This is a genomic window from uncultured Eudoraea sp. (assembly GCF_947258925.1).
In the GTDB taxonomy this organism is placed as follows: domain Bacteria; phylum Bacteroidota; class Bacteroidia; order Flavobacteriales; family Flavobacteriaceae; genus Eudoraea.
In genome coordinates, this window is sequence record NZ_CAMYKG010000021.1 from 1 (window position 1) to 44,253 (window position 44,253).

The 44,253-nt window shown below is 38.8% G+C and carries 42 protein-coding genes; 14 read left to right on the top strand and 28 right to left on the bottom strand.

Annotation, left to right across the window (positions count from 1 at the left end; genetic code table 11):
* Position 1: 1 nt before the first annotated feature.
* The 6 genes from Q0X77_RS09080 to Q0X77_RS09105 all read right to left on the bottom strand — a co-directional run bounded on the left by Q0X77_RS09080 (position 2) and on the right by Q0X77_RS09105 (position 6,148).
* Complete coding sequence (locus Q0X77_RS09080) at positions 2-433, bottom strand: WbqC family protein (RefSeq protein WP_297796220.1); 432 nt, start codon at positions 431-433, stop codon at positions 2-4.
* A gap of 419 nt (positions 434-852) precedes the next feature.
* On the bottom strand, positions 853-1,329 hold the full coding sequence (locus Q0X77_RS09085; protein WP_297796223.1) for a transcription termination/antitermination protein NusG: 477 nt from the start codon (positions 1,327-1,329) through the stop codon (positions 853-855).
* 129 nt (positions 1,330-1,458) lie between these two features.
* Positions 1,459-2,817 (bottom strand): MraY family glycosyltransferase, encoded by a 1,359-nt coding sequence (locus Q0X77_RS09090; RefSeq protein ID WP_297796225.1) that lies wholly within the window; start codon positions 2,815-2,817, stop codon positions 1,459-1,461.
* A gap of 530 nt (positions 2,818-3,347) precedes the next feature.
* Positions 3,348-4,505, bottom strand: coding sequence for an alpha-hydroxy acid oxidase (locus Q0X77_RS09095; RefSeq protein ID WP_297796227.1), 1,158 nt, complete (start codon positions 4,503-4,505; stop codon positions 3,348-3,350).
* A 23-nt stretch (positions 4,506-4,528) separates the two neighbouring features.
* Positions 4,529-5,356, bottom strand: a complete 828-nt coding sequence (locus Q0X77_RS09100; protein ID WP_297796229.1) for an amidohydrolase family protein — start codon at positions 5,354-5,356, stop codon at positions 4,529-4,531.
* 18 nt (positions 5,357-5,374) lie between these two features.
* Positions 5,375-6,148, bottom strand: a complete 774-nt coding sequence (locus Q0X77_RS09105) for an SDR family oxidoreductase (RefSeq protein ID WP_297796233.1) — start codon at positions 6,146-6,148, stop codon at positions 5,375-5,377.
* Between the two features lie 172 nt (positions 6,149-6,320).
* Here Q0X77_RS09105 and Q0X77_RS09110 point away from each other — a divergent pair, with 172 nt between their 5' ends.
* On the top strand, positions 6,321-7,709 hold the full coding sequence (locus Q0X77_RS09110) for an exonuclease domain-containing protein (RefSeq protein ID WP_297796236.1): 1,389 nt from the start codon (positions 6,321-6,323) through the stop codon (positions 7,707-7,709).
* Positions 7,710-8,250: 541 nt separating this feature from the next.
* On the opposite strand, the gene Q0X77_RS09115 is transcribed toward Q0X77_RS09110, so the two are convergent.
* From Q0X77_RS09115 to Q0X77_RS09155, 9 genes are all read right to left on the bottom strand, one after another.
* Positions 8,251-8,379 (bottom strand): hypothetical protein, encoded by a 129-nt coding sequence (locus Q0X77_RS09115; RefSeq protein ID WP_297796241.1) that lies wholly within the window; start codon positions 8,377-8,379, stop codon positions 8,251-8,253.
* A gap of 48 nt (positions 8,380-8,427) precedes the next feature.
* Positions 8,428-8,646 carry a DUF2892 domain-containing protein gene (locus Q0X77_RS09120; protein ID WP_297796243.1) on the bottom strand — a complete coding sequence of 73 codons (219 nt, stop codon included), beginning with the start codon at positions 8,644-8,646 and terminating at the stop codon, positions 8,428-8,430.
* A 151-nt stretch (positions 8,647-8,797) separates the two neighbouring features.
* Positions 8,798-10,207 (bottom strand): MBL fold metallo-hydrolase, encoded by a 1,410-nt coding sequence (locus Q0X77_RS09125; protein WP_297796245.1) that lies wholly within the window; start codon positions 10,205-10,207, stop codon positions 8,798-8,800.
* A gap of 56 nt (positions 10,208-10,263) precedes the next feature.
* Entirely contained in the window at positions 10,264-11,991 is a 1,728-nt protein-coding gene (gene sulP, locus Q0X77_RS09130) for a SulP family inorganic anion transporter (protein ID WP_297796248.1), read from the bottom strand.
* Positions 11,992-11,995: 4 nt separating this feature from the next.
* A complete protein-coding gene (locus Q0X77_RS09135; protein ID WP_297796252.1) occupies positions 11,996-12,628 on the bottom strand; it encodes a Crp/Fnr family transcriptional regulator in 633 nt (210 codons plus the stop codon).
* 56 nt (positions 12,629-12,684) lie between these two features.
* Positions 12,685-13,458: an aldose 1-epimerase gene (locus tag Q0X77_RS09140; protein ID WP_297796255.1), complete on the bottom strand. Its 774-nt coding sequence runs from the start codon at positions 13,456-13,458 to the stop codon at positions 12,685-12,687.
* A 3-nt stretch (positions 13,459-13,461) separates the two neighbouring features.
* A complete protein-coding gene (locus Q0X77_RS09145) occupies positions 13,462-14,760 on the bottom strand; it encodes a M20/M25/M40 family metallo-hydrolase (protein ID WP_297796258.1) in 1,299 nt (432 codons plus the stop codon).
* Positions 14,761-14,777: 17 nt separating this feature from the next.
* Positions 14,778-15,761, bottom strand: a complete 984-nt coding sequence (locus tag Q0X77_RS09150; protein WP_297796261.1) for a PLP-dependent cysteine synthase family protein — start codon at positions 15,759-15,761, stop codon at positions 14,778-14,780.
* 131 nt (positions 15,762-15,892) lie between these two features.
* A complete protein-coding gene (locus Q0X77_RS09155) occupies positions 15,893-17,134 on the bottom strand; it encodes an FtsX-like permease family protein (RefSeq protein WP_297796264.1) in 1,242 nt (413 codons plus the stop codon).
* Positions 17,135-17,137: 3 nt separating this feature from the next.
* On the opposite strand from Q0X77_RS09155, the gene Q0X77_RS09160 reads away from it, so the two are divergent.
* The gene (locus Q0X77_RS09160) at positions 17,138-18,388 is read left to right on the top strand and encodes a DUF1343 domain-containing protein (RefSeq protein WP_297796267.1); all 1,251 of its coding nucleotides are present in this window, start codon (positions 17,138-17,140) and stop codon (positions 18,386-18,388) included.
* Positions 18,389-18,391: 3 nt separating this feature from the next.
* Here the strand turns inward: Q0X77_RS09160 and Q0X77_RS09165 are convergent, their stop codons facing one another.
* Both Q0X77_RS09165 and Q0X77_RS09170 read right to left on the bottom strand, forming a co-directional pair.
* Positions 18,392-19,231 (bottom strand): sterol desaturase family protein, encoded by an 840-nt coding sequence (locus Q0X77_RS09165; protein ID WP_297796271.1) that lies wholly within the window; start codon positions 19,229-19,231, stop codon positions 18,392-18,394.
* A 78-nt stretch (positions 19,232-19,309) separates the two neighbouring features.
* Positions 19,310-19,804: a YkgJ family cysteine cluster protein gene (locus Q0X77_RS09170; protein WP_297796346.1), complete on the bottom strand. Its 495-nt coding sequence runs from the start codon at positions 19,802-19,804 to the stop codon at positions 19,310-19,312.
* A gap of 88 nt (positions 19,805-19,892) precedes the next feature.
* Between Q0X77_RS09170 and Q0X77_RS09175 the strand changes: the two genes are divergently transcribed.
* Both Q0X77_RS09175 and Q0X77_RS09180 read left to right on the top strand, forming a co-directional pair.
* Complete coding sequence (locus Q0X77_RS09175; protein ID WP_297796274.1) at positions 19,893-20,603, top strand: class I SAM-dependent methyltransferase; 711 nt, start codon at positions 19,893-19,895, stop codon at positions 20,601-20,603.
* A 66-nt stretch (positions 20,604-20,669) separates the two neighbouring features.
* Positions 20,670-21,464 (top strand): hypothetical protein, encoded by a 795-nt coding sequence (locus Q0X77_RS09180; protein WP_297796277.1) that lies wholly within the window; start codon positions 20,670-20,672, stop codon positions 21,462-21,464.
* 81 nt (positions 21,465-21,545) lie between these two features.
* On the opposite strand, the gene Q0X77_RS09185 is transcribed toward Q0X77_RS09180, so the two are convergent.
* Together Q0X77_RS09185 and Q0X77_RS09190 are read right to left on the bottom strand one after the other, a co-directional pair.
* Positions 21,546-22,178, bottom strand: a complete 633-nt coding sequence (locus tag Q0X77_RS09185) for a 7-carboxy-7-deazaguanine synthase QueE (RefSeq protein WP_297796280.1) — start codon at positions 22,176-22,178, stop codon at positions 21,546-21,548.
* Positions 22,179-22,299: 121 nt separating this feature from the next.
* The gene (locus Q0X77_RS09190) at positions 22,300-22,752 is read right to left on the bottom strand and encodes a Rid family detoxifying hydrolase (RefSeq protein ID WP_297796283.1); all 453 of its coding nucleotides are present in this window, start codon (positions 22,750-22,752) and stop codon (positions 22,300-22,302) included.
* A 57-nt stretch (positions 22,753-22,809) separates the two neighbouring features.
* Between Q0X77_RS09190 and Q0X77_RS09195 the strand changes: the two genes are divergently transcribed.
* From Q0X77_RS09195 to Q0X77_RS09210, 4 genes are all read left to right on the top strand, one after another.
* The gene (locus tag Q0X77_RS09195; protein WP_297796286.1) at positions 22,810-24,327 is read left to right on the top strand and encodes a helicase HerA-like domain-containing protein; all 1,518 of its coding nucleotides are present in this window, start codon (positions 22,810-22,812) and stop codon (positions 24,325-24,327) included.
* A 3-nt stretch (positions 24,328-24,330) separates the two neighbouring features.
* The gene (locus Q0X77_RS09200; RefSeq protein WP_297796289.1) at positions 24,331-24,885 is read left to right on the top strand and encodes a hypothetical protein; all 555 of its coding nucleotides are present in this window, start codon (positions 24,331-24,333) and stop codon (positions 24,883-24,885) included.
* 82 nt (positions 24,886-24,967) lie between these two features.
* A complete protein-coding gene (locus Q0X77_RS09205; RefSeq protein ID WP_297796292.1) occupies positions 24,968-25,831 on the top strand; it encodes an alpha/beta hydrolase in 864 nt (287 codons plus the stop codon).
* A gap of 9 nt (positions 25,832-25,840) precedes the next feature.
* Entirely contained in the window at positions 25,841-26,263 is a 423-nt protein-coding gene (locus tag Q0X77_RS09210) for a VOC family protein (RefSeq protein WP_297796296.1), read from the top strand.
* A gap of 10 nt (positions 26,264-26,273) precedes the next feature.
* Here Q0X77_RS09210 and Q0X77_RS09215 read toward each other — a convergent pair whose 3' ends face one another.
* From Q0X77_RS09215 to Q0X77_RS09245, 7 genes are all read right to left on the bottom strand, one after another.
* Positions 26,274-26,459 carry a hypothetical protein gene (locus Q0X77_RS09215; protein WP_297796299.1) on the bottom strand — a complete coding sequence of 62 codons (186 nt, stop codon included), beginning with the start codon at positions 26,457-26,459 and terminating at the stop codon, positions 26,274-26,276.
* Positions 26,460-26,470: 11 nt separating this feature from the next.
* Positions 26,471-27,442 (bottom strand): aldo/keto reductase, encoded by a 972-nt coding sequence (locus Q0X77_RS09220; protein ID WP_297796303.1) that lies wholly within the window; start codon positions 27,440-27,442, stop codon positions 26,471-26,473.
* A 127-nt stretch (positions 27,443-27,569) separates the two neighbouring features.
* The gene (locus Q0X77_RS09225; RefSeq protein WP_297796306.1) at positions 27,570-29,135 is read right to left on the bottom strand and encodes a glycosyltransferase family 39 protein; all 1,566 of its coding nucleotides are present in this window, start codon (positions 29,133-29,135) and stop codon (positions 27,570-27,572) included.
* Between the two features lie 57 nt (positions 29,136-29,192).
* On the bottom strand, positions 29,193-30,857 hold the full coding sequence (locus Q0X77_RS09230; RefSeq protein WP_297796309.1) for an alpha/beta hydrolase-fold protein: 1,665 nt from the start codon (positions 30,855-30,857) through the stop codon (positions 29,193-29,195).
* Positions 30,858-31,021: 164 nt separating this feature from the next.
* Positions 31,022-31,906 (bottom strand): bifunctional methylenetetrahydrofolate dehydrogenase/methenyltetrahydrofolate cyclohydrolase FolD, encoded by an 885-nt coding sequence (gene folD / locus Q0X77_RS09235; protein WP_297796313.1) that lies wholly within the window; start codon positions 31,904-31,906, stop codon positions 31,022-31,024.
* Positions 31,907-31,936: 30 nt separating this feature from the next.
* On the bottom strand, positions 31,937-33,265 hold the full coding sequence (ffh, locus tag Q0X77_RS09240; protein WP_297796316.1) for a signal recognition particle protein: 1,329 nt from the start codon (positions 33,263-33,265) through the stop codon (positions 31,937-31,939).
* 217 nt (positions 33,266-33,482) lie between these two features.
* Positions 33,483-35,255, bottom strand: a complete 1,773-nt coding sequence (locus Q0X77_RS09245; RefSeq protein ID WP_297796319.1) for a hypothetical protein — start codon at positions 35,253-35,255, stop codon at positions 33,483-33,485.
* Positions 35,256-35,380: 125 nt separating this feature from the next.
* On the opposite strand from Q0X77_RS09245, the gene Q0X77_RS09250 reads away from it, so the two are divergent.
* The 3 genes from Q0X77_RS09250 (at position 35,381) to Q0X77_RS09260 (ending at position 39,463) form a co-directional block, all read left to right on the top strand.
* Positions 35,381-35,878, top strand: a complete 498-nt coding sequence (locus tag Q0X77_RS09250) for a sigma-70 family RNA polymerase sigma factor (protein WP_297796322.1) — start codon at positions 35,381-35,383, stop codon at positions 35,876-35,878.
* A 104-nt stretch (positions 35,879-35,982) separates the two neighbouring features.
* Positions 35,983-36,897: a FecR family protein gene (locus Q0X77_RS09255; RefSeq protein ID WP_297796325.1), complete on the top strand. Its 915-nt coding sequence runs from the start codon at positions 35,983-35,985 to the stop codon at positions 36,895-36,897.
* Entirely contained in the window at positions 36,875-39,463 is a 2,589-nt protein-coding gene (locus Q0X77_RS09260; protein ID WP_297796328.1) for a carboxypeptidase-like regulatory domain-containing protein, read from the top strand. Before Q0X77_RS09255 ends, Q0X77_RS09260 begins: the two co-directional genes overlap by 23 nt.
* Here the strand turns inward: Q0X77_RS09260 and Q0X77_RS09265 are convergent.
* Positions 39,460-40,356 (bottom strand): Brp/Blh family beta-carotene 15,15'-dioxygenase, encoded by an 897-nt coding sequence (locus Q0X77_RS09265; protein WP_297796331.1) that lies wholly within the window; start codon positions 40,354-40,356, stop codon positions 39,460-39,462. The genes Q0X77_RS09260 and Q0X77_RS09265 overlap by 4 nt on opposite strands.
* Before the next feature lie 98 nt (positions 40,357-40,454).
* Between Q0X77_RS09265 and Q0X77_RS09270 the strand changes: the two genes are divergently transcribed.
* The gene (locus Q0X77_RS09270; RefSeq protein ID WP_297796334.1) at positions 40,455-41,186 is read left to right on the top strand and encodes a bacteriorhodopsin-like; all 732 of its coding nucleotides are present in this window, start codon (positions 40,455-40,457) and stop codon (positions 41,184-41,186) included.
* A 64-nt stretch (positions 41,187-41,250) separates the two neighbouring features.
* Here Q0X77_RS09270 and argS read toward each other — a convergent pair whose 3' ends face one another.
* A complete protein-coding gene (gene argS / locus Q0X77_RS09275; RefSeq protein WP_297796337.1) occupies positions 41,251-43,038 on the bottom strand; it encodes an arginine--tRNA ligase in 1,788 nt (595 codons plus the stop codon).
* Between the two features lie 116 nt (positions 43,039-43,154).
* Here argS and Q0X77_RS09280 point away from each other — a divergent pair, with 116 nt between their 5' ends.
* Both Q0X77_RS09280 and Q0X77_RS09285 read left to right on the top strand, forming a co-directional pair.
* On the top strand, positions 43,155-43,580 hold the full coding sequence (locus Q0X77_RS09280; RefSeq protein ID WP_297796340.1) for a hypothetical protein: 426 nt from the start codon (positions 43,155-43,157) through the stop codon (positions 43,578-43,580).
* Between the two features lie 3 nt (positions 43,581-43,583).
* Positions 43,584-44,253, top strand: a 670-nt coding sequence (locus tag Q0X77_RS09285; RefSeq protein WP_297796343.1) for an NAD(P)H-binding protein, incomplete at its 3' end; no start/stop codon positions are given.

The window sequence follows — 44,253 nt, forward strand, 5'->3', positions numbered from 1 at the left end:
TTCAGAATTCTGATGAAAATCGTATTTCCGTTTCTATTCCCATGAAACTATTGATTGCTTTGATAAAATGAAAATTAATTTCTGACAAATACTCAAACTCGCAATTTCGATATAATGGTTCGATCCATTCAGCCATTTCATTAAAACAATTTGCATTCTTATAATATTCCCTTATTTTATTCCAATGATCTATATTCCAATTTTTGTCGGCGATTTTAGTGTCATTAATTTTCTGAAAGTATTTTCCGCTTGTTTTTACAGGGATTGTAAGCCATTTGATTCCATAATTTGATTTAATTTTATTTCTATTTCTCCAATCCAATTTCGTGTATTGCATTTCGTCATAAACCACAAAAACATCACAGTTTTGTATGCTATCAAAATATCCCTTCCATGGAATATAATTGGATTGTGTAATTAAAATTTTTTTCATCTATTGTTTAAATATTCCAAAACCAACCGGCAAATTAATGATTTGGACTGATCCATGACTTTATGGTACGTTTTTTAATTAACAATTTAATTTTTCCCGAACATTTTTACCATCGTAAATTACAAATTGAGCCATTTTTAATGATGCGGTATTATATGCAAATGGATGAAACAATTTTAGTAGCAATATACATTACAATTGCTATGTTTAATATTTTACTTCTTTAATGTTTGGCAGTAGATGACTGCTCTAACCCACGGCTCCGCCGCTATGAGTCCCATTTTAAATTAAACCGAAAACGTTATTTTCGGTAAAAATGGTTCATAGTCTACCTCTTCGGCAAGCCTAAGAGGCATGATGTTGCCCCTTCAGCAAGCTTACGTGGCACTAGGTTACCCCTTCGGCAAGCCTACGTGGTACTAAGGTACAAGGTCTGCGATCCGGGTGGTGATCCTGTAACCAAGTACCGGCAATACCAGCAAGACCTTCTTCTGCCCTATTTCTTCTATTTTAGCTTTACGGTTCCTAAACGCACCCCCGGTAAAGGTTACTTCCTGCCCTATTTTCAAATGTTCTACCCCAATGCTCCCCTGCTGCTCACCGTCCAGATATTCTTTCATCAGACCAATTTCCTCATCCCTGACCCTGGCAGCTTTGCCCTGCCAGAATACATAGCGAATTACCCCCGGGATACTAAATACCAGGTTGCGCTCTGCTTCTTCCAGCCGTACAAATACATAGGAATTAAAATAAGGTTTTCTGATTTTTTTCTTGCGATCACTCCATTGACGTACCGCGGTATAAGTAGGGCAATACACCTCTATACCCTGTTCTAATAGCGCTTTAAATATCTTTAATTCCCATCTGGGCCTGGTGCAGATTACGTACCACTTCATCGTCCTGTTCATAGTATTTCCATGCCCGTTATCGTTTTTGTTTCCTTTTCATATTTAATAAAAAACTACGCACTATTTTATATCCCTGAAAACTACGATTTATTGCCGGAGCATAAAAGGCTACAACGGCTATTTTAATTTAGAAGATTTACTTTTATCCTTTAACTTTTTGGAGACCACCAGGTGCTTTTTAGATTTTTCCAATTCCCGGACTCGTTTTTTACCGATATTCCATTCTTTATCCTTAGTTACAGTTGAACTGTAAATGGTGTTTTTTTCGTTTACCAAATGATTGATCGGGGATGACTTTATCCTTTGTGAAACAAACCCGTCCGGAACATCCATCTTAACATATTTCTCCTGATTTCTTGAATTTCTTATATCGATTAACTTAACAGCTTTTTCACGAAGCCTGTTCAAATTAAATAGCAACATATAAAGTAATGATCCCAGTAGGGTAACCGTAATTAACTGGATGTTTATTTCCAGATCTTGCACCAGAATGGCCAACTCAATGATCAGGATATTAATAATAGCCAATATAATGGTAGCCTGCCTATGGCTTAATCCCCTTTCCAACAGGCGGTGGTGAATATGATTGCGGTCAGCGTCAAACGGACTTCGTCTTTCTTTGGCCCGGATAATAAAAACCCTGAGCGTATCCAGCAATGGGAAAGATAAAATGGCCAGCAATAGTACCGGCCCATTACTGATGGTAAAAGAGGAAGATCCGCTTAAATTTAGCTCCAGGAATCGTATCCCCTGGTAGGCCAGTAAATAGCCTATGACCATAGAACCCGAATCTCCCATAAATAATTTATGCGTATCCGACAGGTTGTAGCGAACAAAAGCTACGATGGCCCCTATTAAACAAAAAGAAACCAATACCATCAGATACTCCTTATTTAAAAGAAAGAACAAACCGAAGGAAGCGCTGGCAATGATAGCTATTGCGCCTGCCAGACCATCTATTCCATCAATAAGGTTAAAGGCATTGATCACCAAAATAAAAACGAAAATTGTAAATAAGACCGATACCAGATAGGGCAACTCCCCTACCCCTAATAGTCCTTCTAAACTTGTAATTCTGACATCCGTTAATAAAATTACAATGCCTGAGGCGATAAGCTGTCCCAAAAATTTCTTCCTGGGTGCCAGGGCAATAAGATCGTCCTTAAGACCTAAAAACATAAGGATGATGGTAGCCAGTGTTATTGCCAATAGTTTTACCAGGTCCGGGCGCTCCAAACCAACTACTATGCCAAACAAAATAAGGGATACTACAAATGCAGCAAACATTCCCACTCCGCCAAGGGTCGGTGTTTTGTCCGAATGCACGCTGCGGTCACCTGGCTCGTCCATAAGGTTTTTTGCACGTACCGTATAAATGATCACCGGGATAATCCTGTAGGCCAAAAGAAAGGCCACTAACCCTCCCAAGAAGGCAAGTATATAAGGGTTAAACATAAAATCGTAGAAATACGTCATAGTGGGGTATAAAGTAGTTCCTGTTAAAATTTAAGGCGTTTAACTATTTAATTCATAATCATTGCTTTTGGGGAACAATTATTATTTTATTCTGCCATTTTATAAAAATTGCAAATAATTGCGGATACATTTAAATGTTAAAAACTAGTTAATTTATAACCCTCGTTTAAGGTTAATCGACAAATAACTCATAAAATCGATTAACGATCATTATAAAATTGGCCGAAAGATGTTCTACTTCTTTTTGTTTAACCAATTAAAAATCATTAATATATTTCCCCAATCATTCAAGGTGATTTTTTCTCATATTCACGTTGAGAAAATTATCAAATATTTTACACTAAAATATCTTTTTTGCTAACTTTTATACACAATTTATCAAAAGAAAAAATATTCCAATTTTAATTTTTAAAACGGTAATTTAAGAGTAGTGAAAATGTGAATTTAACAATGCCCTATGGAATGTTGCTGCGGAATTCTAAGGCAATATACAGTTCGCGTTGAATAGTTAATTGTCAACAACTGCCTGATCAAACCAAATGCCGTGGAAAATCATTTGTCTTATTACAACCCAGTTGTTCCATTACCTGTTGTAACTGAGTTTGCAGCAGTGAAATAGTATGGTCCCCTCCTTCTGCACCCAATGCAGCTACCCCATACATAAATGAGCGGCCCATAAAGGTAAAAGCAGCACCGCTGGCCAGGGCCCTGGCCACATCCGGACCGGAACGAATGCCACTATCCATCATCACCGTTATCCGGTCACCATATTTTTTAGCTATACGTGTCATGGGTTTAATGGTAGATTCCCCGGCATCTAATTGCCTGCCTCCATGGTTAGACACAATAATACCATCCAGACCAAGTTTTATGGCCTTTTCCGCATCGGCTTCGGTAGCAACACCCTTTAAGACGATCTTCCCTTTCCATTTATCCCGGATAGGAGCTATTTTTTCCTCATTCATCCTTTTGGAAAACATCTGGTCCATAAATAACCCCAGTTGCGCAAGGTTTAGATTTTTGGGCATATAGGGTCTTAAAGTTTCAAAATTGGGTTGCCCGTGTTTTAAAGTCTGAAGTGCCCAGTTTGGTTTACCCAGTATTTGAAAAATATTATTCATGGTCATCTTAGGGGGCATTGAAAGTCCACTCCGAATCTCTTTTGGTCGGAATCCAAACGTAGGTACATCGCAAAGCAAAACGAGCACCGGACAGGCGGCCGCTTCTGCCCTGGCAATGATATTATCGCGTACAGAATCCTCTGCAGGATGATATAGCTGAAACCAGGCCCGGCCTTCCGTAAGCTCACTCGCACGCTCTATGTTCATCGTAGTAACGGTACTCAGCACAAAGGGAATATTAAAGTCGAGCGAGGCTTTTGCAAGAATTTCAGAAGCATTGGGCCACATAAGGCCCTGAAGGCCCACCGGTGCAATTCCAAAAGGGGCACTATACGTATGACCAAAAAGCTCAGTTTCCATGTTGAAGCCTTTGTACTCACTTAAATAATCAGGTTTTAACTCCACTTCACGTATCTCAGAGGTATTTTTATGCAGGTTTACTTCTTCATTGCAGCCCCCATCCAGGTAATCAAAGGCAAATCCCGGGATACGCCGTTTGGCCCTTTCGCGCAGGTCCTCAATAGAGGGGTATTTTGAATTAAACTTTATCGCTTTTTTATTTCTCATTTATAGTATATAAACTTCTAAAATTATAGAGCGTAGAACTCTTTAGCGTTTAACCCCATGATTCCCGCTCTTTCATTGTCGGATAATTTACTGATATAATCCTTTACTATAGTGAATACCTCCTTATAATTCGCACCAAGCAAGCAGACCGGCCAGTCCGACCCATACATAAGCCTTTGCCATCCAAAAGCATCCAAAACCACTTCCATAAAGGGGGTAAAATCCTGCTGTTGCCATTTAAAATTGCTTGTCTCTGTAACCATTCCTGAAATTTTACAACTAACATTCGGGTTTAAGGCCAATTCCTTAATGTGGTGCATCCATTGGTTATCCAGGCCTTCAGAAATCCTCGGTTTTGCTATATGGTCTAATACAAATTTCTGTTCAGGAAAGGCCCTGGTTAATAAGACTGCAGCTGCCAGCTGATTAGGGTACACCAAAATATCATAGGTAAGCCCAAATTGTGCCAAATGCCTTATTCCGTTTTGAAAATCTTTTCTGAGCATAAATTCGGGATCCGGCTCTTCCTGCACAATATGCCGGATGCCTTTAAGCTTCTTATCCCGTGAAAAATGTGCCAATCTCTTGTGTATATCCTCAGCTCTAAGGTCAACCCAACCAACTACGCCTTTTATAAATTTGTTTTCCCCGGCCAGCTGAAGCAGGAACCCGGTTTCCCTTTCCGATTGATCTGCCTGTACAGCAACACAGCCTTCTACGTGGTTTTTTTCAAGGATTGGAGCCAGATCTGAAGGAAGAAAGTCTTTTTGAAGGACTGCCATGGAGTCGTCAATCCAGCTATATGTTACAGGGTCATACTTCCAAAAATGCTGATGGCTGTCAATTACCATTGTGCTTAATTATAATTCCTAACCATTTAGTTTTATAAAACCGCCATCAATAGGAAAATCCGTCCCCGTAATAAATGACGCTTCATCAGAGCATAGATAAACAGCGAGGTTAGCGATTTCTTCCGGCTTGCCCATTCTCCCTATTGGCTGTGTTTCGGACAACCTTTTAAACATTTCCTTTTCCATCCCCGGGTAATTCTGCTTGAGGTAACCATCAACAAAAGGGGTATGCACCCTTGCAGGGGATATACTATTGCATCGTATTCCATAAGACAGGTAATCCTTGGCAATAGAGTAGGTCATTGTAAGTACGGCTCCTTTGGTCATGGAATAGGCAAACCTGTCTGATATGCCTACCGAGGCTGCAACAGAAGCCATATTTATAATGACCCCTCCCCTATCTTTCATGTTTTTAATACAGGCATAAATGCAATTATAGACCCCTTTAATATTTACCTGATATACCTTATCGATATCTTCTTCCGTGGTCAATTCAACATTCCCAATATGGGCAATACCGGCATTATTAATCAGGATATCTATTGCGCCATCAGCTTTTATAGCTTCAACTATTTTGATCACCTGTTTTTGGTCAGATACATCACAGGCATATGCCCCGGCTTTTCCTCCTGTAGCTTTTATTTCAGCGGCTGTATCTTTTGCAGGTATCTCATTTTGTTCTAAAATATGTACGTCGGCCCCCTGCTCAGCCAGGGCAATGGCTATTGCCTTACCAATACCACTCCCGCCCCCGGTTACGAGAGCCCTTTTATTTGTTAGATCAAATTTCAAATTGTTGCATTTAAATTTCCTTATTGCTTAACTGCGATAGTTTAAATCTAATCATATTTTTCCATTTCTTCAACAGCTGTTAATATCCGTGCAGCTATATGTCAGTTATGCTTTTTGAGCAGCTTGATTTTTCTTATTAACTTACCCCTCCAAATTCCATTACACAGCAAATTTGTATTCCATAGTAGACATAGAAACTACCGGAAACGGTATTAAGGGGAATAAAATAACCGAGATAGCCATCTTTAAATTTGATGGGGCCCAAGTAGTGGATGAATTCACTTCCCTGGTAAATCCTGAATGTGAAATTCCCTATTTTATTACAGGGTTAACCGGAATTGACAGCAATATGGTGCGCGATGCACCCACACTATTGGAGATTGCCCCTCAGATTCTTGAAATTACTAAGGACACCATTTTTGTGGCCCATAGTGTTAATTTCGATTATAATGTAATTAAAGAAGAATTCAGGACAATTGGTATCTCCTTTGTCAGGAAAAAACTTTGCACTGTACGTTTGTCCCGAAGACTCATCCCGGGTTATACTTCCTACAGTCTGGGGAAATTGTGTTCTTCTCTTAATATTCCAATAACAGACAGGCATAGGGCAAGGGGTGATGCTCATGCAACCGTTATTTTATTCAGAAAACTACTTGAAACAGAAAATTCGGAAACTGTATTCAGTTCTTTTTTGAATGCACGATCTCAGGAAGCAACCCTGCCTCCTTCCCTGCAAAGGGAAGTATATGAAAGCTTACCCACCAAACCGGGGGTCTACTACTTTAAAAATAGCAAAGGGGAAATCATATATGTTGGAAAAGCAAAGAATATAAAAAAAAGGGTCCTTGGCCACTTTTATGACAAGGCTACCAAAGAAGTGCAAATGTGCAGAGAAACGTCGAACATAGATTTTGAGCTTTCGGGTAATGAACTGCTTGCCCTTTTAATGGAATCTGCTGCCATAAAACATCATTATCCAAAATACAACAGAGCGCAAAAAAGAAATGTGGTGCCTTATGGGGTTTTCACCTATGAAGACAGACAAGGGATAATGCACCTGGCGTTTAACAAATTAAGTGCAGTACCACGTTCGCTCATTACATTTTATAACACCACAGATTGCCGCCTCTACATAGAACAGATTTGTATCGCATATAAATTATGTCCTAAATATTGCCATTTGCAGGAGAATGTTAGCAGTTGCTCACATTTCAGGGTCGCAGACTGCGGAGGTATTTGCCGTGGTAAAGAATCTGCTGAAGCCTACAATAAAAGGGTTCGTAAAGCCATTGAAAATATGGCTTCTGAAAAACAAACCTATCTCATAAAAGACAAAGGAAGAACTACTGATGAAGATGCCCTTGTCCTTGTACAGGAAGGTGTTTATGCCGGTTATGGATTTGTTCCCAGGAGTGCTCCTGTAAATTCTGTTGAAGATATATTGGCATATATCACACCACAAAAAGACAATCTGGAAACTACCCGCCTTATTCAAACGCACAAGGTTAAATACCCGAAATCAATTATTGATTTTTCAACCGGTATGATTAAAACTGTTTAGTTTTAGTGCAGAATTTCAGGTCTGCGGAAAGATTCTCTATAAGTAAGACCGCTATTTAAATTTATTCAATTCATTGTACATACGGACAATAAAAACTAACCATATGACAAAGATAATGGCGACAACGATGGAATATATGAAGATAAAATCGGTCATTTTCTATACTTTAGGTAATTCATAAAGCCCAAAATTGTTGGTGCCCAAAAGGCAACGAAAATGGCGTCTAGTTTGTTTCCTGATATAAACATATATTCCGAAACTACGATAATGGATAGAACAACCAACAGTAATAAAACATTCATGGGTCCAATCCTTTCAACAAAATTTTTTAACATCACTGGTGGTTAAAAGCAACAATAAGATATTGAAAACATCAAGTGTTGCTTATTAAAGTGTTAAATCTATTAACTTTTTAGGAATATGAAAAAAATAGCGGGGAAATAGTCCTTAAATGGAGATAAAAATTCTCCTTTCCTATCAAAATAGGATCTGATGAAACAATACAAAAATCTGCCTGGAATTACTAATAAAGCCAATAATTCTATCTCCTTTTCCCGCTATTCATAAGACTTACCAAAACCGCAATCAAGGCAATCACAACAAAGGCAAAAACGGCAATCATAATTATACCATTACTCCAATCAACCAGAGGTATGTTTATTAATTTCATCGCACAGAAGACTTATTTGTTTATTAATTCAAGTATTTTTCCAGGGAATTAAGGCTTATCCGTTTTCCTGATCCTACACGAACTTATTCCAAAAAGACCATAAAGCGGACAGAAACCTGTTAAACTGGTTAAAACGAAAACAGCGGCAACTGCCAATAAAATATAAGAAAGCACCCCATCAACCACATTATAATACACCAATAGGGCAATAATTACAGCAACCGTGAAGCGCAATATCTTATCAATTCTACCCATGTTTGCTTTCATAATTTCAATTTTAAGAATCACAAAAAATAAGCGAAGGGAAAGTTCTGAAATAAACGCTGTCACAGTAAATAGCTCAGAAAAACCTCTTCTTTATAAATTCCAAGGTTAAAAATAAGATGAGTACCACTCACAAACCATGATATAAATCATATTACAGTGTAGAGGGGCAGACATAAGTAGTTACCTCCAATCCCGCTTTTTTCAGCTCGGCAATACCACCTTTAATGTCCACCAGATTGTGAATACCCCTGCCTTTAAGGATGGAGGCAGCAATAACAGACCTGTAACCCCCGGCACAATGAAGATAAAAAGTCTCATTCTTTGGAAACTCAGCAAAATGATCGTTTAATATATCCAATGGGGTGTTATTTGCATCAACCAGGTGTTCTGCTTTATATTCACTTTCCTTCCGCACATCAAAAATGGGTAAGTGCTTATCCTTCAGGATCTCTTTGGCTTCTTCGGCGGATAAAGCGGTAATAGTGTCTATATCTTTCCCTGCTTTTTCCCAGGCCTCAAATCCACCTTCTAAAATACCTAAGGTATTATCAAATCCCACCCTGGACAGGCGTGTAATGGTCTCCTCCTCCTTCCCTTTGGGTGTAACCAAAAGGATAGGCTGCTTTACATCCGCAATCAAAGCACCAACCCAGGGTGCAAAATCGCCTTTCAAACCAATAAAAACAGATCTGGGGATATGTCCCTTAACGAATTCATCCTGGTGGCGAACATCTAATACCAAAGCCCCGGTTTCATTCGCAGCCAATTCAAAGCTATCGGGCGAAAGCGCTGCCATACCGCGCTTTAGAACTTCATCAATATCTTCATAACCCTCTTTGTTCATTTTTACATTCAAGGGGAAATACTTAGGGGGAGGTAAGAGGCCATCAGTAACCTCTTTTATGAATTCTTCCCGGGTCATATTGGCCCGGAGTGCATAATTCATTCTTTTTTGGTTCCCCAGGGTATCTACCGTTTCTTTCATCATATTCTTGCCGCAAGCTGAACCTGCACCGTGCGCCGGATAAACTATTACATCATCTGCCAAGGGCATGATTTTGCTCCTTAGACTGTCGAACAAAAGTCCGGCAAGGTCTTCTTTAGTCATATCCGCTGCCTTCTGGGCAAGATCCGGTCTTCCAACATCACCCAAAAACAAGGTGTCCCCGGAAAAAATTGCATGGTCTTTTCCTGTCTTATCCCGCAGCAAATAGGTGGTGCTCTCCATCGTATGACCGGGAGTATGGAGGACCTTTATTGTTATTTCTCCCAGTGAAAATTCCTGACCATCCGTAGCTATGATAGCTTTAAAGGCAGGATTAGCATTGGGCCCGTAGATAATGGGTGCCCCTGTTTCTTTAGACAGTGTTATGTGCCCGCTAACGAAGTCGGCATGAAAATGCGTCTCAAAGATATATTTGATTTTAGCTTTATCCTTATTTGCCCTCTGAATATAGGGATTCACTTCACGTAAGGGATCAATGATAGCAACCTCACCATTACTCTCAATATAATATGCCCCCTGAGCAAGGCATCCAGTGTAAATTTGTTCTATTGTCATTCTTTTTTCTTAAATTTTTTTCAAAAATACTGCTTCTTGCTTTAAAACAAGTAACATTAGTTACGGGTTTCATTACGTTGATAAGCCACTTTTTCATGTGTCCCGGAGGCATTCTCCGGATCATCAAAGTAGACAACGGCCTCTTTAATTTTAACAAACAGGAATTCTTTGGGCAGTACTTCACTTATCCCACTTCTGAAAATAATATCCCTTGTAGGACCTATAGCTCCTGCTATATAGAACTGAATACCATCATTCCTGATTTTTTTTATGACCTTGATGAGCATTCGTGTTGCTGTGGAATCAATATAATTAATGGCCTCAGCATTTAGAATTACGCCTTTCAAACTATCTCCTTTTTGATCCATATATTTATAAAGCTCATTTTTAAAATAATCGGAATTCCCAAAGTACAATTGGGAATCGAACCGTACAATGAGCAAATCGTCACGTAAAATTACTTCTTCCCCGAAACGTGAAATATTTTTATAGTAGTCGGAATCCTTTATTCTGCCTAATACTGCAAAATGAGGTTTGGAAGTTCTGTATACCATCAATAAAAGGGAGATCAGGACCCCGGCAAGAATACCCTGGGTAATTCCAACAAAAAGGGTTATCAAAAATGTAAAAATCAAAACCACAAATTCATCTTTCCTGTAGATCCATAACTTTTTGGCATAATCAATGTCAATCAACCCGGAAACGGATACCATGATAATGCTTGCCAGAATGGCATTTGGCAGATAATAAAAGAGCGGCGTCAGAAAAAGGAGTGTTACTATAACCAGAATAACAGTAAACAATCCGGAGAGGATACTGCTTGATCCGGAATCATCATTTATTGCAGATCTGGAAAAACTTGCTGCAACGGGGTAAGATTGAAAAAAAGAACCTAACATATTAGCGGAGCCTAGTGCTACTAATTCCTGATTGGCATCAATCACATCTTCTTCATTCTTCTCCTCTAAACTCTTACCTATCGATATAGCTTCAAGATATCCAATTAGAGCAAGTGTAAGGGCAATTGGCCATAATTGTCTTAAATAATCCATTTCCATTGTCGGTAAAACAAAACCGGGCAGTCCTTTTGGAATTGCACCAACAATCTTCACATCAAGGGATTCCATCTTTAAAAAATAGACCCCTAATATTCCAAGAACAACGATGATAAGAATTCCGGGGATATTTCTATTCCATTTTTTAAAGCTAATCAAAAGTATGATCCCTGTTAATCCTATGGCCAGATCATAGAAATTGGTCTCTGGAATTTTTTTCAGTGCGTTCAAAAAAATTTGGTGAAACTGATTACTACCTTCGATATCCACGCCAAGTAAGTGCTTTAATTGACTAAAAATAATGATCATGGCTGCTGCAGAGGTAAAGCCACTTATTACGGGCTTGGCTAAAAAGGTAACCAGGTACCCCATTTTAAAAAGCCCTAAAACTAATTGGATGGCACCCACCATAAAGGCGAGTAAAATAGCAAGCGCAATATAGTTCTCCAAGCCCACGATTGCCAGGGTGCCCAAACCTGCGGCGACAAGCAACGAATCCATGGCCACGGGCCCAATTGCAAGTGATCTCGAAGTCCCAAATAAAACATATACCAGCACTGGCATTAACGAGGCGTATAATCCATAAACCGGGGGTAAACCGGCTATCATGGCATACGCCATCCCTTGAGGAATAAGTACTATCCCTACACTAAAACCACCCAGAATATCTTTAGGAAGCTCTTTTATTTTGTAGCTTTTGAGAGTTTGCAGAATTGGGAAAATTTGCATTAGTCTATAATTCAATAACCTTTATATGATTTCTACTCAATTCTATTTTACCTTCTTTCTCCAAACTCTTTAGCAGCCTTGACACTACAACCCTCGAGGTATGTAAATCCTGTGCCACATCCTGATGTGTTGAATATATTATGTCGTCATTGGTTACCATAGCCCTGTCCTTAAGATACTTCATAAGACGCTCATCCATCTTCATAAATGCCAAAGTATCGATAGTTTCGAGCAATTCTGACATTCTGGTATGATAGCTATCCAAAATAAATTCCCTCCAGCTTTGGTACTTTGCCATCCATTCATCCATTTTTGCAATAGGGATCATCAACAATTCCGTATCTGATTCAGCAATTGCTCTTATCTCACTTTTGCCACTACCCAGACAACAGGAAAATGTCATCGCACAGGTATCCCCTTTTTCAATAAAATAAAGCAGCAATTCATCACCATTGCCATCTTCTCTCAGAATCTTTATCGCTCCGCTAAATATTAAGGGCATAACCGTAATTTCCTGTCCAATATCTAAAAGACGTTCCCCTTGTTTTATGGGTTTACATTTTCCGGAAGCTTCAATCTCATCTAACAATTCAGGTTCAAAAAGATACCCATAGTGACGTTCTAGCAGTGCTCTCATACTTTTAGCTTATTAGGGTTTAATGCAATTCTCATTTCTACTCGCTGTTTATTACTTTAAGGAACTAATGTAACTTTAAAATCCCTGTCTTCATCAGTTAAGTATTCGAAACCATCATGCAGCTGACTTTGGTCTACCTTATACGGGTAGAAAGTTATTGGTTCAATACATATCATATTTGGCACTTCTGTCCAAAGCATAAAATTACCGAAACCTACTGTTTTAATAGTTAGTTCCTTTTTATCTTTTAAAATGATTTCCTGGCAATCTGCTACTTCAAGGGCTCTGCTTCCTGCAGCAAGAACGGAATCCAAGGTAATTTTTTGATCAGCTGCAATAATCAGCGGACTTTCCGAATGAATTTTAAATGCAGGATGATACCCTAACATAAATGGCATATCTTTTTCCCCGGTAACTTTGAAACTAATCTCCAGTCCATTTTCGGTAAGTTCAAATGTCTTATAAAACTCAAAATTAAACGGCCAGATAAGTAAAGGAGCCGTTGATCTATCAGGAAATTTAGAGTTTTTGATAACTGTCCCTGCCTTGTATGATTTCACATACTGAGCTGTTGATTTGGTGCTTGAAAGAAGCTCATAATCCAGTTCGCGCAATAATCCGTGCTGGTCCTGAATGGCATTTCCCCGGGGTACATGAACCCGGAAACCGGCTTCAGCCGTGGGTCCGATTACCGGAAACATTTCCGTATCCGAATTGCCCCAACCGGGACTCCCCTTTTGATGAATATATTCAAAGTCGTTTACCAGGTAACTTATTAATTCCCCTTCTTCTATTTTGACTTCTGCCTTTCCCGAACTAAGATTTATCATGTATTACTGATTGATCAATCTATAAATGAGTACTGCCGTTCTCTTTGTCAGGTCTTCAATAGTGTTCAAATTTACCGTCTCTTCAGGTGTATGGGCTCCACTTCCCATGGTACCCAAACCATCGAGGCAATCAACATATTTAGCCACAAAAGAGGTGTCTGCTGCCCCCCTCTTACCGGGATCATACCCTAGCACTTCTCCCTGACCCAGGTCGAGACTTACCTGATTAAGCTCTGATAACAGCCTGTTATTTCCTTCAGTGGGTACCATAGCGGGATAACTATCTGTAAAACTTATTTTTGCCGATGTCTGAGGGAGGTTTTTTGCAACAATTTCCCTCATTTTATTTCTCGCCTCCTCTTTTTGCTCTTCAGAAATGAATCGCAAGCCTCCTTTCACAATAGCGGTTTGTGATACGACATTACTTTTCCCAAAGGCGTTACCTTCCCCTGTAGTCTTATCATAATCTACAAAAGTTCCGCCCATTATAATCCCCGGATTAAATGTAAGGTATTCCGGGCCCCGCACTTCTTCATAAAAAGCGTTCAATATTCTTGATGTTTCAAAAATAGCTCCGGCACCAACCCTCTCATTGAAAACACCGGAACTATGGGCACGTTTACCCTCAACCTCCAGTTCCCACCCGGATGCACCCCTCCTGGCTACCGTTGCATAATTAAAGCCTGTAGAAGTTTCAAATCCGAGTGCAATATCACTTCGTTTGGCAGCTTCAATTAAATCCTTTCTACTGATATCCAAAGGCTTTCCGGTACTTTCCTCATCGCCGGTAAAGGCTACTATAATTTGTGCATCATTAAGCAGTCCATTGGAGTGTAAGGCCTTTAAGGCGTACAGTACAATTACATCACCGCCTTTCATATCATTACCCCCGGGGGCATGTGCAATGCTGTCATTTACCATTTCAAAGGTCTGAAAGGGGCTGTTTTCTTCAAACACCGTATCAAGATGTCCGATAAGTAATAGTTTCTTCCCTTTTTCACCTTGCGTTTCCGCAAACAAATGCCCCGCCCTATTCATTTCTGCAGGCATCTCAATCCATTGGGTTTTAAAATTGATCTCTTCAAAGGCGTCCTTAAAAACCATCCCCACCTCTTTTACACCACTTGCATTTAAAGTGCCGCTGTTAATATTTACGACCTTTTCCAAAAAGTTAATAGCTTCCGAATTGCTGGCTTCAATTGTTTTGACCAATTTCCGTTCAGCTTTTGACAGCTTCTGCGCCGGTAGTTGAATACAAATGCTTAGAAATAGTATTACAGCTGCAAATAATTTAAAATTCATATGTGCATTTTATTTAATTAATCCTCTAAAAAACCTTGTTTTTTCATCCACTCATCATTATAAATCTTTCCTACGTACCTGCTCCCGTGATCATGGAAGAGAACAACTACCACATCATCTTTGGTAAAATGTTCCTTTAGTTGGAGCAGACCCTTTATTGCGGCACCTGCAGAGTTACCCAAAAACATCCCTTCTTCCCTTGCCAGCCGCTGTGTATAAACGGCAGCATCTTTGTCCGTCACCTTCGTAAATCCATCTATGATATCAAAATTTACATTTTTTGGTAAAATATCTTCTCCAATTCCTTCAGTAATATAAGGGTAAATTTCGTTTTGATCGAATATGCCTGTTTCATGATATTTCTTAAAAACAGAACCATAGGTATCAACCCCCCAAATTTTAATATTTGGATTCTTTGACTTTAAATAGGTCCCCACTCCGGAAATGGTGCCTCCGGTTCCAACTCCCACCACAAAATGAGTAACCTTGCCGTTTGTCTGTTCCCAGATCTCAGGACCTGTAGTCAAAAAATGAGCTTTCGTATTGGATGGGTTATCATACTGGTTTACATACCAGGAATTAGGAATTTCTTCCGAGAGTCTTTTAGCTGTAGAATAATAACTGCGGGGATCTTCAGGAGCCACATCCGTAGGACAAACATACACCTCACTTCCCATGGCTTTTAAGATATCTACTTTTTCCTTGGATTGCTTATCGCTAATCACACATATCATTTTATATCCTTTGACGACGGCCACCAGGGCTAATCCCATTCCCGTATTTCCGGAAGTGCCTTCAATAATAGTTCCCCCGGGTTTTATCTTACCTTCGGCTTCAGCATCTTCTACCATTTGCACGGCCATCCGGTCCTTTACAGAGTTTCCCGGATTAAAAGTTTCATACTTAGCCAAAACCAGGCAAGGTAATTCCGCTGTTAATTTGTTCATTTTAACCAATGGTGTATTTCCAATGGTTTCTAGGATATTTTTGGCATAATTCATAGGCGGTGCAAAGATAGTATTTTCAGGAAACGGATTTTTGATTCAGTTTTTAGAATTAAATTTATGGTGAAATTTTCCAGAGCATGGCATAATTGACTTTCACAATATAAAAAAGACAATTAGGTTCGTTTTCATTCGAATTTAATCGCTTTTACCGGGCTGATTTTTGTGATGATATAAGAAGGTATTAAAAGCATGAGTACGCAAAGGATAAGAACGCCCAGATTTAAAATCAGAACGGTAGGCAAATCTATATGAACGGGGATATAATCGATATAATATTCTTTTGGATTGGGGAATTTAAAAATACGGTAAGTGTCCTGAAGCCAGATAATCCCCAAACCAATTAGGTTGCCCCAAAGTAAGCCAATGGTTATCAGATATGTGGCATTATATAAAAAGATCTTCCGAATACTCCAGTTTGCGGATCCCAGGGCTTTGAGAACACCTATCATTTGAGTTCTTTCCAGGATAAGTACAAGGAGTGCGGTAATCATATTTATACCGCCAACAATGATCATTATCCCAATGATCAAAGCAATATTAAAATCAAACAAACCAATCCATTCAAAAATCTTATAGTATTTGTTTTTTATATTTTGGGTATCGAGATTACTTAGCGTTTTACCGTATATTTCTTTTGATTTCAGATCAATTTCATCAAAATTTTGAAGGAAGATTTCAAAATTCCCTACCTGGTCTTCGGCCCATTTATTCATCATTTGAATGTGACGGATATCTGCAAAAACATACATTGCATCAAATTCTTCAAATCCACTGTCGTAGAGACCCACAATTTCAAACTTTCTTTGATTGGGCGTTTTAGACGGATCCTCATCTTTTAAAAAGAAGGTAAAAAATTCATCCCCTACTTCCATTTGAAGCCTTCGTGCCATCAAAGAAGACAAAAGTACTTCAGTATTCAGCTCACCACTAAAGTCGGGTAACCTGCCGGCTTCCAAATACTCGCTGAATGCCTGCCAATTATAGTCTTTTCCAACACCTTTGGCAATAATACCTTCAAAAGTATCCTCTGTTCGTATGATTCCGGCCTTACTTGCTACTGCCTGAATATGTGAAATACCTTCTACAGAAGTAAATTCAGGGTAAAATTCCTGATTAACTGAAACAGGCACAACGGAAACATCAGAAACATTGTTATCGTAATTATAAATCTGGATATGGCCGTTGAAAGCAGCTACCTTTTCACGGATCTTGTGTTTTAGACCTACCCCGGTTGCAATAGCAATCAGCATCATCATAATCCCTAATGCAATTGCGGCAATGGCTATTTTTATTATTGGTGCGGATATACTAATTTTATGCTCCTTACCCCTAATAAGGCGTTTTGCTATAAAAAATTCTAAATTCAATTGATGACCTTTTTATCCGGATTCAAAAATACATTTTTATTGTGGCTTTTAATACTAACAGCATGCGGAAACCATGGAAAAGAAGCCAAGGATTCAGCTGCCCCGGACTTCCAAAAACCAGAATCCCCCATCGTTGTAGGTGCCAATGCCACTGAAACCTACCTTCCTTATCTGCGTAAAAAAAAGGTTGGTGTGGTTGCCAACCAAACCAGTATTGTTTTTAAGGATGAGAACATGGAAAACAAAGGCGATGCGAATTATACGCACCTTATAGATTCCTTGCTCGCTCTGGATATTGATATCAAAAGGGTTTTCGCGCCTGAGCATGGGTTTAGGGGCCGCGCAGATGCGGGCGAACACGTCACAGATGGAACCGACACCAAAACCGGACTTCCGATTATCTCACTTTATGGAAAAAACAGAAAACCGACCTCGGCTCAGCTGGAGGGTATAGATATTGTGGTCTTTGATATACAAGATGTGGGGGTGCGGTTTTATACATATATCGCAACCCTGCAGTTAGTTATGGAGGCCTGTGCCGAAAAAGGTATTCCGATAGTCGTTTTTGATCGCCCCAATCCGAATGGACACTATGTTGATGGGCCTACAATGGAAAATGAACATAAAGGATTTCTGGGTTTGACTAACATTCCTTTGGTTTATGGAATGACTATAGGTGAATACGCGCAAATGATAAACAAAGAAGGATGGCTGGAAAAAGGTGAGCAGGCAGATTTAACCGTAATCCCTCTTAAAAATTACACGCATGATTCGGCCTATGATATCCCTGTAAGGCCTTCACCCAACCTTCCTAACGGGGTAGCGATAAACCTGTATCCGAGCCTGGGGCTTTTTGAAGGAACCAACATTAATGCCGGTCGAGGTACGGAAAGTCAGTTTCAGCGATACGGGGCTCCATTTCTAGACAGTACGGCCTATGATTTTAGTTATGTCCCAAAAGCTAATTTTGGCTCAAAAAAACCTAAACATATGGGTAAAAAATGTTTCGGAAAGGATCTTTCTAAATTACCGAGAATGAGTGAAGTATCCTTGAAATGGATAATTGATGCCTATGAGAATACAAAGGATAAAGGATTATTCTTTAACACCAATGGCTTTACCAAACATGCCGGTACGGAAAAACTGCAACTACAAATTGAGGCCGGGGTAAATGAACAAGAGATAAAAAAAAGCTGGCAAAAAGATCTGAATAAATTCAGGGAAATTCGGAGTAAATATCTTATTTACAACTAATATCTAACCATCACTTTGCATAGTAGTGGGTTTTCTATACTTATGGAACGGTTGCTTTAGAAGTCCTGTTACGCTTCCATTTTCACTTCGGTCCGGGAATGTATCCACCCCATAAACAATTGCTTCGCGGTCCAGTTTCATAAAAGTACCAAAGATATGATCCCAGATAGAGAAGATATTTCCGTAATTGGAATCTGTATAAGGTAACCTATAATGATGATGCACCTTGTGCATGTCCGGGGATACGATCACCCAACTAAGAGCGTCGTCTACTTTTTTAGGTAAACGAATATTGGCATGGCTGAATTGAGTAGCCACAAGGGATAAAGACTGATAAAGCATAACAATACCTATTGGCGTTCCCACAATAAAAACTCCAATTAAGGTAAAGGTAAAGCGAATAAGGCTCTCCAGGGGGTGATGCCTGTTAGCCGTGGTTGTATCTACTTCATGATCTGTATGGTGTACCAAATGAATCATCCATAAAGGTTTCACCTTATGCTCAACATAATGAGCCAAATAAGCTCCTATAAAATCCAGAAGTAAAAGGCCTATCACAACATAGAGCCACAGCGGAATTTCGGGTAACCAATTTATAATGCCAAACTTATTCTCGAGTACCCAATCACTTGATTTCAATAATACAAAAGCAAGGGCAAAATTGATAATAATTGTAGTCAGTGTAAAAAAGAAATTAGGTAGTGCATGTCGCCATTTCTTATACTTGAAATTAAAGAGCGGTAAGGCGCCTTCCAGCAACCAGAAAAAAGTTATTCCTGAAATCAGAATAAGGCTTCTGTGCAAAGAGGGTATATTCTCAAAATAATTCAACACAACTTCCATAATTGTAAAGTTACTTATTTCTGTTTTAAATGGACAAGAGTATAGAGTTTACGCTTTAGAAGGACTTTTTGATAATGCCTAGGTTTTAATTCTACGCTTCATTTCCTCCACAATATTATATGCCGCAGGACATATGGATACATTCTTTAGGGTAAGATTTGAAATTTGTTGAAATTTTTTTCGATCGGTATGTGGAAACTCCCTACATGCCTTTGGCCTTACAGCATATATGGCACAATAGTTATCCTCATCCAAAAAAACACAGGGAACTTGCTTAAGCACATAATCATTGTCTTCGTCAATTCTTAAATAAGATGCTATGAATTGCTGTGGTTTTAACCGCAGGCTTTTTGCAATTCTTACAATATCGGTATTTGTAAAAAGAGGACCAGTTGTCTTACAGCAATTCGCACAATCCAGGCAATTGGTTTTATTGAATTCCGCCACATGCAACTCCTGCATTAAGTAATCTAAATCCCGCGGTGGTTTCTTTTTCAATTTCGCAAAGAACCTTTTATTTTCCGGTCGTTTTTCTTTCGCGTTCAAAGGTAATTTTCTGATTTCCTCTTCCATTTGGAATTTATTATTCAAAGATTAGTTTTTTGAGTGTTTTTACTTTCCACCTAAAAAGTTGACTTTTGCAGGTAAAATTACAAATTTAATGGGCAGGGATATTTTTGGTATGGCTCTGGTGGATTTTCAAAATGGAAACTATTCTGAAGATATTATAACCCATTCTTCACTTGGAGATGAAGACAGCATATTAATAGCCTATCTTTTCAGGGATTATAAAGCCATGCCTTCCCTTGAACAAAAAGCTTTGGATCTTTGCAAGGGCAACATTCTGGATGTAGGATGTGGAGCTGGTAGCCACAGTTTGTATTTACAGCAGATGGGGATGGAAGTTACTGCCCTGGATAAATCTGAAGGTGCCACGGTTACGGCAAAATCCCGGGGGATTAAGAATGTAGTTCACTCGGATATTTACGATTACTCTGGTACGAAATTTGATACAATTTTGTTGCTAATGAACGGGATAGGATTAGCAGAACGAATGGATGAGCTTTATCGCTTTCTAAACCATTTAAAAGAATTACTAAATCCCGAAGGACAAATATTACTGGATTCCAGTGATATTATTTATATGTTTGAAGAAGATGTTGATGGAGGTTTCTGGGTTCCTGATACCGGGAATTATTATGGTGAAGTGGAGTTTACAATGGAATATAAGGGATTAAAAAGCGATCCTTTTAATTGGTTGTATTTAGACTTCAAGCGCCTAGAAAAGGTTGCGGAAGAGCTAAATTTAAGCTGTGAACTCGTTTGTGAGGGTCCACACTTCGATTATTTAGCCCGACTTTCTTATCAGTAATAATAGAAACGCCTAATTTGCGTTGTATTCTTATTATATATTTGTCTGAGACAAAATAAATGCGCTATGAAAAAATTTAGAATTCTTATTGCTTTACTTACTGTGGGTATTTTATTAAACTGTTCCAAAGACAGTGATGACAATCCTATAGACGGCATTGATAAATCGGCCAATTTACTTGCCACGGGAGATTCTGCTAACGATATCTTATCCAATACAACTTATACAAGATTAGTAATAGAAGCGGCCTATGTTACCGGTTTCAGACCTACAACCGAGACCATGGACAATTTTCAAACCTACCTTAGAAATCGGACTTTTAAGGAAGATATTCAGGTAGTTTACAGGCAATTACCGTCACCTGAAGAGGAAACACTTACCCTGCAGGAGATTGCCGATCTTGAAAGTGAGAACAGAACAGAGTATAATGATGGCGAAACACTGGCCATATATATTTATTTTGCCGATGCCCCTTCTGATGATGATGATGAAGATGAAGGCATTGTTACCCTGGGTGCAGTTTACAGGAACACATCTATGGTAATACACGAAGTAACAGTAAAAAAATTAGCCAATCAAAGTGCCCTGATTACTACCACCGACGTGGAAACGGCTACCTTAAATCATGAATTTGGTCATTTATTCGGACTGGTAGATCTTGGAACTGCCATGGTGAATAATCATGAGGACCCTGATGCAGAAAATCATTGTGATATTGATGGCTGCCTTATGCGAGGTGAATTGGAATTTGGCGGAGGCATGATGGGTTTACTTGAAAAAAGTAAAAGCGCTAAGGGAATTGCAGTCCCCGATTTGGATGCGGAGTGTATCCTGGATCTTCAAAATAACGGCGGAAGATAATCCATACAACTTATTTAAGGTTATTTGATTCAAAGACTGAATAAACAGCAACTATGTTTTACCATAAAAAAACTCCAAAATCTATGGTATATTCAGGTATTTATGAGTTTGTAAGGATACTTTCCACTTTGGATTTTTCATTACATATTCAACGATCAAAGGAGTAACCTTTTCTCTTACACTCCACTCTGGTTGTAAATATAAAATACAATTTTTATTCACTTTCCCGGCCTGTTCTTCTGCAAAAACCAGGTCATTCCTGTTATAAACGATAACCTTAAGCTCATCCGCCTTTTCGTAAACCGCACTTACAGGCAACTTGTTTTTTTTGGGTGATAAGCAGATCCAGTCCCATTCGCCGGATAATGGATAGGCCCCGGAAGTTTCAATATGTGTATTCAGGTTTTTACTTTTTAAAGCTTCTGTCAAAGGCCCCATATCCCACATTAATGGCTCTCCACCTGTAACAACTATCGTATCCGAATATTTAGCTGCGTTGTCTACAATGCTTTTAATTGCCGTTGGCGGGTGAGTTTCAGCATTCCAGCTTTCCTTAACATCGCACCAATGGCAGCCTACATCACATCCTCCAATTCTTATAAAATAAGCAGCAGTACCTTTGTGGAAACCCTCCCCCTGAATCGTATAAAATTCTTCCATTAAGGGGAGCATACGTCCCTCGTTCACGAGTTCTAAAACCTCTTTTTCCATCATCCCGCAAAGATAACATATAGCAGGTGGTAATTTGAATGTAATTTCACGAAATAGATAAGAAATCAATTAGCCGGTGACTTCCATGAACTTTTCCGTTATGCAGGGTATTAGCTGAATAAAATCAATTTTTCACGGCAATTACATCTATTTCAACCTTTGCATTTCTGGCCAGGCCACTGGCAGCGAATGTTGTCCGGGCAGGTTTCTTTGTAAAATATTTAGTGTAGACTTCATTAAATGCAGAGAAATCATCCATTGTACTTAATATCACGGTGCACTTCACTACATTATTTAAGGTTAGTCCATGATGCTTTAGTACATCCTGAATATTTTTGATGGCCTGTTCGGTTTCGGTTTTAATTCCCGGAGTAACCATAGTTCTCGTACCGTGATCCATCCCTATTTGACCGGCAAGAAAAAAAAGATTTCCCGCTTCTACTACATCACTAAAAGGTGCACTCCTTTTCTTTTTCTCATGAGATTCATGAAAGGTAATACCTGTATCTTCCTGTGAACTAACCGTTGAACACCAGATTAATGTGAGAATCGGAATTAATTGTAAATATTTTTTCATTCGAATTAGGTTTTATTGTTGGTTAAAATTACCCTATTTTTATCAAAAATAGACCAAATGAGTACCAAAGAAGAATTCTTTGAGCATATAGAGAAGGGGTATAGCACAAAGGGTGATTTTATCATCATGGGCTCGGCTATGTTAGATGGGGAAACAGTTACCGGGGCGCATGTAAAAATTCCTTTGAAAACCTTAAACAGGCATGGACTTATAGCAGGTGCCACAGGAACCGGTAAAACTAAAACCCTTCAGGTAATAGCAGAAAACCTTTCAGATAAAGGTATCCCAGTTCTATTAATGGATTTAAAAGGTGATCTTAGCGGGATAGCCCAGCCCAGCCCGGGCCACCCAAAAATAGATGAAAGGCATGAGAAGATTGGACTACCTTTTGAACCCAAAAGTTTTCCGGTAGAAATTCTTTCGCTTTCTGAACAAGATGGGGTGAAACTTCGTGCCACTGTTTCGGAATTTGGACCCGTACTGCTTTCCCGAATTCTTGATTTATCCGAAACACAGGAGGGAATCGTAGCGGTAGTTTTTAAATATTGTGATGACAATAAACTGCCCCTATTAGACCTTAAGGATTTCAAAAAAGTTTTGCAATATGCCACCGGCTCAGGCAAAAAAGAGTTTACCAAGGAATATGGGAGAATCTCTACAAGTTCTACCGGAACTATTCTAAGGAAAATTATTGAACTCGAACAACAGGGTGCTGATTTATTTTTTGGGGAAAAATCCTTTGACGTTGATGATCTGACACGTATTGACGAAAACGGCAGAGGTTATATAAACATCGTACGTTTAACGGATATACAAGACCGACCAAAGCTTTTCAGTACATTCATGTTGAGTTTGCTGGCGGAAATATATTCCACCTTCCCTGAGCAAGGGGATAGCGATAGACCGGAGCTCATTTTCTTTATAGACGAGGCACATTTGATTTTTAAAGAAGCTTCTGATGCCTTGTTAGACCAGATAGAAAGTATCGTAAAACTAATTCGTTCCAAAGGTATTGGGCTTTATTTTGTTACCCAGAACCCTACAGATGTCCCTAATGCCGTCCTGGCCCAACTGGGTTTGAAAGTTCAGCATGCTCTGAGGGCGTTTACCGCCAGGGACAGAAAGGCCATAAAACTTACTGCGGAAAATTATCCTATATCAGATTATTATGATACGAAGGAAGTGCTTACATCATTAGGGATTGGAGAAGCGCTTATTACCGCATTAGATGAAAAAGGAAGGCCTACCCCGCTTGCAGCAACCATGTTGCGTGCCCCAATGAGTCGAATGGATATTCTCACTGATAGTGAACTGGATTCCGTTATCAAGAAATCAAAACTTGTAAGGATATATAATGATACAATTGACAGGGAAAGTGCTTACGAGATCTTAAATGAAAAAATAGAAAGGGCTGAAAGAGAAGCTGAGAAGGAAAAGCAATCTAAATCCCAAAAAACGTCTTCAAGAAGCACAACTCGACGAAGAAGTACACGACAAAATCCGGTTATTAAAGTATTAACCAGTGCTACCTTTATTCGGGGCGTCCTGGGAGTGTTAAAAAAAGTGATTCGATAGTATATGAAAAACCTCCAGTTAATATCCCTTTTACTAATTACCCTGATCTTTGTCCATTGTAAAAAGGAGAAAGATCCCAACTTTTTGATTACTAATTCACAAGTTGGAAAACTAATGCGAACCAGTCCTGTAACTGAACTGGAAAGTATTTACAGCAATGATTCAATAGTCAGGGATACAGCGCAGCCTGCTCTGGTATCTAATTCTAATACCATAAAAATCTATGAAAAAGGAGGGCAGCAATTACTAACCTTAACACCCAATGCAGATAGTATTCCAAAAATTGGAATAATTCGCGTATTAGATCCCAGGTTCAAAACAGAACAAAATATAGGACTGGAAAGTACCTTTAAGGAAATAAACGATACATACGCCATCAAGAAAATAGTAACCTCATTAAATAACGTAATTATATTTATTGAGGATAGTGATGTGTATTTCACAATAGACAAGGAAGAATTACCGGCAAGTCTGCGATATGATACGAGTCTTAATATTGAAGAAGTTCAAATTCCAGATGAGGCTAAAATAAAATACCTGATGGTTGGTTGGGATTAAAGAATACTATGGTCCAAATTCTTTAAATTAATTATGTTGTGAATTGAAAATTAAATTGTGTTTCCCTTTCGTGGGATGATTCATGAAAAACCTGGTAAATCGTATTTTTGCACGGGCTTATGGGGTCTATTTTAATATCCTTGCCCTATTTTCTAAAAAACTGGCTGGAGAAAAGGCCATTACGCTGTTCAGTTCTCCCCGCAAAGGCAAAGTGCTACCCATACAAGCTTCCTTCCTAAAAACAGCTACCAACAAGAGGATTGAAGTAGGTGGAAAGCAGATTCAGACGTATTGCTGGAAGGGAACAAAAGAAACTGTTTTATTGCTTCACGGTTGGGAGAGTAACTCTTTTCGCTGGCGGAACCTCATCAGGAGTCTTAGGGATGAAGATTATACTGTTGCTGCTTTTGATGCACCCGCGCATGGTAATTCTTCCGGTGGAATTTTTAATGTACCATTGTATGCGGAATGCACGTATCATGTGGTTAAACATTATAATCCTACCCATATAATCGGGCATTCAGTTGGCGGGATGACAGCCATTTACCATCAGTATATTTATCCTCATAATTCCATTTATAAGATGGTCACCATCGGCTCACCCTCTGAATTATATGAACTTATGGAGCACTATCAGCATCTTGTGGGCTTCAACAATAATGTACTAAAAGCTTTAGACGCTTATTTTCAGGCTCATTTTGGATATGGACTTCGGGATTTTTCCACATCCCGTTTTGTTCGGGAGCTAGGTATTGAAGGATTACTGGTCCACGACATAGAAGATCCTATAACCCCCTATCACAATTCGGAAAAGGTGCATGCAAACTGGACAAATAGCAAGCTAATTAGTACACGGGGATTGGGTCATTCCATGCATCAGGAAGGGGTAAATAATCAAATTATAGATTTTTTGAAATCAAAGAAAAGGGCTAATTTTAGCGCTTAAACACTTCCTATGTCAACTATTTCACCATTTCACATCGCTATTCCCGTGCATAACCTTGACGAATGCAGAACATTTTACAGGGAAGTCCTGAAGTGTGAAGAAGGAAGAAGCAGCGACCATTGGGTTGACTTTAATCTTTTTGGTCACCAATTGGTCATTCATTACAAACCAAAGTCTGCTGAAGCCTTACATTCCAATCCGGTAGATGGTAAAGATGTTCCTGTACCTCACTATGGCGTAGTGCTTCCTTGGGATACATTTCACAATTTTGCCGGGGAGTTGAAAGATAAGGGAATATCTTTTGTTATAGAGCCCTATATCCGGTTTGAAGGTCAGGTTGGGGAACAGGCTACCATGTTCTTTTTAGATCCCGCTGGAAATGCCCTGGAATTCAAAGCCTTTAAAGATATGGGACAGTTGTTTGCCAATTAATCCTGAATTGCTAAGTCTTTTTTTTATATCTGTACCAGAACCAAATGATAACAGCATATATTACCCCAAAAATTACCCCTTCTTTTAATTCACTAAAAATAGCTTCTGTGGAATAGTCTTTTTCAAGAATACAGGAAAATAATGTATAGAAAAAAATGGCAGCCAGTACCTGGCTTGTAAATTTCTTTTTATCCATGATAGTTTTATTTATTGAGACCAGGCTGTTGGTTTCCTGTCCCATCGGTGTTTGCGTAGTGCTTTATGGAGCTCTTTGGGCAATCCCTGACCATCACTTGTCCCAACATTTGCCAATACATTTCTTTGTTTGCGCATGCCGGGGATTACGGTGCTGACATCTTCATTCATCAAAATAAAACGCAAAGCCATTTCCGCCATGGTCATTCCTTCGGGAACAAGGGGACGTAGTAAATCTGCCTTATCAGAACTGCTATTTAAATTTTCAGGAACGAAGTATGTGCCACGCCAATCGCCTTCCGGAAAAATAGTTTCCCTTGTAATATTACCAGTTAGCGTACCCTCATCAAAAGGAACTCTTGCAATCACGGCAATATCAAGTTCTTTACATAGTGGAAATAAAACGTCTTCCGGGGCCTGGTCAAAAATATTATAAATTACCTGCACGGCATCAATCAATCCAGTCTCCAAAGCAGCTATACCGTTCTCCGGCTCCCATCTGTTTACGCTGATTCCCATAGCGGCTATTTTGCCCGACTTTTTTAAATCTTCTACTGCCCTTTTCCACTCTTCCCTTTCAGTCCAACCATCGTCCCAGGTGTGAAATTGCATCAGATCTATCTGTTCTACACCTAAATTTTTCAATGTTTTATGCGTATAATCAAAAACATGTGACGTAGGGTAAGACTCCTCGAATAAATATTCGGGTTTCGCCGGCCATTTAAAGTTTTTCGGAGGAATTTTACTTGCTGTATAAAGTTTGGTTTGTTTATATCGGCGAAGGAGCTGACCAAGTAATTTCTCACTATGCCCCTCCCCATAGCCCCATGCAGTATCAAAAAAATTAATGCCATTTTCAACAGCTAGATCTAGTGATTTTGCAGAATGGAAATCATCAGATTCCTTCCAACTCCCCATACCCCACATTCCATAACCAACCTCACTAACCTTCCAGCTTGTGTGTCCAAATATTCTATAGTTCATCAGGTCAATATTTAACTCTTAAATATAAGGTTTTAGAAGAATATTATCCTGCACTTCATAAAAAAACGAGCTATATAATTTTATACAACAGTAAGTGCCTATCTACCTTCAAGAATGGGTAAACGTACTATTCAGAACCGTCGTTAACTTTGCGATACCTGTCTTTAAGGTCCTTCATCATATCCCGATAAATTATCTTTACCTTTTCATTGGGTGATTGGCAGAGGTATATACGGGTTCCATTTTCCCTGAAATAGGGATCATTAATGACCTTTTTAAGCTCTACTTCCTCGAAATAAGTTGGCAGGAGGCTATCCGGATTGGTAGTGTTACCCAAATCTGAATGAACATAAATTACGTAATCCTTACTAATGCTTTCCGGTGACCAGAAAACGAAACTGGCATTAGGGGAAATAGGTTGAGGAATATTGTGTTTCTTCCCATAAAACATAATGGCCCCGGCCTGTCCGTAATGATAGCAGTAAATATGGCAATTGTCGCGATTTTCCTCGCCCAGGTCCAGATAGATATCACTTACAGCCTCCCCTATTGCTTTCCACCCGGTCATGTCTGCCATATCCTGAGGCAGGTCGTGCTGTTGTCCATCTTCCCATCTGAAAGCTCCTTTGTTAAATGCTTTCTCAAAAGTATTAAAAGGAATACCATCAAATGGCAGTGAAAAATATAACCCCATCGCCATGAAAGTTACCAATAGTACAAATATCATATTCCTATATCGAACAATATACTTTTGGACAAAATATGCCCCAAAAACAAACAAGATGGGATATATCCCCAGGGTATAATAAGCCTTTCCGCTCCCAGCCAGCAGAAGTACAATAAGTACTATATAGGCAAATGCAAAAATGCGATACTGTTTTTCCTTTTTATTAAAAAGCAAAATGAGTAACGCACCTATCCAAATCAACAAAGCCTGGGCATTCATCAATAATTGCTCTATGATAAATCCCAAAGGCTCAACATGCACGAGTTGCGTGCGCCGTAACTCCTCCATATGCTGCAAGAGAGGCCAATTATTTTCATATTGCCAGTAAAGATTTGGCGATATAATTATCAATGCAATTATTATGGCCAAAAGAAAATATTTCGATGAATATAGTTTTCGATATTGCGTAAACAGCATTGCAAGGCCGAAGGAAGTATAAAGAAAAACGATAGAATATTTGTTGAGAAAACCAAGACCGAATACCAACCCTATCCACAACCACATTTTCGTATCTCCGCTGGAGATCAGTTTATAAAAGAGATAGCCCGATAATAGCCAATAGAAATGGTTAAAAGATACGGGTTGAAAAAGTGTATTTACATGTAAATAAGCCGGTGAGAAAATATAGGCAAGGCAGGCCAGGGCAATGGCAATTTTCTTTCCCCCTAAGTCCCGGGTAAACATCCCAATTAGAATCACATTGATTGCACCAACCAGAAAAGGGAAGAAACGAAGTCCAAATATGGTATTCCCGAATATTGTGGTAGCTATCTTTCCAATAATTGCAATTGAGGGCGGTACCGCGACATATCCCCAGGCGAGGTGCTCACTTAAAGCGTAGTATAAATAGGCATCCCTATGCAGCTCGTAGTTGTCAAAAGTAGCTAAATGCACCATTAACTTTAGTAAAGCCAGGACAAGGATCATTATCCCTGTAGAAGAGATCCAAAATTTTAACTTGCTCACTGTCACGAAAAAACTTTTTCTAAAAATCTATGTCAAAAAATTATACTGTTATTGCTATCAGGGATAGATCCAACTGTTCAGATCAGCTCCGGGGGGAGCACTTTCCGCGATGCGTTTCATTATTTTTGGAACATACATACTGTTGTATCTAAGCCTGGAAATATGATTAGGTTCCTCCGGATTCCCATTCCAGCAATGCTCGGCTCTGTCTCCGTATAAAACCTCCCCTTCGTAATAAGGATCTGAAGTATTTTCCAGGAAATCCTCCATTTTGTATACCGCATTGTTTAAATAATAATTATCCATATCACCACAATAGATATGTATTTTACCTTTTAACTTGTCGCCGAGTTTATCCCAGTCCCTCTCCAGTATATAGCGCAGGTCATAATTCTCTTTCCAGTAATTTGCTACCTCAGGATTGATTATTCCGGTTCTTTTGTCCCATATTCGCTCAGGATAGCCCTCATCACCCTGAGGGGAATAGGTTGCCTCCCAAATATCCCATTGCTGACCGGAGCGGGATTTATCGCCCAAAACAAGTTCTAAATGATTTTCGTCACGCACTGTAGATTGAATATGACCTAAATAGTCCCTATGCGCGGGAACTTCAAGCATTTTATGATCACTTTTGTAATAATAAGCATTCTCATCCTCATAGATATTGGTAAGGACATAAGAACTAAAATCAATCGGGTCCGGACAAGCTGCAAAACACCCGTTATATTCTTCCGGATATTTGACTTGCACCGCCAATGCCTCCCAACCTCCCGTTGAGCCTCCGTATAAAAAACGGGACCAGCCTTCGCCCAAGCCCCTGAATTCTTTTTCAATATAAGGTATAAGCTCATGGGTGATAGCGTCGCCATAAGGACCCTGGCTAGCAGAATTCACGGCATACGAATCGTCATAATAAGGCGTAGGGTGTTGAATTTCAATGATCAGGAATCTTGGAAAATCGGGTTCATTCCATCTTTTATAGAAATTATATGCTTCCTGTTGCTGTATAATATTATAGCCTGAAACCTTAAAGCGTTCTGCATAATCCGGTTCAAGGTTGGGGTCCGGAGGAACCGTTCTGAAGCCGCCAAAATCACTTGGAAAATGCCCGTGGAATATCATAAGTGGATACTTTGCCTCCGGATGTTCTTTAAATCCTTTGGGGAGAAGAATATGAGCCCCTAAATAAATGTCCCTCCCCCAAAACTCTGAGAGCTTTTCGGACCGCATCTTTATGTGTTTTATCCATTCCGTATCTTGCGGTTCTTCTATCGGTGGAATAATCTCGTCCATCACAATACTTATCTCCTGGCTGCCCTTAGCCGTAATGTTCACCTTTATGGGTTTGCTATACAAATTTCCGGGTGATCGGTTCCACTGTTGTCCTTCCCCATTGTCCATAGGCAACTTTACTGTATGACCAGTGCTTAAATTGAAGGTCTCATAGACATGTAATAAAGCTTGTGCCCAATATTCCCCGGGAGGTAGTTCTGCTAAACTGGCGTATGGAAATCCATGTCTTGAAGCATCAAAAGATTCTTCGGCATTAGGTGTCATTCCTTCTACATTCATCCCAAATATAACCTGGGTATTAAGTCCGCTATTTATCTGAAAACGAGGTTCTTTTTCATCATTTGTGGAGAGCATGAGCAGTAAACGGCCATCTTGTGCTTTGGTACTGATTTTATCAGAAAAAGAAACTTTAACGGTGATATCTGACAATTTTTTTTCAGAGGATTGGCATCCAGACAAACAAATAATCAGAAAACTAAGGAGAATAAGAGGTTTGAACATAGAAGTTGGATTTGCGATAAAAGGTACTCATTTATCACAAATCATCACATATGGAAACCAAATATTCTTGTTATTTAAATTAAGTGCCAGGGCTAGCTTTTCTCGGCTCTTCGTTTACGGGCCAAAAGTGTATTCTGCAAAAGCATGGCAATAGTCATGGGGCCAACACCCCCCGGAACCGGTGTAATATAGGACGCCTTTTTACTAACGGCGTCAAAATCCACATCACCCGTTAAATAATACCCTCTCTCTTTGCTATCATCGGGAACCCTTGTAATCCCAACATCAATAATTACGGCCCCCTCTTGGACCATATCCTCTGTAAGAAATCCGGGTACTCCCAAAGCTGAAACAATAATATCGGCCTGTAATGTCAGCGCTTTAATATCCCTGGTCCTGCTATGTGTTAGGGTCACTGTGGCATTTGCAAATTTGCCTTTCTGACTGAGTAAAATACTAATGGGCCTCCCCACGATATGACTCCTGCCGATAATCACAGCATGTTTCCCCTCGATATCTATTTCATACCTTCTCAATAATTCCATGATACCAAATGGTGTAGCAGGAATAAATGATTCCATATCCAAAGCCATCTTCCCAAAATTCGCGGGATGAAAACCATCCACATCCTTATCCGGGTCTACAGCGAGCAGAACCTTCTGTTCATCAATATGTTTGGGCAATGGTAGTTGAACGATATACCCGTCAATATCGGGGTTATCGTTTAGTTCTTTTACGAGTTTTAATAATTCTTCTTCAGATGTATCTTCAGGCAAATGTTTAAGCGTAGATTCAAAACCTATTCGTTTACATGAGCGTACCTTGCTCCCAACATAAGTAAGACTGGCACCATCATTCCCAACGAGGACTGCAGCCAAATGAGGTACCTTTTCTCCCCGTATTTTCATTTTGTCCACCTCAGCGGTTATTTCGTCTTTAATCTGATTTGCAATTTCTTTTCCGTTGAGAAGGGTCATTTTGTGTATAATTATTGATTTTAAAATCAGTTATTTCATATTCTGCATCATCTGCATCATCTTCTTGCCACCGCCACCTTGCATCATTTTCATCATTTTGCTCATTTGATCAAATTGCTTTAGCAGTTGATTCACCTCTTGTATGGTTCTTCCGCTCCCTTTAGCGATTCGTTTTTTCCTGCTGGCATCAAGCTTGGATGGATTTGATCTTTCATCCGGGGTCATAGAGTGTATAATAGCTTCCACATGTTTAAATGCATCATCATCTATATCCATTCCTTTAAGGGCCTTTCCGGCTCCCGGTAACATCCCCATCAGGTCCTTCATGCTACCCATCTTCTTAATTTGCTGAATCTGTTTCAGGAAGTCATCAAAACCAAATTTATTTTTAGCGATTTTTTTCTGAATTTTCCGTGCTTCTACTTCATCAAATTGTTCCTGTGCACGTTCAACAAGGGAAATAACATCCCCCATTCCCAAGATGCGATCGGCCATTCGGGCAGGGTGGAAAACGTCTATGGCGTCCATTTTCTCACCTGTGCCAATAAATTTAATTGGTTTATCGACTACAGATTTAATGGAAATGGCTGCACCACCGCGCGTATCCCCATCCAGCTTAGTCAGGATAACCCCCTCAAAATTTAGCACATCATTAAAGGCCTTTGCCGTATTTACAGCGTCCTGTCCGGTCATGGAATCTACAACAAAGAGGGTTTCCTGCGGATTAACTGCATTGCGAATATTGGCAATTTCTGTCATCATTTGCTCATCCACCGCCAGGCGTCCTGCGGTATCAATTATTACCACATTGAAACCATTGCCTTTAGCATAATCTACCCCGGCTTTGGCCAGCGCAACCGGATCAGAATTTTCCTTATCGGAAAAAACTTCTACCCCAATCTGGTCACCCACAATATTCAACTGATCAATAGCTGCCGGTCTGTAGACATCACAGGCTACCAATAATGGATTTTTAGATTTTTTCTGTTTTAAATAATTGGCAAGTTTACCCGAGAAAGTAGTTTTACCGGATCCTTGAAGACCTGACATGAGAATAACCGATGGATTTGCGGAAAGATTAATACCTTCTGCATCTCCTCCCATTAATTGGGTTAGTTCATCCTTTACAATTTTGACCATTAACTGGCCGGGTTGCAAAGAGGTCAAAACATTTTGTCCAAGGGCTTTTTCTCTTACTCTATTGGTAAATTCTTTGGCAATTTTAAAATTAACATCGGCATCCAATAAAGCCCTTCTTACTTCTTTCGTAGTCTCAGCTACGTTAATTTCTGTAATCTGGCCATGTCCTTTGAGGACATGCAATGCCTTATCCAGCTTATCACTTAAGTTATCAAACATCTTTTTATGTCAATTATGTAGAAATGCAAATTTAATAATAACAATGGGATGATGGAAGACTGTAGAAAGAAATATAAAATAGAAAAGGATAACTTCAATTAGAAGTTATCCTTTTCAACAAAATAGGGGGGCAAATAAGGTATTTTAAATATTTTTCCCGCTCCCGATAGCTTCTCCTTCGTAATACTATGGAGAAGGAGCTATCGGGATGCATGATCTACTGCTTTTCAAAAACCAGGGTACTGATTATTTCAGTCGTTCCAGCCTCGCCTTCACTAACATGCATTAGTTCTATTCGATCATTAGTGATGGATACCAATTTCCAGTCATCTGTAAGTTCGTTCAGAAGATCTACATCTCCGAAATTCAGGTATACTTTAAGTTTTCCTTCATAATTTCTTAGGACTCTCCACAGACCAGGATAGGTAGCACCAGTTTCAGACAGCGTAGTGGATATTAGGTGATTAGCCATAAAGTTGAATGTATAACCCATATAATTCTCGGTTCCATTCATATCGCCGTTTTCATAAAGGGCAACTATCCAATCTCCGCCCATCATTATGTTTCTAATCTCAGGAACATCACCATCATTAGTATCATCACATACTCTTTGAAGGACAAGCTCGTAACCAATTTCTTCAACCTTAAACTTCAATCGATCGTGCCTTAAGTCAGATAATGGCCATTGAAAGCTCACTTCTGGTTCAGATCCTATGGTAATAGCCATCACAAGTCTACCTTGCTCATTAGCGGTTATTACCCATGTTCCTTCAGATGTATTCTGACCATTACCTAAGGTTACAATACCTTCCGGTAAGAAGTTAAACTCATAACCAAATAATCTGTCAACTTCTTCTCCCTGGTATTTTACCTTCTTAATTACCCAGCTGCATTCTTTTAAGATTTCTCTTAAGGTATCAGGTTCAGTATCAAAAAGATCACAAACACTTTTCATTATAATCCTGTTTCCACCTTCAGCATATAGCTTAATCTTACCTTCTCCTAATTCGTATACAATCCATTCAAGGTTAAAATCAACCAATACATCAAATGCGAGATTAATAAGCACCCCATGATCTGTTTGACGTGTACTCCAGGTACCTGTTAAATCATTACCCATTCTATCCTTAACAGTTACCGCACCATCTTCTGTAAAGTTCATTAAGTATTCGAAGTACTGATCTGACTGATTAATCTCATCTCTGATAACTTCATGAATTAACCAAGGACATTCTACCAACAGACTTTCCAATCTTTCCTGTGTAAAATCATCATCGTTATAATCATCATCATCATCTTCGTCACATGCCTCTTTAGCCATTTCAATTGCATTCGCCAATTCAGCATTACTTCTTACTTCCATCTTTGTACCATCATAAAGTTCCATGGTAACAGGAAAATCTATGCTGATTAAGTCGTTCTCATCCAATCCTGCAAAAAACATTCTAAGGTCTTTGTCAGATTCCACAGTTACAGTACCTGTTTCAACCTCATTGGCATCAAAAGTGTACAGGGTAATAGGGTATACAAAATCAATACATTCTATATCATCATCTTTTCCTCCTTCAATACATTCCGCAGCTAATTCCCGAAGGTCCCCTATTCCGTTTATTTCAATAACGGTATAATCAGCAAGGGTTATAACGACAGGAAAAATTATCTCCAGAAGATCTTCATCATCTTCCAATTCATCAAATATTTCTTCAATTATATAAAGGCCATCTTCAGATTCAATTGTAATCTCAATGCCATTTGCTTTAACGGTATAAGGAAATTCAATTGCGAAGCAACTTGCACCATCAACAATATTATCAAAAGATCCGTCTTTGGCGGCGGTATTTTCAATAAGCTTGGCGGTAGAAGAGCTTGCAACTATAGTTTCCTGCTCATCGGGTTGTGGTAATTCTTCAAAAGCTTCCTGACAGGCATTAAACGAAAATGCCATTACAAGTAGTAAAGTTTGAAGCGAATACTTAATAAACTTTTTCATAACGATTTGGATTTTTTGTTGTTCGTACAACTCTAAAACAATTACTTTTTGAAATACCCTACTCTTTTTTTAATTTTTTTTAAAATATCTTTGAATCAGAACCAACGATAAGAACTCTATAAATTATGGACAATGTATGTGAGGAGGAAGTGTTCAGCCACCTCTTCAAAACTAATTCCAAAACGGTTTTTAACTATATATATTATAAATTCGGAAACGAGGAGAAAGCCTATGATGTTGTCCAGGAAGCCTTTGTTAAACTATGGGAGAATTGTAAAAAAGTTAGTCCGGAAAAAGCAAAGTCCTATGTTTATACGGTGGCAAATAATCTTTACCTGAATGTCATCAAAGCCGAGAAGGTTCGATTAAAATATGCTGATCGCTCAAACATAACCTCCAATGAGACCCCTGAATTCCTGATGGAAGAACAGGAGTACAAGCAAAAGCTCGATAATGCCCTAAACAGTCTTCCGGAAAATCAGCGGACAACCTTTTTATTAAATCGAATCGATGGTAAAAAATATGCTGAAATAGCAGAGATGGAAGGTGTAAGTGTAAAGGCGATTGAAAAACGTATGCATTTGGCTTTAAAGGCCCTCAGAAGTCAGATTGATGGTATTTAATACACATGACCGGGAGTTGAGAAGGGAACATAGTGTAATATTTTTATCTGTAAGGGTAGGGTTTTTTTAGTATTAATTGTTTTAATGGTATAAAGCTGGAAATCATGCAAGAAAATTACTTAGCGAAATGGCTGAATAACGACCTCTCCGAGGAAGAACTCGCAGTATTTAAAAATTCTGATGAGTATGCTTCTTATGAGAAGTTAATCAAGGTCAGTGGTTCTTTGGAAGCGCCGGATTTTGATGTCGATAAGGCTTTGGATGATTTCAAAAACACTAATCTTACTAAAGATACCAAAGTAATACGAATGAGTCCGATGAAAAAGTTATGGCGCATTGCTGCTGCTATTGCAGTTATTTTTGTAGTGTCATATCTTTATGTCTCCACTTTAGACGAATCGGTTTCTACACAATATGCCGAACGTAGTGAAGTAATTCTTCCCGATAATTCTGAAATAATTTTAAATGCCGATTCGAGGATAACCTATAGTGAGAAGAATTGGGATAAGGAACGGAAGATAGCTTTGGAAGGCGAAGCTTTCTTCAAAGTTGCCAAAGGGCAGAAATTTACAGTAGCCACCGCCGATGGTTTGGTAACTGTTTTGGGCACACAATTTAATGTTGAAAATAGAAAAGGTTTCTTTGAAGTAACATGCTATGAAGGTTTAGTTAGTGTTACTTATAATGATAAAACAACAAAACTTCCCGCTGGTAACTCATTTATAGTATTTAACGGAAATGTCGTTGAGCGTGAAACGCCTGCAAACACTACTCCTTCCTGGATGAGTTTCGAAAGTACTTTTAAGAGTATTCCATTAAACTATGTACTGGATGAACTTGAAAGACAATACGATATTGAGGTTGAGACTCAAAATGTTAAACTGGATCAATTATTTACTGGCTCCTTTAGCAACACAAACCTAAATTTAGCGTTACAGAGTATTAGTACTCCTTCTCAGATGAAATTCAAACAAGAAGGGAACAATGTGCTATTTTATGCTGAAAACGCGCCACAATAGTATACTTCTTTTTTGCCTGATCATACTATTTGCCCTCTTTACAGGTAGGGCACAGGTAGATTCTGTTCCTGAAAATATTAGCCTTGTTGCCTACATAAGTCAATTGGAGAAAGATTTTGACGTAAAATTTTCCTATGTTGACGAAGACCTGCAGCCCTTAATAGTAACTCGTTCTACCGAAAGCAAGCTCGAGGATATATTGAATGATCTACAGGATCAGACCCAATTGATCATTAAAAAGTTAAATCAACGCTATTATACACTTTCAAAAAGCAGTACGGTAGACATATGTGCTTTTGTTCTGGACAATTACAACGAAAATACTGCTACGGGAGCATCAATTGAGGTATTAGGTAGCAGCATTTCCACAGTAACGGATATAAACGGACGATTTGTATTAGAAAATATCCCGCGAAAGGCATCTATCCGAATAAGGCATATTGGTTATAAACCCAAATACATTACCGCTGAAGAACTGGTAAGCAAAAACCCCTGCAAGACATTATTATTAAGCTTAAACTACCAGCAACTGGATGAAGTTGTGATTTTTAAATTTCTTACAACGGGTCTTACCAAACAAACAGATGGCAGCATTACCCTAAATACGGAAGAATTTGGTATTCTACCCGGGCTTATAGAGCCGGATGTTCTGCAAACGGTACAAGCCCTTCCGGGTATAAAGAGTATTGATGAAACCGTATCTGATATCAATATAAGAGGAGGCACAAACGATCAAAACCTTATTCTCTGGGATGATATCAAAATGTATCAGTCAGGTCATTTCTTTGGCTTAATTTCAGCATTTAACCCCTATTTAATTGAACATGTTACCATAATAAAAGATGGGACCAGTGCCGAATATGGTGACGGAGTAAGTGGAATTATCAATATGAGGTCCAAAGACGAAATTGAAGGTAACTTCTTTGGGGGTGCTGGTTTTAATTTGATTAGCGGAGATATCTATGGACAGATCCCGATCACAAACAAGTTGGCTCTGCAGGTTTCAGCCAGACGTTCATTTACAGATTTAATAACTACACCAACTTATAAACAGTTTGTAAAAAGAGCTTTTCAGGATACGGATATTGAAGGCGGATCAAATCCTGGTGGGGATGCTGATGTTAACCAGGACGAAAGGTTCTATTTCTATGATTTTACGGCCAAGGTCTTGTATGATATAAATAGTCAGCACAAAGCTCGATTTAGTTTTATAAATATCAACAACAACCTGGACTATACCGAAACGGGATTAAATTCAGCCCGAACGGACCAAAGCAAGCTGAATCAAACCAATATTTCCTTTGGTGGGACTTTAGAAAGCAGTTGGTCAGAAAGATTCTCAACTAAATTGAATGCTTACTATTCCCAGTATAATCTGGATTCTGAAAACAGAATAAATAATGGTCAGCAAATCCTTGATCAAAAAAATGAAGTTATAGAGACTGCGGTAAAACTTAATACCAATTATCAGATTACTTCTAATATAAACTGGCTCAATGGGTATCAATTTTCAGAAGTAGGAATTACCAATTTCACAGACGTGACCCAACCACCTTACGAGAGCAACATCAAAGGTGTCATAAGAACTAATGCACTGTATAGTGAAATTTCCTATACCTCTCCTAATAAACGATTAATTGCCAGAGGCGGGGGCCGCCTGAATTACATTGTCAATGTGCAATATTTTGATGAGCTAATAGTTGAACCCCGTTTAAACCTCAGCTATTCCCTATTCCCTAATCTGCAACTAGAAGTTAAAGGGGAGTTTAAGAATCAGACAACCAATCAAATAATTGATTTGGAACAAAATTTTCTGGGAATAGAAAAAAGGCGCTGGATGTTATCCAATAACAAAAATGATACAATTCCGGGAAATCCTAATTTACCCATTGTAAAAAGCAAACAAGGTTCTGTGGGAATAAATTATGACAAAGGACAATGGTTTGTTGGCCTGGAAGGGTATTATAAAGAAGTAAATGGCATCAGTACAATTACACAAGGATTTCAGAACCAAAACCAGTTTAATGGTGAAATTGGAAAGTATGATGTAAAAGGACTGGAATTTTTGATAAACCACAAAAATGCCAATTTTAGTACCTGGCTGAGTTATGCCTACAACTTAAATAACTACACTTTTGAGGACATCGTGCCGAATGTTTTCCCAAATAATCTGGACATACGCCATACACTAACCTTTGCAAGCACCTATACTTACGAAAAATTTAAAATTGGGATAGGCATTAATTACAGAACCGGAAAACCCTTTACAAAGCCACTTGAAGGAGCAGAAGGTATAGATTTTACCACTTTCCCCGTTTCAATAGTTTATCAGGAACCCAACAGCAGCAGACTCCCGGAATACTTAAGGGCTGATGCATCTGCTATTTACAATTTTAATATTTCCAATAGGGTTAAGGCTACTGCAGGTGTTTCTGTCTTAAATATTTTCAACAAGGAAAATATCCTGAATACCTACTACAGACTCAATGACCAGAACGAAATAGTAACCATAGAAAGCGTTTCCCTGGGTTTCACTCCCAATTTGAGTTTTAGAATTCGCTTTTAACTTTTATTAAGTCGGGATATTACCAAAACATGAGGAAATGTGATTGCTGCCAGGAATGAGAATAAGAAAGGAATAAATCCCTCACTGCTTCCATCAATAAAAAGAAACAAAATCACAAGTGTAATTACCGACGCCAACCAATAAATCAGAGATGATCTCACATATTTTATAAAGTGCTTTTTGGACAAATCACCATACAAGTAAGTAATCTGGTCTCCAAGAGATGGGATAGCGTGCCATAGGATAAAAAATATTGCGAAAGCCCAAAGCAGAGAAGCGGTATTAAAAACAATGAAGAACACAAGTAAATAAAATAATTCAAGAAGAATATTAGCCGTATTTTGTTTATATTTTGTTAGATATAATACTACAAGGATAAAAAAGGATATTCCCAATATTATCTGGTAATATCCACTGTCAATATAGATTCCAATGATGTCGAAAATAATATCACTCACCTCTGTATGATGAGCTGCAAACAGCAGAAAAAGGATAACAAGTCCGTAAACAGTAAAAAAGAAGATTAAGAAAAGTGGATTACCCCTTATTTTTGAGATCCAATGCTGTTCACCAAAATGGTATGCACTGAAAAGAATAAATAAACCCAATGCAATGCTTGGGAGCAGATAAAACAAACCGGCTACGCCAAGAACAAAAAAGATATAATAGGCAAGTATTCTTAAAAAATCATAGGGTTTAGCTTTCTTTTTAGCTTCAACCTGCAGCAATTTGATGTCATTAGCACCATGAAGCATTCCAAAGGAAAGGATAAGAATATAAGCAAGTAAATTTTCTACTGCATGCTCAAAATATACCGCCAGCCAGAGTGAAAAAAAGGTGGCAATAAGCATTGCACCTTGCAACTTCGTAAAATCTGCCTCTTTGTTTTGCATATTCTTTAAAATTGTTTAATTATTTTAACATATTATTAAACGTTTAATGTTCAACTTTTAATTAGATTTGCTAAACAAAATTAACTAAATATATTCAGATGGAAAATTTTTTACTGACATTCCCGATGATTGCCAAATTAGCTACCAATGATTATGTTGGCTTTACCTTTTTTGTAGGTTGTATGGCTATGATGGCTGCATCAGCCTTTTTCTTTTTGTCAATGAACAGCTTTGACAAAAAATGGAGAACTTCAATCCTTGTTTCAGGATTAATTACCTTTATCGCTGCAGTGCACTACTGGTACATGCGTGATTATTGGGCAGATTTTGGAGAATCACCTACATTCTTTCGTTATGTAGACTGGATCCTTACAGTGCCTTTGATGTGTGTTGAATTCTTTTTGATCCTGAAAGTTGCAGGGGCTAAAAGGTCTCTTATGTGGAGGCTTATTATTCTTTCTGTAATCATGCTCGTAACAGGATATTTAGGAGAAGCAGTATACAGAGATGCCGCCTGGTTATGGGGTCTTATCTCCGGTATCGCCTACTTTATAATCGTATATGAAATATGGTTAGGCACCGCCAAAAAGCTCGCCGTAAAAGCAGGAGGTCCTGTATTAAAGGCTCACAAAATGCTGTGCTGGTTTGTCCTTGTAGGATGGGCAATATACCCCTTAGGATATATGGCTGGAACACCGGGATGGTATGAAGGTATCTTTGGTGGACTTTCTATGGACGTTGTATACAATATAGGAGATGCTATTAATAAAATAGGTTTCGGCTTAGTAGTATACAATCTTGCAGTAGTTGCCTCTTCGGAGAAAGCTTAAAAGAAAAAAACTTTAATAGAGGTGTGATAAGCACATTTAAAAGACCGTCTGTATGGCGGTCTTTTTACATTCTTAGAGGTACTTCTATGCCCAATAGCTGAAAAGCGGATTTAATAACTTCTCCTACCTTCTTCGCCAGCTGCACTCTAAACACCCTTATCTTTTCCTCAGGTTCTCCCAAAATAGAGACCTGTTGATAAAATGAATTGAATTCCTTCACCAGATCGTATGTATAGTTTGCAATTAAGGCAGGGCTGTAATTTTCAGCGGCAAGTTTTACCGTTTCGGGATAGCTTTCTAATAGTTTTATGATTTCCTTTTCCTTCGGATGCAATGCAATTCCATCCGCTTGTTTGTCAGTAAGATGTTTAGTGCCCAGGTCTGCTTTCCGAAGAATTGACTGAATCCTGGCATACGTATATTGAATAAAAGGTCCCGTATTCCCCTGAAAATCCACCGATTCTTCAGGATTAAATAATATTCGTTTTTTAGGGTCTACTTTTAAGATATAATACTTTAATGCTCCCAGGCCAATGATGCGATATAGTTTTTGCCTTTCTTCTTCAGAATAACCATCCAGTTTCCCTAATTCCTGTGAGATTTTTGCAGCGGTGTTCGTCATCTCGTCAATCAGGTCATCAGCATCCACCACAGTTCCTTCCCTGCTTTTCATTTTGCCTTCAGGCAAATCTACCATCCCGTAACTCAGATGGTATAAGTGTTGCGCCCAGGAATATCCAAGTTTCTTTAGGATTAGAAATAATACCTTAAAGTGATAATCCTGTTCATTACCAACTGTATATACCATCCCACCAATATCCGGAAAATCCTTTACCCGCTGAATAGCTGTTCCAATATCCTGTGTCATATAGACTGCTGTGCCGTCTGCCCTTAGAACTATTTTCTCATCAAGACCTTCCTCTGTGAGGTCTATCCATACGCTTCCATCTTCTTTTCTGTAAAATATTCCATTAGCTATTCCTTCGGCAATTACATCCTTCCCCAACAAATACGTTTCACTCTCGTAATAAAGTTTATCAAAGTTTACGCCCAAATTTGCATAGGTCTCATCAAAACCTTTATAAACCCAGCCGTTCATTTTCTTCCATAGCTCAACTACCTCAGCATCTCCTGCCTCCCATTTACGAAGCATTTCCTGGGCTTTTAAAAGCATTGGAGCTTCGCGTTCGGCCGTAGCTTTATCCTTACCTTCTTCGATAAGTTTCTTCACTTCTGTTTTATAGACCTGGTCAAATTTTACATAATAGATACCAGCCAATTTATCCCCTTTTAATCCAGTACCTTCAGGGGTTTCTCCATTGCCATATATTTGCCAGGCAAGCATACTTTTGCAAATATGTATACCCCTGTCATTTATAATCTGTGTTTTATAAACCTTATTGCCACTGGCCTTTAAAATTTCCGCAACGGAATAACCCAGCAAATTATTACGGATATGACCCAGATGTAACGGCTTATTGGTATTGGGTGAAGAATATTCAACTAAGATGGCATTTTCATTTTCCACCGAATGACGTCCATAGGTATTGCTGTCCTTAATAGAATCAAAGAAACTGGTATAATAAGCATCACCTATTACCAAATTTAAAAAACCCTTTATTACATTAAATCCGATAACCTCATCTAACTCTGTCTTAAGATGCTCTCCTATCTGATTTCCTATTTGAACAGGATTACCTTTTATATAGCGAAGCATTGGGAATACTACCACAGTAATGTCTCCCTCAAAATCTTTTCTGGTAGGCTGAAATTCAACTGAAGGCAATGTCTGATCATAAATAGAAGCTACTGCCTCTTTTACCTTCTTTGATAGTAACTGTTCTAAATTCATAGATTTCGTTCCTTTGAAGTTGCAAAACTACGTATTTTTTATGCTTTTATAGGGTGTTGACTGGGTATTCAACTTTGTTTTGGGTAACTTTATGCTGCTAATGAAAAAGAAAGGATATGCTTATCAATGTTTCTTACAATAATAAAGAGATTACCCGGCAAATGGAAGCGGAAGTAGGTAAACCGTTTACCCTAAAAGAACGTTGGGGCATGAACGGGATTGGTTCGCCAAAGTTATTCATAACAGAAACGAGTACTCAAATAAGGAATCTTCTCTTGTTAGATAATAATCTGAATACCTGTAATGTGGAAATGCGCCCTAAAGGGATTATTGTTCGATTCCGTTCGCTTTTGGAAACTTATGCGCTGGTAATTCCATATTACAAACTGAGCATCTATAAAGGTGATATTGGCATTTATTCGATTTACAGGGACAATTACTTTATAAAAGTGAAATCTGATACTAAAGCGATTCAAAAATTCTTCAAGAAAATACTGGATTATAAAGCTGATAATTTACCAACCTCCATTGAAGATCTTTAGCCTATGAAAATTCTGTTAACCGGAGCCAACGGATACATTGGGATGAGACTGTTACCCCTTTTATTAGATAAAGGGCATGATGTAATCTGCACGGTGCGCAACGCAGAACGACTCTCCATTGATCCGGAGACACGCTCAAAGGTTACTATCCTTGAGATCGATTTTTTGGAAGATGTAGAAGCAGGAAAAATCCCGGATGACATTGATGCGGCTTATTTTCTTATTCACTCAATGAGCACATCAACCAGGGATTTTGATGAAATGGAAGCAAGGACAGCTCGGAATTTCAACAGCTACCTGAAAAACTCCAATGTGAAACAGGTAATTTACCTGAGTGGTATAGTAAATGATGAAAACCTGTCAAAACACCTCTGGTCACGAAAAAATGTTGAAGAAATACTCTCAGAAGGTGAATTTAACCTTACGGTCCTGAAGGCAGGTATTATTGTGGGATCGGGAAGTTCATCTTTTGAAATAATACGTGATCTGTGCGAAAAACTACCGGTCATGATTACACCCAAGTGGGTCCTTACTAAAACCCAGCCTATTGCTATTAGGGATGTTATGCATTTTTTAACCGGGGTGCTGGGTAACAGAAAAACATATAATAAATCTTTTGATATTGCCGGTCCGGATGTACTTACCTATAAGGAAATGTTACAGCGCTACGCGC

What these genes read in the sequence shown, in the direction of transcription:
- Q0X77_RS09080 (WP_297796220.1), bottom strand. Translation starts at nt 433, where the DNA reads ATGAAAAAAATTTTAATTACACAATCCAATTATATTCCATGGAAGGGA.
- Q0X77_RS09085 (WP_297796223.1), bottom strand. Translation starts at nt 1,329, where the DNA reads ATGAAGTGGTACGTAATCTGCACCAGGCCCAGATGGGAATTAAAGATA.
- Q0X77_RS09090 (WP_297796225.1), bottom strand. Translation starts at nt 2,817, where the DNA reads ATGACGTATTTCTACGATTTTATGTTTAACCCTTATATACTTGCCTTC.
- Q0X77_RS09095 (WP_297796227.1), bottom strand. Translation starts at nt 4,505, where the DNA reads ATGAGAAATAAAAAAGCGATAAAGTTTAATTCAAAATACCCCTCTATT.
- Q0X77_RS09100 (WP_297796229.1), bottom strand. Translation starts at nt 5,356, where the DNA reads ATGGTAATTGACAGCCATCAGCATTTTTGGAAGTATGACCCTGTAACA.
- Q0X77_RS09115 (WP_297796241.1), bottom strand. Translation starts at nt 8,379, where the DNA reads ATGAAATTAATAAACATACCTCTGGTTGATTGGAGTAATGGTATAATT.
- Q0X77_RS09120 (WP_297796243.1), bottom strand. Translation starts at nt 8,646, where the DNA reads ATGAAAGCAAACATGGGTAGAATTGATAAGATATTGCGCTTCACGGTT.
- Q0X77_RS09125 (WP_297796245.1), bottom strand. Translation starts at nt 10,207, where the DNA reads ATGACAATAGAACAAATTTACACTGGATGCCTTGCTCAGGGGGCATAT.
- sulP (WP_297796248.1), bottom strand. Translation starts at nt 11,991, where the DNA reads ATGCAAATTTTCCCAATTCTGCAAACTCTCAAAAGCTACAAAATAAAA.
- Q0X77_RS09135 (WP_297796252.1), bottom strand. Translation starts at nt 12,628, where the DNA reads ATGAGAGCACTGCTAGAACGTCACTATGGGTATCTTTTTGAACCTGAA.
- Q0X77_RS09140 (WP_297796255.1), bottom strand. Translation starts at nt 13,458, where the DNA reads ATGATAAATCTTAGTTCGGGAAAGGCAGAAGTCAAAATAGAAGAAGGG.
- Q0X77_RS09145 (WP_297796258.1), bottom strand. Translation starts at nt 14,760, where the DNA reads ATGAATTTTAAATTATTTGCAGCTGTAATACTATTTCTAAGCATTTGT.
- Q0X77_RS09150 (WP_297796261.1), bottom strand. Translation starts at nt 15,761, where the DNA reads ATGAATTATGCCAAAAATATCCTAGAAACCATTGGAAATACACCATTG.
- Q0X77_RS09160 (WP_297796267.1), top strand. Translation starts at nt 17,138, where the DNA reads ATGACCTTTTTATCCGGATTCAAAAATACATTTTTATTGTGGCTTTTA.
- Q0X77_RS09165 (WP_297796271.1), bottom strand. Translation starts at nt 19,231, where the DNA reads ATGGAAGTTGTGTTGAATTATTTTGAGAATATACCCTCTTTGCACAGA.
- Q0X77_RS09170 (WP_297796346.1), bottom strand. Translation starts at nt 19,804, where the DNA reads ATGGAAGAGGAAATCAGAAAATTACCTTTGAACGCGAAAGAAAAACGA.
- Q0X77_RS09175 (WP_297796274.1), top strand. Translation starts at nt 19,893, where the DNA reads ATGGGCAGGGATATTTTTGGTATGGCTCTGGTGGATTTTCAAAATGGA.
- Q0X77_RS09180 (WP_297796277.1), top strand. Translation starts at nt 20,670, where the DNA reads ATGAAAAAATTTAGAATTCTTATTGCTTTACTTACTGTGGGTATTTTA.
- Q0X77_RS09185 (WP_297796280.1), bottom strand. Translation starts at nt 22,178, where the DNA reads ATGATGGAAAAAGAGGTTTTAGAACTCGTGAACGAGGGACGTATGCTC.
- Q0X77_RS09190 (WP_297796283.1), bottom strand. Translation starts at nt 22,752, where the DNA reads ATGAAAAAATATTTACAATTAATTCCGATTCTCACATTAATCTGGTGT.
- Q0X77_RS09195 (WP_297796286.1), top strand. Translation starts at nt 22,810, where the DNA reads ATGAGTACCAAAGAAGAATTCTTTGAGCATATAGAGAAGGGGTATAGC.
- Q0X77_RS09200 (WP_297796289.1), top strand. Translation starts at nt 24,331, where the DNA reads ATGAAAAACCTCCAGTTAATATCCCTTTTACTAATTACCCTGATCTTT.
- Q0X77_RS09205 (WP_297796292.1), top strand. Translation starts at nt 24,968, where the DNA reads ATGAAAAACCTGGTAAATCGTATTTTTGCACGGGCTTATGGGGTCTAT.
- Q0X77_RS09210 (WP_297796296.1), top strand. Translation starts at nt 25,841, where the DNA reads ATGTCAACTATTTCACCATTTCACATCGCTATTCCCGTGCATAACCTT.
- Q0X77_RS09215 (WP_297796299.1), bottom strand. Translation starts at nt 26,459, where the DNA reads ATGGATAAAAAGAAATTTACAAGCCAGGTACTGGCTGCCATTTTTTTC.
- Q0X77_RS09220 (WP_297796303.1), bottom strand. Translation starts at nt 27,442, where the DNA reads ATGAACTATAGAATATTTGGACACACAAGCTGGAAGGTTAGTGAGGTT.
- folD (WP_297796313.1), bottom strand. Translation starts at nt 31,906, where the DNA reads ATGACCCTTCTCAACGGAAAAGAAATTGCAAATCAGATTAAAGACGAA.
- ffh (WP_297796316.1), bottom strand. Translation starts at nt 33,265, where the DNA reads ATGTTTGATAACTTAAGTGATAAGCTGGATAAGGCATTGCATGTCCTC.
- Q0X77_RS09245 (WP_297796319.1), bottom strand. Translation starts at nt 35,255, where the DNA reads ATGAAAAAGTTTATTAAGTATTCGCTTCAAACTTTACTACTTGTAATG.
- Q0X77_RS09250 (WP_297796322.1), top strand. Translation starts at nt 35,381, where the DNA reads ATGGACAATGTATGTGAGGAGGAAGTGTTCAGCCACCTCTTCAAAACT.
- Q0X77_RS09255 (WP_297796325.1), top strand. Translation starts at nt 35,983, where the DNA reads ATGCAAGAAAATTACTTAGCGAAATGGCTGAATAACGACCTCTCCGAG.
- Q0X77_RS09260 (WP_297796328.1), top strand. Translation starts at nt 36,875, where the DNA reads ATGCTGAAAACGCGCCACAATAGTATACTTCTTTTTTGCCTGATCATA.
- Q0X77_RS09265 (WP_297796331.1), bottom strand. Translation starts at nt 40,356, where the DNA reads ATGCAAAACAAAGAGGCAGATTTTACGAAGTTGCAAGGTGCAATGCTT.
- Q0X77_RS09270 (WP_297796334.1), top strand. Translation starts at nt 40,455, where the DNA reads ATGGAAAATTTTTTACTGACATTCCCGATGATTGCCAAATTAGCTACC.
- argS (WP_297796337.1), bottom strand. Translation starts at nt 43,038, where the DNA reads ATGAATTTAGAACAGTTACTATCAAAGAAGGTAAAAGAGGCAGTAGCT.
- Q0X77_RS09280 (WP_297796340.1), top strand. Translation starts at nt 43,155, where the DNA reads ATGCTTATCAATGTTTCTTACAATAATAAAGAGATTACCCGGCAAATG.